A 55825-nucleotide genomic window follows, 5' to 3' on the forward strand; every position below is an offset into this window, starting at 1 on the left:
TGAAACACATGGAGAAGTCACGCCTGCGCACAGTTGTCGTGCTGGTCATCCTGATCGGCGGGTTCTTCCTCTACCGTGCGGTGTTCGACCCCGGTGTCGAGGCGGTGGAGGCGGTCGATCCGGCCTCGACCGGCTATCTTGGCGGGTTGGGTCTGCCGGTGCTGCTGGCCTGGCCCGTGGGTGGGCTGCTGGCCGCCGGGGCCGCGTGGATCATCGGCAAGACGGCACTTGGGTTGCGCTCGGACTACCTGGCCATCGCGACGCTGGGGATTGCCGAGATCATCCTGGCGGTGATGAAAAACGAGGACTGGCTGGCGCGTGGTGTGAAAAACGTCAACGGGATCGACCGGCCCGTGCCTTACGAGGTCGATCTGCAGAACGATCCGGGCTTCGTGGAAACAGCCGCGGGCTTTGGCCTCGACCCGGTGACAGCCTCGGGGATTTACATCAAGCTCAGCTATTCGCTGCTCTTTGCCGGTGTGCTGATCCTGATCCTGGTGGCGGCGCAACTGGCGCTCAACAGCCCCTGGGGCCGGATGATGCGGGCCATCCGCGACAATGAGACCGCCGCCGAGGCAATGGGCAAGGACGTCACCCGCCGCCATTTGCAGATCTTTATCCTGGGTTCAGCGGTCTGCGGCATTGCAGGCGCGATGATGACCACGCTGGACGGGCAGCTTATCCCCACCTCCTATCAACCGCTGCGCTTTACCTTCCTGATCTGGGTGATGGTGATCGTGGGCGGCTCGGGCAACAATTTCGGGGCTGTTCTGGGCGGTTTCGTCATCTGGTTCTTCTGGGTGCAGGTGGAGCCGATCGGGCTGATGCTGATGGAACTGATCACGGCCCCGATGGCCGAAGGCTCGGCCCTCAAGGCGCATCTGCTGGAAAGCGCCGCGCATATGCGGCTTCTGACGATGGGGCTTATCCTGCTGTTGGTGCTGCGGTTCAGCCCCCGCGGGCTGATCCCCGAGCGTCAGGCCTGACAAGGGCCCTCTTCCGCCCTGACAGGCGGCCTCGGCCCCGGTCAGCGCAATCCGGCAAGAACGGCGCGGGCGGCGCGCAGCCCGGGGTCTTCGCCGCCCCGGCCCAGCCGCTTCATCGTAAGGCGCATGGCGTCGTCCTGAGCGGCATGGTCCTGCATCATGCCCAGCACCCCCTCGGCAATGCGCTCCGGCGTGCAGGCATCGCCAAAGAACTCGGGGACGGCTCGCGTCTCGGAGACGAGGTTGACGAGGGTTGCCGTATCAACCTTCAAAAGCGCCTTGACGATCCGGCGCGTGAGCCAGTTAGCGTCATAGGCGATCACCATGGGCGTATCCGCCGCGGCCAGTTCCAGCGAGACCGTGCCGGAGGCCGCCAGCGCATAATCGGCCGCATAAAAGGCCGCACGTTTTTCGGCGGCATGCGCGGCACTGTCCGTATCTTCGGGCGACAGGATCAGAGGCTGGCGCGGCCAGTGCTGGACGATCTCGCGCAGCACCGGGGCCGCGGCAGCGGTGGTGGGCGTGACCAGCGTGAGGTCGGGATGCGCCGCCAGTACAGGGCGCAATGCCTCACCAAAGCGCGGGGCCAGTCGGCTTACTTCGGAGCGGCGCGAGCCGGGCAGCACCAACAGGATACGCCCCTCGCCAATCCCATGCCCCTCGCGAAACGCGGCGATCTCTGCGGCACTTGGCACCGGCTCGGCCACGACGGGGTGGCCGACGAAATCGCAGGCCATTCCTTCGGCTTGCATATAAGGCGGCTCGAACGGCAGGAGTGCCAGCACATGATCGATATGCCGCGCCATCTTGCGCGCGCGCCCGGCGCGCCAGGCCCAGACCGACGGAGCCACGTAATGCACCGTGCGAATGGCGCTTTGGGCCTTCACAAGTCGGGCCACGCGCAGGCAGAAATCGGGGCTGTCTATGGTGATGAGCACATCCGGGCGCGCCGCCAGAACCGCCCGCGCGGTCTGATGCAAGCGGCGGCGCAGGTGGCGGTATTTGGGCAGCACCTCGGCGATGCCCATCACGCTCAGCTCATCCATGGGAAAGAGGCTCTCCATGCCCTCGGCCTGCATCAGCGGGCCGCCGACCCCTGAAAACTCCGCATCTGTCAGCCCCTTGAGGCCCGCCATGAGCGCCGCCCCCAGCTTGTCGCCCGAGGGCTCCCCGGCGACCAGAAACACCCGCATCAAAGTGCCCTTGCGGTCAGGAAAAGCCCGGCGTCTTCCACCGCTTTCAGCGTCGCCTCGCGCTCAAGGATCATCACGCGCCCGGCCTCAATGACCAGCCCGGCCAACCCGGCGCTTGCGACCCCGTCGATGGTGGTCGGACCGATCGCGGGCATATCCACCCGCAGGTCCTGTCCGCGCTTGGCGGCTTTCACATAGACGCCGCCAGCCCCGAGCCGCAAAGCCTCGGGTGTTTCCGAGACAAAGCGTAGCAAGGCATCGGTGCCCTGAATCGTCTCAATGCCCAGCACCTGCCCGGCGGCGACGACACAGCCCTGCCCGACATCCAGCGGCGACAGCGCGCTCAGGATATCCCAGGCGCGGGCGGCATCCTTGAGGTCCTGCGGGTCGGGCGCGCCGATCTGCAACTCTTCCGAGGCGGTCAGGTCAGGCAAGAGCTCATGCGCGCCGAGAACGGCAAAGCCCTGCTCCTCGAACACCTCGATCACCACGCGCAACAGGCCGTCATCGCCGCCCTGCATCGCTGCCATGATCCGCGGGACAAGCTGCATCGTCTGCGGGTCAAGCGCCGTGGGATCAAGCGCCGGGCGTGTCAGCGCCCCGGCCATCACCATGCGGTCCACACCCGCCGCTTTCATCGCCGCAAAGAGGCCGCCCAGCTTTTCGACCTGATGCTCTTCTGCCCGATTGCCCAGTTCATGCGGCACCCCCTGGAGCGCATAACAGAGCGCATCCGGGCAAGCCTCGGCCAGGCGGACGGGCAATGCCCCGCCACAGGCCAGGATCGCCAGTCGGCCAGACATGTCAGCTCTTCTCCGGGGTCAGGAAAGAGCGGTCGCTGGCACCGGTGACAAAATCGACGATCTGGCGGACATAATCGCTGTCTGTTTCTTCGCCCAGGCGGCGTGCGCGGTCCTGGAATGCGCCTTCGCCCTGCGCCAGCATCTGGAACGCGGCGCGCAGGGCCGTGATATCGGAACGTGCCACACCCCGGCGCTTGAGCCCCACGAGGTTGAGCCCGTCAAGCTCGCCCCGAGGAGCCTGCACAAGGCCATAGGGGATCACGTCATTGGTGACCATGGTCACGGCGCCAATGATGGCCCCCTGCCCGATGCGCACCCATTGGTGCACCCCCGACAGCCCGCCGATGATCACGTCGTCCTCGATCAGGCAATGGCCCGCCAGCGCCGCATTGTTGACGATGATCACGCGGTTGCCCACCTGTGCGTCATGCGCGACGTGACACCCGGCCATGAAGAGCCCATCATCGCCTACCCGTGTCACGCCGCCACCGCCTTCGGTACCGGTGTTCATGGTCACATGCTCGCGGATACGGTTGCGCGCGCCAATCTCCAGCCGCGTCACCTCTCCCTTGAATTTCAGATCCTGCGGAATCTCACCGATGCAGGCAAAGGGATAGATCACGGTGCCCTCGCCAATCGAGGTGACGCCGGTGACAACAACGTGGCTTTTGAGCTCCACCCCGTCGGCCAGGGTCACATCGCCGCCCACATGGCAAAACGGACCAATGCGCACACCGGTGCCAAGCTGCGCGCCGGGCTCGATCACGGCGCTGGGGTGGATCATCGTGTCAGCACTCGCGGACATGATTTAGCCCTTCTCGCCCAGGTCCATCATCGCGGTGAACTCCACCTCGGTGGCCATCTCGCCTTCGACGGTGGCCACACCGCCAAAGCGCCAGACCTTGCCGCCGGGCTTGCCGCGCAGCGTGGACACGCGCATTTCAAGCACATCGCCGGGGATAACCATCCGGCGGAATTTGCATTTATCGATCGACATGAAATAGACCAGCATGTTCTTGTCTTCCATGTGCAGCGCGGTGCCCACCATGACGGCGGCGGTCTGAGCCATGGCCTCGACAATGGTCACGCCCGGCATGATCGGCTTTCCGGGGAAATGGCCCTGGAAATGCGGCTCGTTCATGGTCACGTTCTTGATGCCGGTGGCCGAGGTGTAGCCGTCGATATCCACCACCTTGTCCACCAGAAGAAACGGGTAGCGATGCGGGATAAGCCGCTGGATCAGATGAATATCTGCTGAGGTGCGCGGCTCGGTCATGGCGTGTCCTTCCCTGGGAATGATCGGCGTGGTGTCGCCCTGTTACCAACAAGGCCGCGCGCGGGCAAGCTACTGCTGCGGCTCTTCGGACGTCTCGGGCGCGGTCTCAGGTGTGGGCTCGGGTGTGGGGGTCTCGGGGGCCTGCCTGCGCGGCGGCCCGTCGCCTATGCGCTGGTCGATCCGTGAGATGGCAATGTCGGTGATGTCGATCGTGTCATCACGCAGCAAAACCGACCGCAGATCGAGCACCACCGTCCCGCCCGCATCGCGCATCAACTCCACCAGCACCGGCTCGACAGCGCGCATGAAAATCACCGGCGCGCGCTCCCGGCTCAGTTCCAGATCGCGCACCGCACGGTCGCTGTCGGCCCTGATCTGCTGCACCTTGGCGTCAAACGCATCGGCCAGCTCGCGAAATTCCTCCGGCGTCTTCTGGGCCCGCAGATCGGTGAGCGCCTGTTCCTCGGCCTCCAGCTCTGCCTCGAGCTGTCGGTTTCGGGCGATAAGCTGTTCGCGCTGTGCAAGATAATCCTCGTTCAGGCGCTGACCGAACAGGGTTTCCATGAACAAACGGTCCGGGTCGAGCATGAGGATATCGCTCTGGACCACGCCAACCTCCTGCGCCCGGACCTGCGGGGCAAGCCCCAGCCCGAGTGAGAGCAGAAGAACCCAACAGCCGAAGGCCGCCAGGCGCATCAGAATTCCGATCTGACCGTCAGGTCAAAGGTCTGCTCGATATCGCCCGGCTCTTTCTTCAGCGCCTGGCTGAAGTTCATCCGCAGCGGACCGAAGGGCGATTCCCAGAACAGTGAGACGCCCACAACATGCCGGTCCTTGAACCCGGTCGAGGCCACGGGACCAACCGCATTGGTCGTGTCCACCCCCCAGATTGCGCCGATATCATAGAAAGCACCGCCGGAAATCCCGTATTCCTCGGGCAGGCCCAGCGGGAATTCCGCTTCGAATTTGAGCGCCGCGAAGAAATCCCCGCCCAGATGTTCGGTGCCTTCGACCGGCCCCATGCCGTTGGGTTCAAACCCGCGAATGATCTGGTCGTTAAAGCGTTCGATGGCGCGGCTTTCCTGGCCGTTGAAGAAATTCAGCGCGCCCCCTTCGAGCGTGGCTCGAAGGGTCACTTCCTCGTTCAGAACACGGGTCTGACCAATGATCCGCGCGGTCGACTTGACATATTCGCGGTCGCCACCCAGCCCGGCAAACTCCTGACCGAAGGAAAGCAGGACGCCCGAGTTGGGATCAAGCCCGGTCCGGCGCGTGTCATAGGTATAGTTATAGCCGAGGCCGCTGGAGAAGAGCCCGCCCTGCGTCGCTTCGGTGGCAAGGATACCATTGGGTTCGATCGGCACCGTGGTCGGGTCATCGCGGAACTGGCCGAAATAGTCATCCATCTCGCCATAGCTGGCGTGGTAGTAGAGTGCCAGCCGCCCGTTCTCGCTGACCGGGAAGGTCAGGCTCGGGCGGAACGCGCCGAGAATAGTGTCGAACGGCTCGTTGGTTTCGCCCTGGGTCTCGGTCAGGGAGGAGATAAATCCAAACTCCACATCGCGGCCCAGAAAAGCCGGCTCCGAGAAGGCCAGCGAATATTGCGCGTTATCCGACGACGCGCTGACATTGGCCGACAGGGTCTGGCCCCGGCCAAGGAAATTGCGCTCTGAGAAGCCCGCGTTCAGACCGACACCGCCATTGGTCGAATAGCTGACCCCGAAAGAGAGCGTACCGGTTGTGGTTTCTTCCACATCCACATCGATCACCACCTGGTCAGGCCGCGAGCCTTCACGCGCATCGACAGAGGAGTTGGAGAAATAGTTGAGCGCGCGGATGCGTTCCGCGGATTCGCGGATGGCGCGCGGATTGAAGGGGTCACCCTCAACCGTGTCGAACTGGCGGCGGATCACCCGGTCAAGTGTGGTGGTGTTGCCTTCGATGTCGATCCGTTCCACAAAAACACGCGGTCCACGGGTCAGCACAAACTCGACATCAAGAGTCAGGTCGCGGTCATTGCGGGTGATCCGCGGTTCGACCCGCATGAAATCGAGCCCCTGCGACACCGCAAGACGCTCCATCCGCGCGATCGAGTTTTCCACCAGGGTCGGCGAATACACCACGCCCGGCTTGATCTTGAGCACGGCCTGATAGTCGTCCGCATCGGCGCCTTCATAATCGGACACCGTGGAGATCTCGCCAAAGCGGAACTGCTGGCCTTCCTGGATATTGAACGTCACGAAATAGGCGTCACGCTCGCGCGCCAGTTCGGCATTGGTGCCGGTGACGCGGAAATCGATATAGCCGCGCGACTGATAGAAATCCGTCAGAAGCTGTTTGTCGAACTCGACCCGGTCCTCCACAAACGTGTCGCGCCCGATCAGCGCGCGCAAAAGACCGGCCTGTTTGCTGTCGATCACCCTGCGCAGACGGCGGTCGGAATAGTCGCGGTTGCCGACAAAGCCGATCCGGTTCACCTCGGTCAGGCGGCCCTCGAAAATCTCGAACACCAGATCCACACGGTTATCGCTGCGGCGGATGATGCGCGGCGTGACCCGGGCGTTTACCCGTCCGTTCTGTTCATAAGCTTCGACGATCACAGCTGCGTCGCGTTCAGCCTTGGTCGGGCTGAAAACCTGGCGTGACGTGCTTTCGATAAAGCCAGCGAGGTCCTCATCCTTGAGCCGTTTGTTTCCTTCAAACGCCACCTTGTTGATGGTGGGATACTCCGTGACCCGGATCACAAGGCGGCTGCCCTGTGGTTCAACTGACACAGTTTCAAATAATCCGCTGCCCAGAATACGCTGATAGGCGTCATTTACATCGCCTGCGCTGACCGTCTCGCCCCGGGCGATTCCGGCATAGGTGAGGATGGTTCCCGCCTCTACCCGCTGATTACCTTCGATCTGAACCGAGGTGAAACGATATGTCTGAGCAGAAGCATCCGTTGGAATGCTCAGACAAAGGATTGTAAAGATTGCCAAAAACCAGCCGTGGATCAGGCTACTGCTCGCCTCTGTCCCGGTGTTCTGAAATCTGCGTCTCAGTATCGGTGAAAACATGCTCTAAACCCAGTCAGACATCCCATTAGAGATGTCAGTAACGGGTCTGCCGAGGCTTGTCAAAACGCCAGTGAAAGCTGTGGATTATTGAGGCAGCACGCCGCTGGAAAAGCGGAGCGCGCTCAGAACGTGGAGCCGACAAAGGCACCCAGAAGCAAGGCCACCCCGATGGTGACCAGATAAAGAAGCCGGTCCCAGTTGAGGTTGAACAGCAGGCTCAGCCCGCGATATCCGCTCATGATCTGTTGCATGTCGTTAACGTCTGTTTCTCCAGTTGCACGACGACCAAAATCGCCTTCGATTATGGCAAAACTAGAGGACGAATTGTGGCATTATCGCGGCATTTGAGGCGCGAGGCCAGGCTCAGGGACAGAAGAGATCGTTCGTCACCGCAAAGACCATCAGGCTCAGCACCAGTGTAAGCCCCACCGTCATCAGGACACGCAGCGCCTTTTCCGAGGGTGGTTTACCGAACACGGCCTCATAGCCGTAAAACACCAGGTGCCCGCCATCCAGGATCGGGATCGGCATGAGGTTCAGAAGGCCCACGGCGGCGGACAATACGGCAATGAACCAGATAAAGCTGTCGATGCCCTGACTGGCCATCGCGCCCGAGACCTGGGCAATGCCGATGGGGCCAGACATGTTGCAGCTGCTGATCGCGCCGGTGATCATGTGATAAAGCCCCGAGAGCGAACCCGTCACCACGCTGATCGTTTGCGTCACGCCGCCTGAAAGGGCCTCGAACGGGCCAAGCGGTTCTGTTGCCGCCTCGAAGGCAAAGCCCCCGGCGATACCGATCCGCCAATGCGTGACAAAGCCGCCATCCTCCTGCGGCTCGTCCGAGCGTTTCGGCTTGAGCGCGAAATCCAGCACCTCGCCGTCGCGCCAGACCTGCATTTCCAGTACCCGGCCTTTCGAACTTTCGACAATCTCCTTGAGTTCGGAAAAGGCGTAGATCGGCGCGCCATCAATGGCGGTGATCACGTCGCCGGGGCGCATATCCACCGCGTAGGCCGCCGAACGCGGGGCCAGTTGCGAGGCGATCGGCGGCCAGGGATGCGGGCCCTGAAGCATCATCTCGTCCCCGTCACGCACCACCCGGTACTCCAGCAGTGGCGCGGGCGGCAGGCTGTCGGAAAAGGCCTCGAATGCCTCGCGGTCATCGAACGGCGGCAGGTCCACCCCCGCCACCGTGATGATCTGATCGCCGGGTTGCAGCTCCACGCCCTGCACCGGCAGAGGCTTGAGGGCCTCGACCACCAGCGGCTCGGCGGTCTTGCCATCGGCGAACATGACGGTGCCGAACACGATCACCGAAAGGATAAAGTTGAAAACCGGCCCCGCCGCGACCGTCAGCGTGCGTGCCCAGAGCGGCGCGCCCAGCATGGTCTGACGCCGTTCCTCGGGGCTCATCTCAAGCGTCGTATCTTCGGTATTGGCGCTGGCGGCGTTGCTGTCGCCCTTGAATTTCACATAACCGCCAAAGGGCAGCAGCGCGAATTGCCACTTCGTGCCATGCCTGTCCACACGTGAGAAAAGCACCGGCCCAAACCCCAACGAAAAGACATCTGCCTTGATCCCCGTCCACCGTCCGACGATGTAATGGCCGTATTCATGGACCGCCACAATCACGGACAGCGCCACGATAAAGGCGGCGATGGTCATGAAAAGGCTTCCGAATTGCGGCAGAAGGCCGATGGCGTCCACGTGATGTTCCTACCCGTTGCGTTCTCGCACCACCTCATCGGCGCATTGTCTGCTTAGATGGTCCACATGCAGCACGTGATCAAGGGTAATCTCGGCATCAATCAGGCTATTGTCGGCTGAAACGCGGGTCAGAACCTCTTCGATCACCTCGGCCATATGGGTGAAACCGATGGCCCCCGAGATGAAATGATCGAGGCATCTTTCCTTGGCGGCATTGAACACAGCGCCCGAAAGTCCGCGCCGCGCCATCACCTCGCGCGCCAGCCGCAACGCCGGATAGCGCGCGGGGTCGGGCTCGCGAAAGGTGAGCTGTCCGAGCGCCGCAAGGTCGAGCCGCTCCAGCGGCAGCGCATCGCGCTGCGGCCAGTTGAGCGCATAGCCGATCGGGTGGCGCATATCTGGCGGCCCGACATGGGCCATGAAGCCGCCATCGCAAAAACCGACCATCGCGTGGACGATGCTTTCGGGATGTACCAGCACCTCGATCTGCTCGGGGGTGAAGCCGAAAAACTCCCGCGCCTCGATCACCTCCATCGCCTTGTTGAACATCGAGGCGGAGTCGATGGTGATCCGCTGGCCCATGTCCCAGTTCGGGTGCGCGCTGGCTTCGGCCAGGGTGGCCTTGGCCAAATCCTCCAGCGGCCAATCGCGGAAGGCCCCGCCCGACGCCGTGATGATCACGCGGTCGACCGCGGCGGCATCTTCGCCGACCAGCGCCTGAAACAGCGCCGAATGCTCGCTGTCCACCGGTAGGATCGTGGCGCGGGCCTGCCGCGCGGTGTTCTTGAGAAGCTGCCCCGCCGTGACCAGCGATTCCTTGTTCGCCAGCGCCAGTGTCGTGCCCTGCCCCAGCGCCGCGAAGCTGGGCGGCAGCCCGGCAACGCCGACAATCGCGGACATCACCCAATGCGCGGGCCGTTCCGCCGCCTCGACCAGCGCCCCCGCCCCGGCCGCCACCTCCACATCCGAGCCCTTGAGGGCCGCGCGCAGATCCTCCAGCAACTCGTCATGCGCGGTTACCGCAAGCTCTGCCCCGAATTCCAGCGCATCCGCCGCAAGCTGCGCGATATTGCGCCCGCCGGTCAGCGCCACAACCTTGTAACGCTCCGGCGCACGGCGAATGAGATCGAGCGTATTCTGCCCGACCGAGCCGGTTGCTCCGAGGATCGTCACCCGTTTCATGCCGCCCCCGGTAACGCGGAAAAGAGCCAGAGCACAAAGACGACGGCAGACGCGCCCAGCATCGCATCGAACCGGTCAAGCAGCCCGCCATGACCTGGAATGAGGTTGGAGCTGTCCTTCACCCCCACCCGCCGCTTCACGGCGCTTTCGACGATATCGCCCATCTGCCCGGCAAATGCGGCAACGATGGAGAGCAGGATATAGAAACTCAGCGGCTCACCGGCCCCGGTTGTTTTGGCGAAGATCACGCCGATGATCGCGGCCCCCACCCAGCCCGCGACGGTGCCCGACCAGGTTTTCTTGGGGCTCACCTTGGGCCAGAATTTCGGGCCGCCTAGCAGACGCCCGGCGAAATACCCGGCGATGTCCGAGACCACGACAATCGCCACAAGCCAGATGAACCATTCCAGCCCGGCCAGGTGACGCAGCACGAGAAACGCATAGCTTGCCGCCAGAATCCACGCCGCGAACACACCGTAAAGCCAGCGGTCCCGCGCCACCTGCCCCATACCGACGATCACGGCGGCCAGGATCAGCGGCAAGAGCGCGACATTGCTGTTCAACAGCAGCGGCAGTTTCTCGGCCAGCATCAGGACCGCGGCACTGAGCAGACCAAGAGCGACGGGAGAGCGCGCGCCAAACATACGCGCCAGCTCCCAGGTCATCAGCCCGCAGGCAACCCAGACCAGAATACTGAAGGGCAGCCCGCCCAGATACACCTCGACCCCGCACAGAAGCACCAGCGCAGCCGCCGACCCGATGCGCGGCGCAAGGTCAGCCCATTTCGAGGCCGCGCTCATGCAGAGACGGCTCCGAAACGGCGATCCCGCGCGCCATAGCCTTTGAGGATCTCGGTGAACAGCTCGGCGCTGAAATCGGGCCAGAGCGTGTCGATGAATTCATATTCGGAATAAGCCGATTGCCACAGCAGAAAGTTGGAAATCCGCGCCTCACCACTGGTGCGGATCACAAGGTCAGGATCGGGCAAAACGTAAGTATCCAAATACCTTGGAAGCGTTTCTTCATCCACTTTTTCAGGGTCAAGCTTGCCTGCGGCCACGTCCTGAGCCAACCGCTTGGTGGCGCGGCTCACCTCGTCGCGGCCGCCGTAATTGATGGCAATCGTCAGGTTGGTGCCCGAGCAATGGCGCGTCATCTCTTCGGTCTCATCCATCAGCGCCCGCAGTTTCGGGTCAAGCCGGAACCGGTCACCGATGAAGCGCACACAGACATCCTCGCGCACGAATTCACGCATCTCTTTCAGGATATAGCGGTGAAACAGGCTCATCAGACCCGCGACTTCGGTCTGGGTGCGTTTCCAGTTTTCGGTCGAAAACGCAAAGATCGTCAGATATTCGACACCCAGCTTGGGGCAGGAGCTGACAATCTCGCGGACACGGCGCGCACCGGCATGGTGCCCAAAGAGGCGCGGACGCCCCCGGCTCTGCGCCCAACGGCCATTACCATCCATGATGATTGCCACATGGCGCGGCCCCTGCCGCTTCGGGACGGGCTTATCGGCGTCCTTGGCCATCAGACCTGCATGATCTCGGCTTGCTTATGCTCCAGCGCCTCGTCCACCAGTCCGATATGGCGGTCGGTGATCTGCTGCACCTCGTCTTCCCAGAATTTCTGATCATCCTCGGACATACCGTCCGCCTTGGCCTTCTTGATCTGGTCCATCCCGTCGCGGCGCACGTTGCGGATCGCCACCCGCGCACTTTCGGCATATTGCCCGGCCACCTTGGTCAGTTCGCGCCGACGCTCTTCGTTGAGCTCGGGGATCGGCAGCATGATGATCGTGCCGTTGAGTTGCGGATTGATGCCCAGCCCGCTTTCGCGGATCGCCTTCTCGACCTTGCCCACGAGGCTCTTGTCCCAGACATTGATCGTGACCATGCGCGGCTCGGGCACGTTGACGGTGCCCACCTGGTTGATCGGGGTGGGCGAGCCATAGGCATCCACCATCACCGGTTCCAGCATCGAGGCCGAAGCGCGGCCGGTACGAAGACTCGCGAATTCGGTTTTCAGCGCCGCCATGGCCCCGTCCATCCGGCGCTCAAGATCGTCGGTGTCGAGCATGAAATCATCAGCCATTTTCGTGTTCCTTCTTTGGCTTCACGCCAATCTAGCCTCAGGCATGCACCGTTGTATAGGTGCCGCTGCCATCGAGGATGCTGCGGAACCCGCCCGGCTCATCGAGCGAAAACACGATGATCGGCAGGTTGTTGTCGCGGGCCAGCGCGATCGCCGAGGCATCCATCACCTTCAGCCGCTTGGCCAGCACATCGTCATAGGACACCCGGTCATAGCGCTTCGCATCGGCATGCTGCACCGGGTCCTTGTCATAGATACCATCCACCTTGGTGCCCTTGAAAATCGCCTCACAGGCCATTTCCGAGGCCCGCAGCGTGGCGGCCGTGTCGGTGGTGAAATACGGGTTGCCCGTGCCCGCGGCAAAGATGCAGACCCGCTTTTTCTCCAGATGGCGCACCGCGCGGCGGCGGATATAGGGCTCGGCCACCTCATCCATGCGAATGGCCGAAATGACGCGGCAAAAGACACCGATCCCTTCCAGCGCCGATTGCATCGCAAGCGCGTTCATGACCGTGGCGAGCATGCCCATATAGTCCGCAGTGGTCCGTTCCATCCCCTGCGCGCTGCCCTGCAAGCCGCGAAAGATATTTCCGCCGCCGATGACCATGCAGATCTCAACCCCCATGTCATGCACCGACTTCACTTCCCGAGCGATGCGCTCGACCGTGGGCGGATGCAGGCCAAACCCCTGGTCGCCCATCAGGGCCTCGCCAGAGATTTTCAGCAGAACCCGGTTGAAAGTGGTCTTGGGGGTATCGCTCATCGGGCCGCTCTCCGTCTGGTTTGCGCGCAAAATGTCGTAAATGGCGGGGAGGTTCAATCACAGAGTCCGGCCCGGCGGCGAAAATGCACGAAACCGCCTCGTCATTCGCGCGGATTTTGCCTATGGCAACCGGGTGAAAGAGCTTTTGGACATAGCAGCAGACGCCCCCGTGCTGATTGCCGGGCCAACCGCCTCGGGCAAATCGGCGCTGGCGCTGGCGCTGGCAGAGGCGCAGGGCGGCGTGATCGTGAATGCCGACGCAATTCAGGTCTATGCCAATTGGCGCATTCTGACGGCACGGCCATCCGACGAAGAGGTCGCGCGGGCGCCGCACCGCCTGTTCGGGCATGTGGCCCATGATCAGGATTATTCGGTCGGCCATTGGCTGCGCGAGTTGAACGCCTTGATTGCAGGCCCCCGGCGGCTGATCATCGTCGGCGGCACCGGCCTTTATTTCAGCGCGCTGACCGAGGGGCTTGCCGATATCCCGGCGACCCCGGCCGAGATCCGCGCCGAGGCCGATGCATTGCGTGAGACAGGCGGCGTGGCGCGAATGTTGGATGATCTCGACGCCACCACACGCGCACGGATCGACACGCAAAACCCGATGCGCGTACAGCGCGCCTGGGAGGTCTGGCGCGCGACCGGGCGCAGCCTCGCGGCCTGGCAGGACGACACCCCCCCGCCGATCCTGCCGCTTGACGCCTGTGTGCCCCTCGTTCTGGACGCGGACAAAGACTGGTTGAATGACCGCATCGCGCGTCGATTCGATCAGATGATCGCCCAGGGCGCGCTGGACGAGGTGCGCGCCAACCTCGCCACCTGGGACCCTGCCCGCCCGTCCTCCAAAGCCATCGGCGCACCGGAACTCATGGCGCATCTGCGCGGCGAGATCACCCTCGACGCTGCGCGTGACGCGGCCACGATCGCCACCCGGCAATATGCCAAGCGACAACGCACATGGTTTCGGGCAAGAATGCGCTCCTGGCGGCATATCCCGGCGGCCGAACTTTAGAAAACCCGATATTTTTTCTGGCATTTTCTGGATTTACGAGGCAATGCTGTCGAAATCCCGAGATTCAGGTCACCGCCGTGCCCAACGACAAAACACAGTATCCGCATGTTCAGACCATCACCCAATGGGCTGGGGGCCGCCCCTGGCAACTGGAGCTGCAACATAGCTGCGCCCAACATGCGCTGATCTGGCAGACACGCGGCCAGACCCGCGCCATCATCGAGGGACAGCGACGCGGCATTGGCGCCCATAACATGCTCGCCCTGCCCGCCGGCACGATGTTTTCGATTGAGCTACCGCGGCAAAGCTTTGGGCAGGTCTGCCTGATCCCCGCGGGCGGGCGGTTGCTGATGCCCGATGAGCCCACGCTGATCAGCATTCAGGACGTGCGCCACCAGGCCGAGCTGAGCGGTCTTCTCGAAGCGCTGCAACGCGAACAGAGCATGGAGCGCCCCTTTGCCGACGAAGCGGTGTTTGCCTTTGGCGAATTGCTTACCGTGTGGCTGCGCCGGGCGATCATCCAGCATGGCAAGCCCGAGGCGAAACCCAGCGCCGCGTTGCGGCTGGTGCGGGCTTTTGCGGCACTGGTTGAGCGGGACCACACCAAAGGCCAGCCGATGTCGGACTATGCCAAGGCGCTTGGCGTGACGCCCACACATCTGACCCGTGTCTGCCGCCAGACCGCCGGGATGACCGCCGCGGACATGCTGTTGCAACGCTCGCTGCACGCCGCACGCAGCGCGCTGGAACTGGGCGACCGGCCGATCACCCATATCGCGGCCGAGCTTGGGTTTAACTCCGCCGCCTATTTCTCGCGTTTTGTGCAGCATCACACCGGAGCCAGCCCGTCAGCCCTGCGCAAGTTCGCACAGAGCCAGCCGCGCCCCGCCATGCCGATGAATTGAACCGGCCGGGGCACAGAAATCAACGGGAGGGTCTGGTTGTTTGGCCCCGATGCCTATATCAAACAGGGCAACATTCAGGACAATTTCACCGAGAGCCACCATGTCCCAGCGCCCGTTTGCCTGCCCGAGCCACCCGATCGCCGATGCCGCCCGGCGGGACTATGCCGAGGGTCTGCTGACGCGACGCGAGTTTCTCAGCCGGGCCACGGCGATGGGCGTCACAGCCGGGGCACTGACCGGACTTGCCGGTCCCGTCCGCGCCGAGCGCGCTCAGGGCGGTACATTGCGCATCCAGATGAACGTCAAGGCGCTCAAGGATCCACGCAGCTATGACTGGAGCGAACTTGGCAACCTGACCCGTGGCTTCCTTGAATATCTCGTCGAATATCAGAGGGATGGAAGCTTCGAAGGGCGCTTGCTGGAAAGTTGGAGTGTGAATGAGGATGCCACCGTCTACACGCTCAACCTGCGCTCCGGCGTGCGCTGGAACAATGGCGATGCCTTCACGGCCGAGGATGTGCTTTTCAACATCACCCGCTGGTGCGATCGCGACGCGCCGGGCAACTCCATGGCGAGCCGCATGGAGGCGCTTGTCGATCCCGCATCGGGGAAACTCCGCGACGGCGCCGTAGACGTGACCGGCGAGCATCAGCTGGTGCTCACCCTGTCGAAACCCGATATCACCCTGATCGCCAACCTTTCCGACTATCCGGCGGCGATTGTGCACCCCAGCTATAACGGCGGCGATCCGTTTGAGCACGGCATCGGCACCGGGCCGTTCCGCCCGGTTGAAATGTCGGTCGGCGGCAAGTGCATCCTTGAGCGAAACACGGACCATACCTGGTGGGGCAGCGAAGTGTTCGGCGGCCCCTATCTGGACCGGGTCGAATTCATCGACTACGGCACTGACCCGTCCTCCTGGGTAGCGGCGGCCGAGGGCGGTGAGGTGGACCTGCTCTATGAAACCGTGGGCGATTTCATTGACGTCATGGACGGGCTCAACTGGATCCGGTCCGAGGCCGAAACCGCGGCAACCATGGTCATCCGCGCCAACCAGACCGTTGAAGTGGACGGGATAAAACCCTACGCCGATGCCGCTGTCCGCCGGGCCCTGGCCCTTCTGGTGGATAATGAAATCTGCCTTGAGCTCGGCTATGCCGGGCGTGGAACCATCGCTGAAAATCACCACGTCAGCCCGATCCATCCGGCCTATGCCAATATCGGCCCCGCCACCTATGACCCCGGCCAGGCCAAGAGCGACCTTGAAGCCGCAGGTCTGATGGATTTCGAGCATGAGCTCATCACCATAGACGACGAATGGCAGCGCAATACCGGCGATGCCGTCGCCGCCCAACTGCGCGATGCGGGGCTACGCGTCCACCGGACGATCCTGCCCGGCGGCACCTTCTGGCAGAACTGGCAGGGCTATCCCTTCTCGGCCACGCAATGGAATCACCGCCCGCTTGCCGTGCAGGTGCTGGCGCTGGCCTATCGCTCAAATGCGGTCTGGAACGAAACCGGCTATGCCAACCCCGAATTCGATGCCCTGCTTGACGAGGCCATGGCGCTTGCCGATGCGCAAGCGCGGCGCGTGGTCATGGCCAAGATCGAAGCGCTGCTGCGCCAGGACGGCGTGATTATCCAGCCGTATTGGCGCTCTCTCTACAACCATCACAACGGCACGTTGATCGACGCGGAAAAACATCCGTCGCATGAGATCCACCTGCACAAAATCGCTTTTGTCGCCTAGCTGTCCGCTCAGCTCCCCCAGATCACCTTCACGTAGTTCCGGGTTTCCTTGAACGGCGGCACGCCGCCATATTTGATCACCGCGCCGGGGCCCGCATTATACGCCGCAAGTGCCAGGCGCCACGAGCCGAAGGTGCGGTATTGCTCCGCAAGATAACGCGCGCCTCCGTCAAGGTTCTCATACGGGTCATGCGCATTGACCCTCAGCACCCTCGCGGTGGCGGGCATCAGCTGAGCGAGGCCGATCGCCCCCTTGTGAGAGCGCGCGGTCGGTTTGAAACCGCTCTCTTGCTGCACCAATCTCAGGAAAAGATCCTCTGGCACGCCATAGCGCCGCGCCGCGTCCCGCGCCATCTGGACATACTGGCCGCGATACTTGCCCGTATAGGCCTGAACCGAACCGCTATCGCCCCATTTTGTCGGCGTGTTGATCTTTTTGGGCTGAAGGCGCACCGAGCTTTTGTATTGCTGGCTCGCGCGGCTATCGAGCACCTTTGTCTGCGATTTAAAGAGCTGGTTGCGGCTTTTCGTTGAAAAGATATCTGCCGAGGCCGTCACGGGCATGAGCAGCCCAAATGACAACAATCCAACCAAAACAGCTTTCATGACCGGCACCTGCCCCCAATCCCAGTTTCCGCGAATATAGCCATATCCAGACATAATTCCAGAACGAACCACAAGATCGGCGCGTTCTCGCGGCTTCCTGCGGTCTGAGCTCAAAATTTAGGGCCTTATTAACCATGCTGCGGTGGTGTAGGAAAGGCACGACAATGGTGAATCAGCAGGAGGGCAAGATGGCCGGATCCGTGAACAAGGTCATTCTGATTGGCAATCTGGGGCGTGACCCCGAGGTGCGCACCTTTCAGAACGGCGGAAAAGTGTGCAACCTGCGGATTGCCACCTCCGAGACCTGGAAAGACCGCAACACCGGTGAGCGGCGCGAGCGGACCGAATGGCATTCGGTGGCCATCTTCAACGAAAACCTTGCGCGCCTTGCCGAGCAATATCTGCGCAAAGGCTCCAAGGTCTACATCGAGGGTAAGCTGGAGACCCGTAAATGGCAGGATCAGTCCGGCCAGGACCGCTATACCACTGAGGTCGTGCTGCGCCCCTATGCGGGGGAGCTGACCTTTCTCGACGGCCGCGACGGGGCCGGCGGCGGCGGAGGTGGCGGCGGTGGATATGGTGGCGGCCAGTCCGGGGGCGGCTACGACCAATATGATGGCGGCGGAGGCAGCCCGCAAAGTTCGCCCTCGCGCGACATGGATGACGAAATTCCGTTCTGATCCTACCAAACCGCCCTTCGGGGCGGTTTTTCTTTAGAGCGCGTTAACCATCTTTTAGAAGCTTTACCGCACAGTCCGACCCATGCGGTTTATCCAGTCTGACACTACGCCCCTGCCCGGTCGGCCTGCTTTGCAGCAGCACCCGTTCTATGCCAACACGCTCCGCATGCTTGGGCTCGATGTCCTGCGCGTCACGGCACGTGACCCGGATCCTGCGGCGCATATCCTGGCCGTGCGCCGCCGCTTCGGGCCTTTTCGGGTGGCCTGGGTTCCCCACGGCCCGGTCTGGTCCGACACAGTGTCGTCCGAACAGCGCGTCGCGGTGCTGCACCATCTGCGCCGCGTGCTTTGCCCGTCGCATCTGCAGCTTGTCGCTGCACAAGATGCCGCTGACCAGCACATCATGAAAGGGATCGGCTTTCGCGCCCTGTCCCTGCCGCAGAGCCATGCCTGGCTTGACCTTCAGCCTGACGCCGCCACCCGCCTCGCCCGGCAGCATGGCAAATGGCGAAACCGGCTGCGCCATGCGCAATCGGCGAAGTTGAAAATCAGGGCCCGTCCCTTTTGCCCGGACCGCGACCAGAAATTGCTGACCCTCGAAGAGGCGCAACGCCGCATCAAGGGCTATCGTGCCCTGCCTGCGCGTTTTACCCATGCCTGGGCCACCTCCAACCCCGATACGGCACAGGTGTTCGAAGCGTATGAGCCTGGCGGCCTCGCCGCGTTCATTCTGGTGCTGACCCATGCACCGACGGCAACCTATCACATCGGCTGGTCCAATGAGACCGGCCGCGCCCTGTCCGCGCATAACCTGCTGCTGTGGGAGGCTGCAAACTGGCTCTCCGCGTCCGGCTATTGCGCCCTCGATCTTGGTCTGATCGACCACAAAAACGCGCCCGGCCTCACCCGGTTCAAGCTCGGCACCGGGGCCGAGATACGGACCGGCGGGGCAACCTGCCTTGCCCTGCCACGCCTGTCCCTGCCGTCATTGAGGCACAAAGCCGCGTAAACCGCCGCTTTGCCTCTGGCCTTTTCGGCAAGGCCCGTATAGGGCGCAGGCGAACAGCCAAGGAATGCCCGAATGGACCTGCGGAATATCGCGATCATCGCCCATGTCGACCATGGGAAAACCACGCTTGTCGACGAGTTGCTCAAGCAATCCGGCGCCTTTCGCGAAAACCAGGCCGTGGACGAACGCGCCATGGACAGCAACGACCTGGAACGCGAGCGCGGCATCACGATTTTCGCCAAGCCCACCTCGGTGGAATGGAAAGGCACGCGGATCAATATCGTGGACACGCCCGGCCACGCCGATTTCGGCGGCGAGGTTGAGCGGATCCTGAGCATGGTCGATGGTGTTGTTCTGCTTGTGGATGCCGCCGAAGGGCCCATGCCGCAGACCAAGTTCGTCACCTCCAAGGCTTTGGCGCTGGGGCTGCGCCCGATCGTGGTGCTCAACAAGGTCGACAAACCCGATGCCGAGCCGGACCGGGCCCTGGACGAATGCTTTGATTTGTTCGCCAATCTAGATGCCAGCGAGGATCAGCTCGATTTCCCGCATATGTATGCTTCGGGACGTTCCGGCTGGGCCGATCACGATCTTGACGGCCCCCGCCGCGACCTGAGCGCGCTGTTCGACCTCATCGTCAACCACGTTCCCGCCCCGAGGCAGCTCAAACGAGCTGACGAGGATTTCCGCATGCTGGCCACCACGCTCGGCTCCGATCCGTTTGTCGGCCGCCTGCTCACCGGCCGGGTCGAATCCGGGCGTCTCAAGGTGGGCGCCACGGTGCAGGCGCTCAGCCGCATCGGACAGAAAATCGAGAGCTTCCGCGTCACTCGCATCCAGGCATTTCGCGGGCTCAGCACGCAGGATATCGACATCGCCATGGCTGGCGACATCGTCAGCCTCGCAGGCATGTCCAAGGCCACCGTCGCCGATACGATCTGTGCGCTTGCGGTCGAAGAACCCCTTGAAGCGCAGCCGATTGACCCGCCCACCATCACCGTCACCTTTGGCATCAATGACAGCCCCCTTGCGGGCCGCGACGGCAAGAAGGTCCAATCCCGCGTGATCCGCGACCGTCTGCTGAAGGAAGCCGAATCGAATGTCGCGATCCGCGTGACGGATACGCCCGGCGGCGAAGCCTTCGAAGTGGCCGGCCGTGGCGAATTGCAGATGGGCGTGCTGATCGAGAACATGCGCCGCGAAGGGTTCGAGCTCAGCATCTCCCGCCCGCAGGTGCTGTTGCGCGATGCGGAGGATGGCGGCAAGCTTGAGCCGATCGAGGAAGTGACCATCGACGTCGATGACGACTATTCCGGTGCCGTGATCGAGAAAATCACCGGCCCCCGCAAGGGCGAGCTGGCCGAGATGCGCCCGGCCGGAGCAGGCAAGACGCGGATCATCGCCCATGTCCCCTCGCGCGGGCTGATCGGCTATCACGGTGAATTCCTGACCGACACGCGCGGCACAGGAGTGCTGAACCGGGTGTTTCACGGCTGGGCCCCGCATAAGGGGCCCATTCCGGGCCGCCGTGCTGGGGTTCTGATATCGATGGAGAACGGCGATGCCGTCGCCTATGCGCTGTGGAACCTCGAAGAACGCGGCAAGATGTTCATCAGCCCGCAGGAAAAAGTCTATACCGGCATGATCATCGGCGAACACAGCCGCGAAAACGACCTGGAAGTGAACCCGCTCAAAGGCAAGAAGCTGACCAATGTGCGCGCCTCGGGTTCGGACGAGGCCGTGCGCCTCACCCCGCCCGTGATCATGAGCCTTGAACAGGCCATTGCCTATATCGACGATGACGAGCTCGTGGAGGTCACCCCCAACGCGATCCGGCTGCGCAAGCGCTATCTCGACCCGCATGAGCGAAAGCGCCAGTCGAAATCGGCCTGATATAGATCAACGCTCTGTGCGATCTGCCTGACTAAGCTTGCGGAAGATGTCAGGGAGAATTGCCATAATGCCGCGTCGTGCCACTTTGCTGCTCGGTCTTGTCCTTGCCCGGCTGGTCGAGGCGGCAGAGCCGGTTCCCTGCACCGAAGGCAGCTTCACCGTCGACGCCCCTACCCCCGCGCTGACGCAACAGGTGTGCACGGACGCAAACCGCGCGCGTGACGTTCTGCAGCGCTGCGGCATTGTGCTTGAGCGTTCGATTGACATCCGTCTGACCCAGACCCTGCCGCCAGGCTGCATGGGAGAGTATCATTGCGGCAACGATGCGATCGTTCTGCGCACGCCTGCCTCCATGTCGATGCATCGCCAACCCGGCGCGCCCTTGTCCCATGTCTCCGAAGCGGACTATTTCCGAAGCATTGTGACCCATGAGCTCGCCCATGCGGCCTATGACACGGTGTCCTGCCCCTATCCCAGTTGTCAGGCCACGAGCGAATATCTGGCACATGCCTTACAGGTCATGTCCTTGCCGGAGGGAGATCTCAAAGCCTTTGAGGCGACACTCGACATGCAGGCCCATGTTCCGAGGGATGCCCTCAACCCCTTCATCTATGCCTTGTCGCCGGACCTGTTTCTGCGCAAGACCTGGATCCATCTGAACCAACGGCCCGATGCCTGTACCTATCTTTCGGGGATCATGGCGGGCCACATCATCATCGACAACCCGCATTTCTGACCTTACTCGGTGGTTTCCACCACCATCAGTTCGCGCTCGGCCGCTCCACGCGCATGGCTGAGCGCCTCCTGATATTCCGGGCTGTGATAGCAGGCCTCGGCGGCTTCAAGCGACGGGAACTTGGCGACCACATTGCGCGGACGGTCCTTGCCTTCCAACTGCACATAGCGCGCGGCCCGGGCGATGAAATAGCCACCGTGCTTTTCAATCGCGGGCCCGGCCAGCTTGGCATATTTGCCATAGGCTTCCTCGTCAGTCACGGTCACATGGGCAATCCACAGCGCAGGCATATTCTTCTCCTCAGTCCATACCATCGACGATGACGATATCACGTTCGCTACTCGATAGCGCAATCGGCAGAATGCGTTGATACGCCGGGGAGTTGTACCAGTCTATCGCCATCTGCCGGTTCGGAAATTCGATGATCACATGCCGGTCCGGGCACAGCCCTTCGACCTGCGTCTGTGCGCCCCCCTTCACCAGAAACCGCCCTCCAGCCTTTTCCGCGAGTGCCACGGTCTGGCTGGCATAGATCTGATAATCCTCCGGGTCGGTCACATTGATCCGGGCAATCAAATAGGCGCTCATCCTGTCCCCCTTTCAGGTCCTGACAGCGAGCCTAGCCCCCGAGCACCTGCTCCGCCGCCTTGATCGCGCTGTCGGCATTCGCGGCATCCGCACCGCCTCCCTGCGCCATGTCGGGGCGCCCGCCGCCGCCCTTGCCGCCGAGCTCCGCCACAGCGGCTCTGACCAGATCAACAGCCGAAACACGTTCGGTCAAGTCTTTCGTGACCCCGGCCGCCACAGCCGCCTTGCCTCCGGTATCGGCGATCAGCAGAACCGCGCCCGAGCCAAGTTTCGCCTTATGCTCGTCAATCAGCGGCGGAAGGTCCTTGCCCGACACACCGTTCAGCACCTGTGCGATGAACGCGATACCGCCGATGTCGCGCGGCGCGGCCGCATCGCTTTGCCCGGCTCCCCCCGCCATTGCGAGGTCACGGCGCAATTGCGCCACCTCATTGCTAAGCGCTTTTCTCTCTTCCAGAAGGCTGCGCACGCGTTCGGGCACATCGGCGGGCTGCGCTTTGAGCGCAAGCGCGGTCTCGGCCAGCCGGTGGTCCTGCTGGCTGAGATAGTCAAAGGCCGCTGCACCGGTCAACGCCTCGATCCGGCGCACCCCCGCGCTCGACGCGCTGTCGCCCAGGGTCACAAACAGACCGATATCGCCGGTCTGACGCACATGGGTGCCGCCGCACAGTTCGATCGAATAAGTCGCGCCATCGCCGCCCTTGCCCGACCCCTCTTCGCGGCCCATCGAGACAACGCGCACCTCATCGCCGTATTTCTCACCGAAAAGCGCCTGCGCGCCCAAAGCGCGGGCGTCGTCCGGCGTCATGATCCGCGTCTCCACCGGCGCATTCTGGCGGATATAGGTGTTTACCTCGCTCTCGACCCGGCTCAGTTCGTCCGGCGAGAGCGCCTTGGCGTGACTGAAGTCAAACCGCAGCCGGTCTTCTGCATTGAGCGAGCCGCGCTGCGCCACATGGTCACCCAGGGCGTTGCGCAGCGCCTCGTGCAGCAGGTGCGTGGCCGAGTGATTGGCGCGGATCGCCGAGCGGCGCGCATGATCCACCTCAAGCTCCGCCGCGCTGCCTGGGCTGATCTCGCCCTCGGTCACTTCGGCGAAATGCACGAAGACGCCGGCCAGTTTCTTCGTATCGGTGATCCGGGCGGTGCCGCTCTGGGTCCGCAACTGCCCGGTATCGCCCACCTGACCACCGGATTCGGCGTAAAACGGCGTCTGGTTAAGAACGATCTGCACCGTCTCCCCGGCCGTGGCCGATGCAACGGCGGCACCCTCGCGTACGAGCGCCACGATCTGACCCTCGGCCTTCTCCGTGTCATAGCCCAGAAAATCGGTCGTCCCGTGGGTGTCGGCCAACTCGAACCAAAGGGTCGAATCCGCCGCCTCGCCCGAGCCCGCCCAGGCGGCACGCGCCTTGGCCTTCTGTTCGGCCATCGCCGCATCGAAGCCCGCGACATCCACCTCACGGCCCTTTTCGCGCAAGGCATCCTGCGTCAGATCCAGCGGAAATCCGTAAGTATCGTAAAGCTTGAAGGCTGTCTCTCCGGGCAGGGCCTCTGCCTCGGGCAGATCCTGCAGCTCTTCATCCAGCAGCTTCAGCCCGCGATCGAGCGTCTGCTTGAACCGGGTTTCCTCCAGTTCCAGCGTCTCCTCGATCAGTGGCTGCGCCCGTCCGAGCTCGGGAAAGGCCTGACCCATCTGCGCCACCAGGGCCGGAACCAGACGGTGCATCACCGGGTCCTTGGCCCCCAGCAGATGCGCGTGCCGCATGGCCCGACGCATGATCCGGCGCAGCACATAGCCGCGCCCCTCATTCGACGGCAAAACGCCGTCGGCAATCAGGAAAGAGGTCGACCGCAGGTGGTCGGCTATCACCCGGTGATGCACATTGCCGGGGCCGTCCGGGTCCTGGTTGGTGGCATGCGCGCTCGCTTCGATCAGACTGCGCATCAGATCGGTGTCATAATTGTCATGCTTGCCCTGCAGCAGCGCGCCGATCCGTTCCAGCCCCATCCCGGTGTCGATGGACTGCATCTCCAGCTCGATCATGCTGCCATCCTCGAACCGCTCATTCTGCATAAACACGAGGTTCCAGATCTCGATAAACCGGTCACCATCCTCTTCGGCGCTGCCCGGAGGGCCGCCCCAGATGTCCGGCCCGTGGTCATAGAAGATCTCGGTGCAAGGGCCGCAGGGCCCGGTTGCCCCCATCGACCAGAAATTGTCATCCGTCGCGATGCGAATGATCCGGTCATCCGGCAGGCCCGCATATTTCTTCCAGATTTCGGCGGCCTCGTCATCCTTATGATAGACGGTGACCAGCAGTTTCGACTTGTCGAGGCCAAAATCCTTGGTCAGCAGATCCCAGGCATAGGGAATGGCCTGCTCCTTGAAATAGTCACCGAAGCTGAAATTGCCCAGCATTTCAAAGAAGGTATGATGCCGCGCGGTATAGCCGACATTGTCGAGATCGTTATGCTTGCCCCCTGCGCGCACGCATTTCTGGCTCGTCGTGGCGCGTTTATAATCGCGGTGTTCCACCCCGGTGAACAGGTTCTTGAACTGTACCATGCCGGAATTGGTGAACATCAATGTCGGGTCATTGCGCGGCACCAGCGGCGAGCTGTCCACGACCTCATGGTCATTGCGGTCGAAGAAATTGAGAAAAGTCGAGCGGATTTCGTTCAGCGTGGGCATGGTCGTCATCTTTCGCGGGGCGTTGGGCCGTGTTGAAGCGCAGATTTAGCCCCCGCCCGCGCCAGTGTCCACAGCTAGAAGAACCCAGAAAAAACGGAACGGCCCGAAGACAGTGCTCCGGGCCGTATCCTGACATACAGGATGGGCTTACCCTTCGAGGATATCGCCGTCGTCGGGCTCAGCAGCACTCTCGGGCATGTCGAAGTCGAGCCCATGCGCGGCGCGGATCTGATCCTCGATCTCAAGGGCGACGCGGGCATTGTCCTTCAGAAACTGCTTGGCGTTCTCACGGCCCTGACCGATCCGCTCATCGCCATAGCTGAACCAGCTGCCGGATTTCTCCACCACGCCTGCCTTGACCCCAAGATCGAGCAATTCGCCGGTCTTGGAAATGCCTTCACCGTACATGATGTCAAACTCGACCTGTTTGAAAGGCGGCGCGACCTTGTTCTTCACCACCTTCACGCGGGTTGCGTTGCCAACCACCTCGTCACGGTCCTTGATGGCGCCGATACGGCGGATATCAAGCCGGACGGAGCTGTAGAACTTGAGCGCATTGCCACCCGTCGTCGTCTCCGGGCTGCCGAACATCACACCGATTTTCATGCGGATCTGGTTGATGAAGATCACCGTGCATTTCGAACGGCTGATCGAGCCTGTGAGCTTGCGCATCGCCTGGCTCATCAGCCGGGCCTGGACACCGACATTGCTGTCGCCCATGTCCCCTTCGAGCTCTGATTTCGGCGTGAGGGCCGCGACCGAATCGACCACAATCATGCTCACCGCGCCCGAACGCACCAGCGTGTCGACGATCTCCAGCGATTGTTCGCCGGTGTCGGGCTGCGAGATCAGCAGTTCGTCAAGATCCACACCAAGCTTCTTGGCATAGATCGGATCGAGCGCGTGCTCGGCATCCACAAAGGCGCACACGCCGCCCTTTTTCTGCTCCTCGGCGATGCAATGCAGCGTCAGCGTCGTCTTGCCCGAACTTTCCGGGCCATAAATTTCGACGATCCGGCCCTTCGGCAGACCGCCGATCCCAAGCGCGATATCGAGACCAAGCGAGCCGGTCGAGGTCGCCTCAATATCCTGCGCCGGGTTGTCCGACCCGAGCTTCATGATCGAGCCCTTGCCGAACTGCCTTTCGATTTGCGCCAGCGCGCTGTCGAGCGCCTTTTGCTTGTCCGCCTTTGTCTTGCTGTCCATCGTCACGACTTCTGCCATTGCCATCATTTCATTCCTTATTCCACACCGTTGGCCAGGCGACAATCACTGCTTTGTTCACCTCATGTTCTCATTTTCGTAGAGACAAAAGCAGAACATTACAAGAAAATTATTCGCATCTTCACTTTCACGCCGAACAGTTAAAGAGTAGTTTACGCAAGATCGAATGAGGCCGATCCGGGAGCAAACAAAAGAAATGCTTGTGTTTTCAACGGCTCGTCTGGTGTTCCTGTCCGTCCCCAAGACCGGAACAACGGCCTATGAGGCGGCCTTGGCCCCGCTCGCCGCCATGATCGTCCTCGCTCCGCCCGAGCTGAAACATGCACCCATGTTCCGCTACAACCGGTTCTATCGCCCGGCGCTGGAGAAATTCGTCAGTGACAAGCTGGATATTCTCGCGGTAATGCGCGAGCCGGTGTCGTGGCTGGGCAGCTGGTACAGATATCGTCAGCGTGACGAACTGGACGGTCAGCGCGTCTCGACCAAGGGCGTCAGCTTTGACGAATTTGTCACCGATTATCTGAAAGGACAGCAACCGCCCCACGCCAACGTCGGTTCTCAGGTGAAGTTTCTGGAGCCACAGGCGAACGGGACCCGCGTGACGCATCTGTTTCGCTACGAGGATCAGGACGGGCTGCGGCGCTTCCTCGAAGAGCGACTCGATACGAAAATAGAAACCACGCGCCAGAACAGCTCTCCTGACATGGCGCTGGAGCTGTCGGAAAAGACGCTCGCGCGGTTCCGGCGCAAACGCCCCGACGAATTCGCGCTCTGGAACGGCATTGGATCAAATGGCGCCTATACGCCCCTGCCCTGATCAGCCCTGGACCAGTTGCCGCTGCACGGTCTCCGTCAGTTCGGTCAGCGAAAACGGTTTGGGCAGGAAAACGGAATTGGGGATTTTCGCCTGCGTGTCTCCGAAGGTTTCCTCGGCATAGCCCGACATGAACACGACACGAACCTCTGGACGGTCCTTCAACGCTTCTCTCACCCAGCTTGGCCCGTCCTTGCCGGGCATCACCACGTCGGAGACGAAAATATCGACCTGCAGTTCCTTGTCTTTCAGAAGCTCCAGCGCATCTTCGGCAGAGTCCGCCTCCAGAACACTGAAGCCGCGGAGCTGCAACGCGCGGCTGGCAAAAGCGCGCACCGGTGCTTCGTCCTCGACCAGCAACACCACACCATCCGCCTGCTCGATGGGCGTGCTGTCCGCCACCAGCTTCGGCTCCTGGTGATCCACCGCATCATAGGCGGGCAGCAATATCTGAAATTCCGTGCCCTTGCCTACGGTGCTGTTGACAAAGATGAACCCACCCGTCTGCTTGATGATGCCATAGGCGGTTGAAAGCCCCAGCCCCGTGCCCTCGCCGGTGCGCTTGGTGGTAAAGAACGGCTCAAACACTTTCTGAAGCTTGTCGCGCGGGATCCCCACACCTTCATCAATCACATGCACCGAAACATACGCGCCCGGGGCCACCACGGCCCGGTCCCGGCGCATCGGTTCGGTCAGATCGAGGTTTTTCGTCTCGATCCTGATCTCGCCCCCCTCGGGCATGGCATCACGGGCATTCACCACAAGGTTCATGATCACCTGTTCCAGCTGCCGTTTGTCTGCCCGCACCTTCGACAGCACCGGGTCATGGCTTAGCGACAGAACGACCCGCTCGCCGACCAGGCGGTTCAACAGATGCCCAAGATCGGCCAGGGTATCCTGCAAATCCAGGATTTGCGGGCGCAGCGTCTGTTTTCGCGAATACGCCAGAAGTTGACCGACAAGCGCCGCTGCACGGTTGGCGTTCTGATTGATCTGGATGAGATCGGCGTAATCCGTATCTCCCTGATCGTGACGCAGCAGAAGAAGGTCGCAATGGCCCGAAATCGCCGTCAGCAGATTGTTGAAATCATGCGCAACCCCGCCCGCCAACTGGCCAATGGCCTGCATTTTCTGGCTCTGGACGAATTGAGCGTCGAGCGATTTCAGCTTGGTCGCGTCATTCAGCACCGCGATCAGAACCGTCTCTCCCGATTCAGCGGCACGGTTCAGCGTCACCTGCGCGAAAATCTCCTTGTCCTCGCGCTTGATGCGCAAGATTTCCGAATGCACCGAGCCGCGCCCGGCGGCCGCATCGTCCAGCCAGTCGACAATCGAACGCCCCAGCCCCTCCATCACGTCGCCCAGCGTAAGCCCCTGGCAGGTTGGCACCCCGAGCAGATCCCGCGCAGGTCTGTTGGACAGCTGGATTTCCCCGGTACGGGCCAGCTTCAGCAAGGGCACCGGCAACTCGTCGAAGAACGCCCAGCCGTCTGGCTGCCGTTCCGTTGCCGCCACGCCGGGCAGCAGGAAAACCTCGCGCCGCCCGGCCACGCCTTCCAGTTCCACGGCCAGACACGAAATAGCACCCTGTTTGGTGCTGATATCGTTCAACTGGCCCGACCGCAGCGGCAGTTTCGGGCAAATGCGATCCAATGTCCGGGCGCGTTCACCAATCAGTTCACGCGCGGCCGTGTTCATAAACAATACCGCGTCGTTGCGCCCCAGAGTAAACATAGGCAACGGGATCGGATCGGTCCCACGCTGCGGGCTTTCCGCCGATTTCTCGATCCGCCAGAGGAACTGCGCCTCGCCCGCCTTATGCACGCTCAGCCGCAGATGCCCGGCACGTGTGACCACATCCTCAAACGCGGCCCCCTGCGCCGCCGCGCGTGTTTCCAGCCGGAACAGGATTGCGCCGGGATTGGCGATGATATCGTGCAGCGCCCCTGCCAGCGTTCTGGCCGTCGCGGCGTTCAACCCGGTTTTCGCCGCGGCATTGCAATACAGGATCGCCCCATCCGGCCCAGTGACAATCGACGCGGCCCTGTCATGGCCAATGAGGGTTTCAAGGGCCTGCACGCTCCCCTTGTCGATATGCGATACGGGGCGTCGGGCCACAAGGCTCCACCCGAGAAGCAGCAGCAGTGTCACACCGGTGGCCAGCAGGCTAAGCTGCATCATCCCGGCCGGAGCCCTCAGCCCGGCTGTCAGAAAGATCAGAGCCGCCGCGCCAACCAGACCCGCCCTGGGGCGAAGGGACTTGGCGGTTTTGTTCAGCTCTCCTGACGTGCTGGACGGAAATGCCAAGACACAGCCCCCTAAACAAACGATTCGATAGCGTCGGTTCTGCTCGAAAAGACTTAAGTACGACTTAACGCTAGGCAATTTTGCCCGTCAAGGTTGTTGTCCGTCAGCATCAAACCCGGACTAGCTGTGCGAGAAAGAACCCGTCGCCTGAGGCCGTGATGGCCCAATGCTCCTGCGCGCGGCAGGTCCAGTCTGGATGACGTTGAAGAAACCGGGTGATCTGCTGTGTATTCTCGCATGCGAGAACCGAGCAGGTGGCATAGGCCAGGCATCCGTCCGGCGCCACATGTGCCGCGGCATCGTCCAGAATACTGCCCTGCACCTGCACCAGGTCTTCAAGCCGGTCAGGTGTCAGCACCCATTTCGCATCCGGTGTGCGCCGCCATGTTCCGCTGCCTGAACAAGGGGCATCGCACAGGATGACGTCAAACGGGCCCGCAGAGGCAAGTGCATCCTTGGGAAGCTGCGTCACCGATATCCCCGCGCGCTCGGCTCTGGAGGCAAGATCGGCCATGCGCCCCGGCTCCGCATCATGGGCAAACCACTCGGCCTCATGCCGCGCGGCCAGCGCCAAGGTCTTGCCGCCGCCGCCCGCGCAATAGTCAAGCACCTTGGCACCAGGCGGGACTTCAAGCCGGGTCATCGCCGCCTGGCTGGAGCCGTCCTGAAGCTCGACCAGCCCATCGCGATAAGCCGCCGAAGCCGCAATGCGCGGCGCCCCCTCCAGGACCCGCAGCGCCGCGTCCGAAATCGGGTCGGCAACTGCTGTGACACCCTCTTCGGCAAGTCGGCTCAGGGCATGTTCCGTGCTGTTTTTCCGAAGGTTGACGCGCAGCATCACCGGCGCGCGGCCGGTCAGGGCCTTGGCCTGCGCCAGCGCCGCCTCTCCCAGGCTATCGCGAAAGGCGTCGATCAGCCAATCCGGCAGGTTCCAGGGCGCATCGGGGTCGTCGAGCGAAAGCGATTGTTCCTCTCCGCTGAGACCGGTCGGTGCATAACCCTCTCCGGTAAACACCTCCTCGGGCGCCTGCCCCATGTCGCGCAGCATGCCGATCATCAGCCCGCGCCCTGTCAGCCCGCCCCCGAGCATGGCAAAGCTTCGACGGGACCGCAGGGCCTGAAAGACATGGTCGCGGACCGCCCGACGATCCTTAGAGCCCGCAAAGCGCGACCGGCGCCCCCAGCCCGTCAGCGCCTTTTCGGCGGCCGTCCCGGCAAGGATGTCGTCCAACACCTCAATCGCGGCCTGAACCCGCGCCGCCGGGGTCATGCAATCACCTTAAGATTGCAATGCAGGCTTTTGATAATACTAGCCAATCCGATAGTTCGGTGATTCGCGCGTGATCTGAACATCATGCACATGGCTCTCGCGCAGCCCCGCGCCGGTGATCTTGACGAACTGGCACTCGCGACGCATCTCATCGACCGTGGCACAGCCGGTATAGCCCATCGCCGCGCGCAGGCCACCGACAAGCTGATGCAGCACCGTGCCCGCACTGCCCTTGTACGGCACCTGGCCTTCGATCCCTTCCGGCACCAGCTTGTCGCTGGCGGCATCCTTCTGGAAATACCGGTCGGCCGAGCCGCGCGCCATGGCCCCAAGCGAGCCCATGCCGCGATACGCCTTGAACGAGCGGCCCTGATAAAGGATCACCTCGCCCGGGCTTTCATCTGTGCCGGCCAGCATGGAGCCGACCATGGCGCAGGAGGCACCCGCAGCAATCGCCTTGGCAAAGTCGCCTGAAAACTTGATGCCGCCATCCGCAATGACCGGGGTATCGCCCGCGCCTTCCGCACAATCCATGATCGCGGTCAGTTGCGGCACACCCACACCCGCCACCATGCGGGTGGTGCAGATACTTCCCGGCCCGATCCCCACCTTCACCGCATCGGCCCCGGCCCCGATCAGCGCCCGGGTGGCCTCGGCGGTGGCCACATTGCCCGCGACAATCTGCACTTCGTTGCTCAGCTTCTTGGCGCGCTCGACCGCCACGGCCACCCCTTCGGAATGGCCGTGAGCCGTGTCGATCACAATCATATCGACGCCGGCATCGACCAGGGCCCGAGACCGCTCGAACCCGGCATCGCCCACGGTGGAGGCCGCCGCCACGCGCAAACGGCCCAGTTTATCCTTGCAGGCCGAAGGGTTCAGCACCGCCTGTTCGGTATCCTTCAGCGTCAACAGCCCGGTCAGCTTGCCCTGCCCGTCCGTTACCAGAAGTTTCTCGATACGGCGCGCTTTCATCAGGCTCTTGGCCTCGTCGAGATCGGCCGGTTCCTGCAAGATCGCCAGGTCATTCGAGGTCATCATCACGCTCACCGGCGTGGCGTCATCCTCGGCAAAGCGCATGTCGCGATTGGTCACGATCCCAACGACGCGGCCCGTGCCATCCACCACCGGAAAGCCGGTAACGTTATAGCGTGCCTGCAATTCCTTGGCATCCGCCAGGGTCTGATCCGCCGTCAGGGTGATGGGGTTATAGACGATCCCGCTCTCAAAGCGCTTCACCCGCCGGACTTCGCGCGCCTGTTCCTCGATATCCAGATTGCGGTGCACCACCCCCATGCCGCCCGCCTGCGCCATGCAGATGGCCATCTGGCTTTCGGTCACCGTGTCCATGGCCGAGCTCAAGAGCGGGATGTTGAGGTCGATGGAGCGGGTCACGCGGGTGCGTGTGTCGGCGGTATTGGGCAACACGCTCGACTTCGCGGGAACCAGCAGAACATCATCGAAGGTAAGGGCCTCACGAATCTCCATCGCATCTCTCCATGGCAAGGATCGTTTGGCGGTTTCCTATCGCACGGATCATGGAGGGTTGAAAGGGCAATTCGTGGCTTGCTGTCCCCTCTATTTCGGGCCACGCTCGGTCGGAACCACAGGATAGAGGGAATACCCTATGGCAAAGCACGGTTATGAGGCGGGTCGGCTGAACCTGCCCTTCGTCGGGATCTCTACATTTGGCAAACGCCCGTATGTGGAAGACTGGGACAGCATCGACGCCGATGTGGCCATTTTGGGCGCGCCGTTCGACTTTGGCACGCAATGGCGCTCCGGTGCCCGGTTTGGCCCGCGCGGCGTGCGCGAGGCCTCGACGCTGTTCAGCTTCGGCCATGCGGGTGCCTATGATCACGAGGATGACGCCACCTATCTGCCGGGCGATGTGCGGATCGTCGACATGGGCGATGCCGATATCGTGCATACCGACACCATGAAAAGCCACGCCAATATCGAGGCAGGCGTGCGCGCGGCCCTGAAGGCAGGCGCGCTGCCTGTGGTGATCGGCGGGGATCATTCGGTGAATATTCCTTGCGTTAACGCTTTTGACGACCAGGGCGACATTCACATCCTGCAGATCGACGCGCATCTGGATTTCGTGGACGAGCGGCATGGCGTGCGCTTTGGTCATGGCAACCCGATGCGCCGGGCGGCGGACAAGGACTATGTGACCGGCCTGACGCAGCTTGGCATCCGCAATGTCAGCTCAACCGCGAAGGAAGGCTATGACGACGCCCGCGCCATGGGCTCGGATATCCTGTCGGTCCGTCAGGTGCGGGCGCTGGGGCCGGAGGCGACGGTGAACCGCATCCCCGACGGCGCGCGGATTTACATCACCATCGACATCGACGCCTTCTGTCCGTCCATTGCGCCCGGCACCGGCACGCCCAGCCATGGTGGGTTTCTCTATTACGACGTTCTGGAGATCCTGCAACTTGTGGCGCAACGGCATGAGGTGGTGGGCATAGATCTTGTGGAAGTGGCCCCGGATTACGATCCGACCGGCTCCACCTCGATCCTGGCCGCACAGGTGCTGCTCAATCTGCTGGGCTTTATCTTTCACGCCCGCGCTCAGAGTTGAGCGCCTCTGTTTTCTGAGTCGGAAAACAGACCGGAAAATGTCTCATTTTCCGCGCCCGGCTGCATCGTCACGCCTCCGATCGGTCTCTGGCACCGGATCATAGCCGCTCTGGCCCCAGGGATGGCACCGCAGGATACGCCGGGCGGCCAACCAGCCGCCCTTGATCCCCCCATGTTTCTGCAGGGCCTCCATCGCATAGGCGCTGCAGGTGGGCTGATAGCGGCAGTTGTGCCCGACCCAGGGTGAAAACACAGCGCGGTAAAACCGCACCGGAAGCGACAGAAGAAACGCCAGCGGGGTCATGTGGCCCCGTGCAGCTTGCGCAGGGCATACCGCAAATCGCGCTCTAACTGGTCGAAGGACACCTCGACCGTGGCCCCGTGTTTGCCGATCAGAACGTAATCCCAGCCCGGCCGGGCCATGTCGGGCAGCACCTGTCGCGCGACATGGCGCAGGCGCCGCTTGGCCCGGTTGCGCATCACCGCATTGCCGATTTTCTTGGAACAGGTGAAGCCTACATGCACATGCGCCGCCGCATCGCCCCGGTCGCGCCCCTGCACAAGCATCGACGATGTGCCCTGCCGCCGCCCCCGCGCCGCCGCCAGGAATTGCGGCCGGGTCTTCATCCCCTTCAGACACGCCAACGCCGCCGGGGGCGTCTTCCCCGTGGTGTCCTCGGGGGCCTCCGGCGGCGTCATGTCTCTACCCTGAAATCGAGAGCTTACGCGCTCAGCGACTTGCGGCCACGCGCGCGGCGGGCGTTCAGGATTTTGCGGCCGGCCTTGGTGGCCATGCGCGCACGGAACCCATGGCGGCGTTTGCGAACCAGGTTCGAAGGTTGAAAGGTGCGTTTCATCGCGCCATCTCCGGTGTCTGCGGGCGTTGCTGAGGAATCGCAGCACACCCAAATCTCATCTCGAAGCCCGGTCTATAGAGGGGTGATGCAGGCAAGTCAAACCCGTCTGCGGCCAATTGCTACAAAAACCGTGGCGTACGGCCCACATAATGTTACAAACACCACCGATCCGGGGCAATTGGTGTCCAATCCCATCACCGCTGATCACCGCGCCGTGAGGCCTGTAGCATTCCAAGCCAAACCAGAGCATCTAGGGGTCAACGCAATCAAACCGGACGATCCCATGGACAATGTTTCTCCGACCCACAAGAGCGGTTTGCTGCGACATGCCCCTCTTGCCGCGATCCTTGTCGCCGCGATTGTTGGCTACTTCACGTTGGGGGACTACCTCAGCTTCGACACCTTGGCGGACAATCGCGAGGCGCTAATGGTCTATCGAAACGATCATTATGCGTTGCTCGCCGTGTCCTTCATCATCATCTATTTCGTGATCGTGGCTTTCTCCTTGCCCGGCGCGGCGGTGGCGTCGGTCACCGGTGGGTTCCTGTTCGGGCTGGCGCAAGGTACCGCGTTCAACGTGATCGCCGCCACCCTGGGCGCGGTGGCGATCTTCCTCGCGGCTCGCTGGGGGCTCGGACGCACCCTTGCCGCCAGGATGGACGCCTCGGAAGGCACCCTGAAACGGATAAAGAACGGCCTGCACGAACATGAAATCAGCGTACTTTTCCTGCTGCGCCTTGTTCCGGCTGTGCCGTTCTTCGTGGCCAATCTTCTGCCTGCGCTCGTCGGGGTCAAGTTTCGCAACTTCCTGATCACCACCGCCCTCGGGATCATTCCCGGCGCGCTGGTCTTCACCTGGATCGGCGTCGGTCTGGGCGAGGTCTTTGACCGCGGCGAGCGGCCCGACCTCAGCCTGCTGTGGGAGCCTCAGATCCTCGGGCCGATCCTCGCGCTGAGCGCGCTTGCGGCTCTGCCCATCCTGATCAAGGCCGTCACCGGCAAGAAAGGCATCTGACCATGGCCAAGCTTAAAGCAGACCTGCTGGTCATCGGGGCCGGTTCGGGCGGGCTGTCGGTTGCGGCCGGCGCGGTCCAGATGGGGGCATCCGTGATCCTGCTCGAAGGGCACAAGATGGGTGGCGATTGCCTGAATTTCGGCTGTGTCCCGTCGAAGGCGCTGATTGCCTCCGCCAAGGCCGCCCATGGGCAGGCCCATGCCAGTCAATACGGCGTCGCAGATGTCACCCCGAGGGTGGATTACGCCGCCGCCAAGGACCATGTGGCCGATGTGATCGCCCAGATTGAACCGGTGGATAGCCAGGACCGCTTCGAAGGGCTTGGCGTGCAGGTGATCCGCGAATTCGGTGCCTTCATCTCACCGACCGAGGTCAAGGCGGGCGAGGATATCATCACCGCCCGGCGGATCGTGATCGCCACCGGCTCCTCCCCTCTGGTTCCGCCTATCCCGGGGCTGGACACGGTGCCGTATGAGACCAATGAGACGCTCTTCGATCTGCGCGAGAAACCCGAGTACCTGCTGATCATCGGCGGCGGTCCCATCGGCATGGAAATGGCGCAGGCCCATGTCCGGCTTGGCTCGAAGGTAACGGTGATCGAAGGGCAAAAGGCGCTTGGCAAGGATGATCCGGAACTGGCCTCCATCGTGCTCGACAAACTGCGCGCCGAAGGGGTGGAGATCGTTGAGGGCGCCATGGCCGCCGAGATCCGGGGCAGTGCAGGCGCAATCGAGGTGCAGGCAAAGGATGGCCGCCTCTTCAAGGGCTCGCACCTGCTGATGGCCGTCGGGCGCAAGTCCAACACTGACCGGCTCAATCTGGAGGTTGCGGGCATCGAGACAACGCGCTCCGGTATCAAGGTTGACGCGGCCATGAAGACCACCAATCGCCGGGTCTATGCTATCGGGGATGTGGCGGGCGGTCTGCAATTCACCCATGTGGCCGGCTATCATGCGGGGGTGATCATTCGCTCTGCCCTGTTCGGCCTGCCCTCGAAGGCGAAGACATCACATATCCCCTGGGCCACCTATACCGATCCCGAACTGGCGCAGGTGGGGCTGACTGAGGCTGAGGCCCGCGAGGCGCATGGCGACGCGTTGGAGGTGGTGCGCTTTGCCTATGAGCATAACGACCGCGCCATTGCCGAGCGCAAGACGACCGGGCTGATCAAGGTGATGGTCCTCAAGGGCCGCCCGGTTGGTGCGTCCATCGCAGGCGCCCAGGCGGGCGAGCTGATTTCTCTCTGGGCGCTGGCACTCGCCAACCGCATGAAGATGAGCCAGATCGCCGCGATGGTCGCCCCCTACCCCACGATCGGTGAAATCAACAAACGCGCCGCCGGGGCCTATTTCTCGCCGCGCTTGTTTGATAATCCTAAGGTCAAATGGGTGGTCGGGCTCGTGCAACGCTGGCTGCCCTAACTGTCACATGGGATCCGCATGCTGAACTCCCTCTCTGGCCGTTTCGTCATCCTGACCGCCGTCTTTGTGATGATCGCGGAAGTGCTGATCTTCGTGCCCTCCATCGCGCGCTATCGCGAGGAATTTCTCATGGACCGGCTGGAGCGCGCGCAGATCGCGTCACTGGCCCTTCTCGCCGAGGATATGATCGACCAGTCGGTGCAGGAGGAACTGCTGCAAAATGCCGGCGTGTTCAACGTGGTGCTGCGCCGGAACGAGGCCCGGCAGCTTGTGCTTTCCGCGCCGATTCCGGCTCCAATCTCCCAGACCTACGATTTGCGGGATGCCGGAGCATTCGAGCTTATCCGTGACGCCATGAACCGGCTGAGCACCACCGAACCGCAGGTGATCCGGGTGATCGGCGATCCGACCAATATGGGGGGGCTGCTGATCGAGGTGACGCTGGAGACATCCGCATTGCGGGCCGCGATGGTGGATTACGGGCTGCGCATCCTGGTGCTCTCCGCCGTGATCTCGCTCGTCACGGCCGTGCTGCTCAACCTCGCTGTGCGGCGGCTGCTGGTCAAACCGATCCGGCGCGTGGTCGGACATATGAAATCCTACGCCGAAGCCCCCGAAGATGCACGCCGGGTGATCGTGCCCTCCGCCGGGGTGCGCGAGTTGCGCGAGGCCGAGGAATCCCTGCAAAACCTGCAAACCCAGCTCACCAGCGCCCTGAAGCAACGCGAGCGCCTGGCCCAGCTTGGATCCGCCGTGGCAAAGGTCAGCCATGATCTGCGCAATATCCTCACCTCCGCGCAGCTCTTTACCGACCGGATCGAGATGTCCGAAGATCCCACCGTGAAGCGCATGGCCCCCAAGCTCGTGGGGTCGATCACCCGCGCCGTGCACCTGTGCGAAGCGACCCTCGCCTTCGGCAAGGCAGAAGAGCCCGCCCCCACGCTCAGTGTCTTCGCGCTCGAGGATATCGTGGGCGATGTCATCGCCTCCGAACGGCTCTCGGTCGAGGATCACGACCTCAGCTTTGCAATCGACATTCCGGCCGACATGCGCGTGCGCGGCGATGCCGAGCAGCTCTACCGCGCCATCCAGAACCTCGTGCGCAATGCCAGACAGGCCATCGTCAACAGCGGGGCCCCGGGCGAAATCTCGGTCAGCGGCTCGGTCGAGGACGACGCCTGGCTCATCCGCGTGACCGATACCGGCCCCGGCCTGCCCGCCAAAGCGCAGGAGCACCTCTTTACCCCGTTCCAGAGCGCAGGCACGCGCGGCGGCACCGGGCTCGGCCTGTCGATTGCGATGGAGCTTGTGCGCGGACATGGCGGTGCGCTGACGCTGGAGCGCACCGGCACGGAAGGTACCACCTTCTGCATCCGCCTTCCGCGCGGGTCGGTGAACGGCGCGGCATAAATCTGACACAAGCCTCTTGCAATGCCCGGGCGCAGCAGATAGATGCTCACTCCGACGGACCGATAGCTCAGCTGGATAGAGTACTTGACTACGAATCAAGGGGTCGGGGGTTCGAATCCTCCTCGGTCCGCCACCGTCACCCTCCGGGACAATCGATGGACATGGCGCGCCTGAAAGGCCTGAAAAGGCATGGCGTTCCCTGGCGCCAGACCGCACACGGCAGCCCCGGGGGCCGCCTCAGAAATCAAGCTGCATATAGACTAGGTAAGGCTGTAGCGCGCGATCGTTTTCGCCTTCGGGGTAATAGTCGATCTCACGAAAGCCGAGTTTGCGATAGAGCGCTTGCGCTGCCGTGTCGTAGATCCCTGTATCAAGCAGAACGCGGACAGCGCCCAGGCGCTGCGCATGCGCCAGTGCCGCCTCCATCAGCCTGCGCCCCAGGCCCAGTCCCCGCGCCGATGGCTGCACGAAAAGGCGCTTGATCTCACAGGCATCCGGCCGGATCATTTTCAGGAACACACACCCGTGCAAAGCGTCATGCTCGTCGAGCACCACATGCAGCCCCCCGCTGGGAGGCAGATAATCCTCGATATGCTCGAACGTGGTTTCAACCAGCTCGTCAACGGACATCTCAAGCCCGGAGACCGCGCGCAGCTCTTTAATCTCATGCGCAAGGTAATCATGCACCAACACCCGCAAGGGCGCGTCGTCGCTCAGTTGCTCAAGGGCGATGGTCTGCACCGGTCCCACCCTCCGTTCCGGATATGGTGCACAGCTTAGACGTCCCGGGGATCCGCGCAAGGGACACTGCGCGGATCATCCCCTGCGTTGGTCCCGCATCCGATCTTGCCTCCCGCAGCGCGCTGGGTGACACTCTTGCTTGGCGCATGCGCCTTGCAGGGTCCTTGGCAGAGGCGACAGAATGAATACTCCACGATTCAGGAGCCGCCGCGCCTCAGGGAAAGGCGCGCGATGACCCTGCCCTTGTCCACCTTCGTGCTGATCGCAATATGCGGCGCTGCGGGCGCTCTGGCGCAACTGCTGGGCCTGCCCCTGCCCTACATGCTGGGCCCGCTGCTGGCCTCGGGCCTTGCCGCCACGGCAATCCCGCACCGCCTGCCTGCCTTTCCCTGGCTGATCGAACTGCGCCTGGTGTTCATCGCCGTCATCGGCCTGGTGATCGGCACACAGGTGACGCCCGAGCTTTTCGCACAGGCCCATGCGCTCATGCTCAGCATCCTGGCGCTGGCGGTGTTCGTGCTGCTCAGCGTGGCATGGAACTACACCGTTTTTCGCCGCCTGGGGCGCTATGACCGCGCCACCGCCTTCTACTCCAGCGCCCCCGGTGGGCTCTATGAAAGCATCGCATTCGGCGAGGCCGCCGGGGCCGATGCCTCGCGGCTCATCCTGCAACAATTCCTGCGGGTGATCATGGTCGTCACATTTCTACCGATCGCGCTCTCCATCTGGCATGGCGAGGCGGTGGGCAGCGCCGGAGGCATGAGCCTCGCGGGTGAGCATGTTCCGCTCTCGCGTCTGCCAATCATTGTGCTGGCCGTCGCACTAGGCGTGGGGCTGGGGCGTTTCGGCCGCCTGCCCGCAGGTCAGCTTACCGGCCCTCTGGCCATCGGGGCGCTGTTGTCGCTGACCGGGCTGGTGCAGATGGAAATCCCGCAATGGCTGGTGAACCTCGCGCAGGTCGTGGTCGGCACCGCCCTCGGCATGCGCTTCACCGGCATCTCCCCCGCCCGCCTGCGACAGGCCGCAGGGCTGGCGGTTGTCTCTGTGGGCGGAATGCTTGCGCTGGCGGCCCTCATGGCCTCTCTGATGGCCCCTTTGACCGGCGAAGGCTTCGAGGTCATGCTGATCAGCTTCGCCCCTGGCGGGGTCACCGAAATGGCGCTGGTGGCCCTCAGCGTGCCCGCCAACCCGGCCCTGGTCACGCTCTATCACATCATCCGCATCCTGATGACGGTTCTCGGCCTCACCCTCTCGGCCCGCTGGCTGAAATCCCGGCTTTGACAGAGCGTCTGCTTCGCGTTATCTGAACAATTGTTCATTTCTGACCCAGGAGACCGCCATGCGCATCGAAGATACCGCCGCCGTGATCACCGGAGGGGCCTCTGGGCTCGGCGAAACCACCGCCCGGCACTTTCGCGCGCGGGGCGCACAGGTCACCTTGCTCGACCGGGATGCCGCACGTGGCGAGGCCGTCGCCACCGAGATCGGCGCCAGTTTCGTTCAGACCGACGTGACCGATGAAGCCTCGGTGCGCGCCGCCATCGCCAGCGCGGTGGATGTCATGGGCACGCTCACCGCCGCGGTGAACTGCGCGGGCATCGCCCCTGCGGCCAAGACCCTGGGCCGTGACGGGCCGCATGACCTTGCGCTCTTCCAGTCGGTGATCAATGTCAATCTGATCGGCACGTTCAACGTCGCCCGCCTCGCCGCCGCGGAAATCGCCAAAAACGCGCCTGAGCCCGATGGCAGCCGGGGCGTGATCATCAACACCGCCTCCATCGCCGCCTTCGAAGGCCAGAAAGGCCAGGCCGCTTATGCCGCTTCCAAAGGCGGTGTGGCGGGGCTGACCCTGCCGATGGCGCGCGACCTCACCCGCGAGGGCATCCGGGTCATGGCGATTGCTCCGGGCATCTTCCTGACGCCGATGCTGCAGGGCCTGCCACAAGAGGTGCAGGATGCGCTTGCCGCCGATGTCACCTTCCCCAAGCGCCTGGGCGATCCGGAAGAATATGCGCGCCTTGCCGCCTTCATCGTCGAATGCGGCTACCTCAATGGCGAAACCATCCGCATCGACGGCGCGCTTCGGATGCAATAAGCCCCCGGCGCCTCTCTTCATCTGTCCAGAAAGGCTCACAGACCACGCCGGACCCGGGCGCCACCTGCCAGATACCGACCATAGCCCGCACCAGGCATCTTGATCCGGTCCTTGCTGGAACACTGCATGCCTTCAGTCAGCAAGACCCACTGACGTCTCTCCAGCCTACCGCATGGGCGATTTCGGCATATGAGGGGGGCTATGCATCTCACCGAAGCGCAGGTATGACGCCTCCCACACCTTCACGCCGGTGCCATCCATGGCAAACACAGGCCGTCCGATGTAGTCGGTGCGGATCAAGTCAGACTTCGAGAGTTTCCCCGTGAGTTTTGGCGTGATTGATGGGGCTCGACACTTCAACGGAAAATCCACTTAGCTCAACTCTTCAGATTTCTCAGGCCATCTCTCATGAACTTTTCAATAATCCCTGCATGCCACGTCACAAGGCCGACAAGGGGGTATCCACACCATCAGTTCTGGTTGAGGCATGACCCGGAAACAATGGCGAGCGTCTTGGCCCCGAATGGGCAGAGCCGCAGATGGCGATGTTGGAACCGATGGGGCGATACCATGGCGGAAGGTGAGGACTACCCTAGGGGGGTGGGCAGACTGCCCACCCTACTTGCTGGATATGGATAGCCGGAGGAAACAATATCTATATGTATTGGCGGGCAGGCAAACCATCACCGTTCCACCATATTTCTAAGTACTCTGTTGGACCATCCTGAATTACCTCAACGGGGTTTGACCCAACGAGAAATCTTGCTCCGCCGGGATACACTGAAAGACCTGATAGAAACTGCCCAATCATCTTTTTTTGGACATCAGAGATTCTCACATCACCCCAATTTTCTTGGGTCTCGGCCCATACAACTGAATGCTTTATGACAATGCCTGCTTCTGCTTGAGATGGCGCATGCAGGTAGCGGATTTCTATTGTGAAGAGATCGATACAGATGGAAACAATATTGCCCTCTACTTTGTCGAAGATATTGTGCACTTTATGCCCTTCCTCAATTGGGAACAAACACTGGGTTGCCGGGTATCGGTGTATGTCCTGCTTCCGATGCCGGTGTTACAGTATGTCCAGAGTACGGGGAAATAACTTGGCCCGAACTATTGTAAAATACCAAGTACCCGTTTGGATATCGACTACCATACTTTGAGCCCGCTGATCCTGAACCGGAGCCGGGTGGCATGTATCTAATACAGTTCCTTCTATCAGCTTTCTGGTTTCCGAACGGATTCTGACTCGATCCTTTAGGGCAAAAGAAAATTGCTTGGCTGGTGGGGTCGGAGTTTGCGGAACAATTACTAAGATCGAAACCATATATCTTTCCAAACCATGTGACACGACCGCCAAGAACTTGTTTCGCGCTGGGCGGTAGAGCCGAATGTGGCCGGAATTCTTCACCGCCGGATGGAGCCGGGCTAGTACCTGCCCACCACTCCGATGCACCTACATAACTGTTCTCCCAAGCCTGTTCGCCTGTAGGATCAGTGTACCTCCTTGAGTTCTGCCGCGCATACCCATACACGCTCGCCCCATCCACCAATCCCAACGGATCAGCCTGGATGTACCTCCCGAGCGTCGGATCATAATCCCGCATCCAGTTTTGGTGCTGGCCGCTTTCGGATTGGAACCACTGGCCCGGGAAGCGGAGGTTGATGTTAGGGCCGATACTGGTATGCACACCGCCGAAGGGCAGGTATGACGCCTCCCATATCTTCACGCCGGTGCCATCCGTAGCAAACACAGGCCGCCCGATGTGATCGGTGCGGATGTAGTAGATCACACCATCCTCGACCACGGCAACGGGCGTATTGCCCATCCAGATGTATTCGCGCTGGAGCTGCACCGGATCGGCATAGTCGCAATCCCCGCAGGACGGCCCGCCGCAGGGATTGGTGGGGGCAAAGACGTATTCGGCTTTAGGGTTATCGACGAAACACAGGTTCGGGACGCGTCCAGATCGCGCGCTACTGGTTTTCCTCAGCCTCTTGAGCGGCGCGTTCGGCCTCGATCTCGCGCCAGCGCGCCACGTTGGCGTTGTGCTCGTCCAGCGTGACCGCAAAAGCGTGCCCCCCGGTGCCATCGGCCACAAAGAAGATATAGGGCGTCTGATCGGGGTTCACCGCGGCCTCCAGGCTGGCGCGGCCCGGATTGGCAATGGGCGTGGGTGGCAACCCGTCGATTACATAGGTGTTCCAGGGTGTTTCGGCGCGCAGCTCGGACTGGCGCAGACCCCGGCCAAGCACCCCCTGCCCCTTGGTGACGCCATAAATCACCGTCGGGTCGGTCTGCAGCCGCATCCCCTGATTCAGCCGGTTGACGAAGACGCTTGCCACCTGCCCGCGCTCCTCGGCGACGCCGGTTTCCTTCTCGATGATCGAGGCCAGGATCAGCGCCTCATAGGGATCGGCCAGCGGAAGACCGTCGGCACGGTTCTGCCAGGCCTGCGCCAAAAGCGTATCCTGCGCCCGGCGCATCCGCTCCAGCAGCGCCTCGCGGGTGTCGCCCGCGGCGACCTCGTAACTGTCCGGCGCCAGGCTCCCCTCCGGCGGGATCTCGGCCACTTCGCCCTCCAGCACGTCCACCGCCTTCAGCCCCTCGACGATCTGCCAGCTGGTGACACCTTCGGCAATCGCCACGCGATAGCGCGTATCGGCCTTCGCCCGCACCTCGCGAAACTCTGTCGGCACCGCGTCTTCTGCCGGGTTGAACTCGGCCTTTTCGACAAAGCGGTTCGTGGCGGGGTCAAGCTCGCGCACCTGGATCTGGCTGCGTGTCACCCCAATGCGATAGACCACCTCCGTGCCACAGGTGCTGGCGCCGCCGCGGGTGATGATATCGGCAATCTCGGCCATGGACGCCCCTTGCGGGATCAGCCAGCTGCCGGCTTTGAGCTGGCTTGACTTGTCCGTATAATCGGCCCCGATCCGGAACACCGAGGCGCTGCTCACCGCCCCCTCTTTTTCCAGGTCCTGCGCAATGCGCCGCATGGACGACCCGCCCGGCACCTGCAGGCAAATCTGCTCTTTCAGCGGGCCCACGGCGTTATAGCTGCTCTGCCCCCAGAGGATCACCCCTCCCAGCAGGAACACCGCAACGACCAGAAATGTCAGCACGTTCGACGTGATATGCCGCCACATGGCTTAACCGACCTTCTTGAACAGAACCGATGCGTTGGTACCGCCAAAGCCGAAGGAATTGGAAAGCGCCACGTTGATCTCGCGCTCGCGCTTGACCTTGGGGGCAAGATCCAGAGGGGTCTCCACCGCCGGGTTGTCGAGGTTGATCGTCGGCGGGGCGACCTGATCGCGGATGGCCAGGATCGAGAAAATCGCCTCGATCGCCCCGGCCGCGCCCAGCAGGTGCCCGGTGGCGGATTTGGTCGAGCTCATCGTGGCCTTGGAGGCCGCATCGCCCAGCAGGCGCTCGACCGCGCCCAGCTCGATCGTGTCGGCCATGGTCGAGGTGCCATGCGCGTTGATATAATCCACATCGGCAGGCGTCAGGCCCGCGCGCTCGATCGCCGCCGTCATCGAGCGGAAGCCGCCATCGCCATCCTCGGCGGGCGCGGTGATGTGATAGGCGTCGCCCGACAGGCCATAGCCCGCCACCTCGGCATAGATCTTGGCACCACGGGCGACGGCGTGATCATACTCTTCCAGCACGACGATCCCTGCACCCTCGCCCATGACAAACCCGTCGCGATCCGCATCATAGGGGCGGCTCGCCGCCTTGGGATCATCGGCGCGCTTGGTGCTGAGCGCCTTGCAGGCGTTGAACCCGGCAATGCCGATCTTGCAGATCGCCGCCTCGGCCCCGCCCGCCAGCATCACGTCGGCATCGCCAAGCGCAATAAGCCGCGCCGCGTCGCCGATCGCATGCGCGCCGGTGGAACACGCGGTCACAACCGAGTGGTTCGGCCCCTTGAAGCCATAGCGGATGCTCACCTGTCCGCTGATCAGGTTGATCAGCGCGCCAGGAATGAAGAAAGGCGACACCCGGCGCGGACCTTTTTCGGCGATCAGAAGCGAGGTTTGCTCGATACTCTGCAACCCGCCAATGCCCGATCCGATCAGCACACCGGTGCGCAGGCGGCTTTCTTCGTCCTCCGGCTCCCAGCCCGCATCCTTCACCGCCTGTTCGGCGGCAGCGATGCCATAAACGATGAAATCATCGACCTTGCGCTGTTCTTTAGGCTCCATATAGGCGTCGGCATTGAACGTACCATCACTGCCATCGCCATGCGGCACTTCGCAGGCATAGGTGGTGGCCAGCCCCTCGGTGTCGAACCGGGTGATCGGGCCCGCACCGGATTCACCGGCCAGAAGACGGCTCCAGCTTTCCTCGACCCCGTCCGCCAGTGGCGTGACCAATCCCAGACCCGTGACAACGACTCGCCGCATATTCCTGCCCTCACCTAAAGATATGCTTTGGCTGCTCATACCCCGCCTTGCCCCCCCGGGGCAAGAGCAGGGCTGGCATGGCGCGGGTTAGAGGAACTCCGCCTTGGGCTCTGGTTTGGCCGCGGCGAACTCCAGCGCGTCCTTCAGGTCGATATCCTTCGACATCAGTGCACGGCCAATCAGCGTGCCTGCGATGTTGGGCATGTATTTCAGCCGCACCACGTCATCGGCCTGCTTGACCGTACCGCGGGCAATCACCGGATGGCGGGTTTTTGCCGCAAGCCCTGTAATCACGCCCAGCGTGCCATCGGTATCGCCGATATCGGCATCGATATCGGTCACGATGATCCCGGCCAGCGGCGCTTGGTCGAATTCGGCGATGAACGCCTCGGGGCTGAACGCGGAGGGCTGACGCCAGCCATCGGTCATCAGCTTGCCTTCGTAAATGTCGATCGCCAGAACGATCTGATCCGGATGCAGCTTGGCCAGCGCCTTGACCAGCTCCGGGTCCTGTGCGGCCATCGTGCCGATGACGATGCGGCCTGCACCCTTGTCGATCCAGCGGCTCACCACCTCGCGCGAGCGGAAGCCACCGCCCAGCTGCACCGGGATCCCGGCGACGCGGATGATTTCTTCGAGCAGCTCGTTGTTGTTGCCGTCGCCGATCAGCGCATTGATATCGGTGACATGCATCCATTCGGCACCGGCGTCGGCAAAGCCGCGGGCAATATCGAGCGGATCCTTATGCCAGATCACCGGCTCTTCCAGCCGACCACGGGTAAGAGATACGGATTTGCCGTTATGCAGTTCGAGAGTGGGATAGATGATCATGGCAACACGCCCCTTTTCGAAGATCAGCGCCGGTTATTCCCGTCGCGAGGAACACCGATAAACCTAGCGCATGTGCGCGCTGTCTTCAAATCGGCATGATATGCACCTTTCGCGCCGCTTTTGAATAATCTTCAGGAACGCGCGGGCGGATTCGGGCAAAGTCGGCCACGGCCCGTCGATAGCGACACACGGCGCGAAACGCTCTATGCTGACAGCACAGACAAGGAACAAGGCGCGCCAGATGTACAAGCTCTATTACGCCCCGGACTCCGCCGCGATGGGTATACGCACTGTGCTTGAGGAAATCGGCGCGCCCTATGCGTTGCTCGACACCTCGATTGAGATCGGCGGCCCCAGACCCGCCGAACAGCTCGCCATCAATCCCAATGGCTGGGTGCCGGTGCTGCTCTGGGACGGCGGGGCGATGTATGAGGCCGCGGCGATCACGATCTACCTCTGCGACCGCCACCCCGAGGCGCGGCTTGGCCCTGCCCCCGACGATCCGACGCGCCCGCTGTTTCTGCAGACCCTCGTCTACTTCTCCAACGCCGTACAGAACGCCTATCAGCTGACCTATTACCCGCATCGCTTCGCGGACACCCCCGACGGGGAGGACGGCGCCATCCGTCGCGGCATCCGCCGCCTGCGTGAGACCTGGGGCGTGATCGATGACCAGTTGGGCACAAACGACTGGGTGCTCGGCGCCCGGTTCAGCGCGGCGGACATCTATCTCTACATGCTCACGACCTGGCTCAGCCCGGACATGGCGCATCCCCCGCTTGACGATTTTCCCAACGTGGCGCGCATTGCCGTGAAAGTGGCGCAGCGCCCCAGCGTGCGCACGGTCTACGGAACCTGACATCGCGCGCCACCACGGCCCGCCGCAAAAAGAAAAAGCCCCGCCAAATGGCAGGGCCTTTCCCGTAACTCGAAAGAGCGTCGTGCTTACGACGCGCCTTTGATGAAGCTGACCGCATCGCCAAAGGTCTGGATGGTCTCGGCGGCGTCATCGGGGATCTCGATGCCGAACTCCTCCTCGAAGGCCATGACCAGCTCGACCGTGTCCAGGCTGTCCGCGCCCAGATCGTCGATGAACGAGGCGTTTTCCGAAACCTTGTCCTCGTCCACGCCCAGGTGTTCCACAACGATCTTTTTCACGCGGTCTGCGATATCGCTCATGTCATAATCCTCATCGTCTGTTGGGTATCTGGCACCCGTTTTACCCCAAACCCATTCGGGCAAGCGGCCTTTGAATACGTGCCCCTCGGGGCGGTTTGAACTTGCCCGCAAAAGCAGGCGACCGGGCCGCGTCAGACGCTTTCATCCGGCGATCTGCGCCGCCTATAGCACATGGCGCGGCGATGGCAAATCTTTTCCAGACTTGGCGCAGGCTTCGGCAATTTACAAGCCCGTCCCCTTGCCTTCAATAAATTGTTCCGTAGGAATGCAGATCATCCACAGCCCTGAACGGAGTGCCTCGTGCCTCTTCCCGAAATCCTGTTCTACGCGATCCATCTGCCGCTGCTTCCGGCCTGGGCTCTGCTCTTTTTTGCTCCGGAAGCACGGATCACCCGTCTCTATGTGCATTCCGGCGCAGTGCCGCTGATCCTCGGCCTGGTCTACGCCGGTTTTCTCATAGCGGGTGTTTTTTTCGGCCAATCGCACCCCGATGCCGGGATGCACAATCTCCCAAGCGTGACGAATCTTTTTTCCCATCCGGTTGGCGTTTTGACCGGCTGGAGTCATTTCATCGTGTTCGATCTCTTCGTCGGAGCCTGGATCGCGCGGGACGCACGCGAGCAGGGGCTGGGGCATCTCGGCACCCTGCCCTGCCTGTTTTTCGCGTTACTGTTCGGACCGCTCGGCCTGTTGCTCCACATCCTGCGCCGCCTGGCGCTCGGGCGCGGCATGATGCTCTAGAGCATCGCCATGCCGCCATTCACGTGCAAGGTTGATCCGGTCACATAGCCCGCCTCCTCGGAGGCCAGATAGAGAACCGCAGCGGCAATCTCCTCGGGCGTGCCCATGCGCGCGGCGGGGATCTGCGCGTTGATCTTGGCCTTCTGATCATCGGTCAGCTTGTCCGTCATCGCCGTGGCAATAAAGCCGGGAGCCACAGCATTGGCAGTGATCCCGCGGCTTGCGACCTCATAGGCGATGGATTTGGTCATGCCGACCATGCCCGCCTTGGACGCCGCATAGTTCACCTGGCCCGGATTGCCCGTCGCGCCCACGATCGAGCTGATATTGATGATCCGGCCCCAGCGCGCCTTCATCATCGGGCGCATCACGCCGCGACACAGCCGCATGCTCGAGGTCAGGTTCACATCGATCACGCTCTGCCACTCCTCGTCGGACATGCGCATGAAAATCTGGTCGCGGGTGATGCCTGCATTGTTCACCAGGATATCGACACTGCCCATCGCTTCGGCTGCCTGTTTGGGCAGCGCATCGACGGCCTCGGCATCGCTCAGGTTGCAGGGCAGCACATGGGCGCGGCTGCCCAGCTCCGCCGCGAGCGCCTCCAGTGGCTCCACCCGTGTGCCACTCAGGCCCACCGTGGCCCCGGCCCCGTGCATCGCCCTTGCAATAGCGCCGCCGATTCCCCCCGAAGCGCCCGTCACCAGCGCGGTTTTTCCTGTCAAATCAAACATTCTGTCCCTCATTTCCGGTAAGACGCCCACCCAGGCAATGCTCGGTGCCATATTGCATTGCGACACCAGAGCGGCAAGACTGTAGCCGAAACTATTGATCAAAGACTGTTTTCAGATGGACCAACTACCCGACGCGCTTCACCGTATCTTTGGGGAAGAAAACCTCGAAACCCTTGCTGTTTTTCTGTTCGTCTTTCTGGCCGCATTCGTGGTTCTCAAGAGCCTTATAAAACCGGCCCGGCGTCGCCAACGGTACAGATCGCAACCCGGCCAATGGACCGGCAAACCAAAACTCAAAGTCATCGGAGGAAAGCAAACAAACTCATATCAGGATATGTCCGACCCCACCAATCAGATGGAAGCCGTCGCAAGGGTCCGTTTCCGCCGCAAGAAGCTGCTAAACGGCTCGGAAGACCGTCTTTTCAACCTGGTCGATGAGATCCTTCAAACCACATATCCCGATCTGCGGCTCATGGCGCAGACCAGTCTTGGCGAAGTTATCGAGCCTGTCAGTCAGGACAAACGCCATTGGGCGCGCGCGCAGGCCTCGGTCAACTCAAAGCGTCTCGACATGGCCATTTTTAACACCCACGGCATGCTGCTTGCTGCCATAGAGTTTCAGGGCAGCGGGCACTATTCGCAAAAGACCTTCATGCGCGACGCGGTAAAGAAAGAGGCCCTGAGGCGCGCCGGTATCACCCTGATCGAGGTTCCCAATAATTACTCGTCCGAGTCGATCAACGCATTGCTTCGGCAACACCTGCCGACAGCGGGCCCCGACAATCGCAGCTCACCCAAGACCTGAGCTTTGCCGGATGCCGGATGCCGACCGGATCATCGTGCATCCCGATCACGACAGCCCTGACAAAGCTCGTGCGATTTTCAGCCCTTGATCGCCGCAACCGCCGCTGTCACATCTTCGGGCGTGCCCACGGCCAGGGTGGCGATCTCCCGGTCGATCCGGCGCACCATGCCCGAAAGCGCCTTGCCAGCGCCGATCTCGACCATCTCGGTCACGCCCTGCGACCCCATATAGGCCACCGACTCGCGCCAGCGCACCGAGCCTGTCACCTGTTCCACCAGAAGCGCGCGGATCACATCGGGGTCACTGACCGCCTCGGCGCGCACATTTGCCACGACCGGCACCGCGGGCGCCTTGATCGCCACCCCGGCAAGGGCCTCTTCCATGACATCCGCCGCGGGCTGCATCAGCGCGCAATGGAACGGCGCGCTCACCGGCAGCAGCATCGCGCGTTTTGCGCCTTTTTCCTTGGCGATATCGACCGCGCGGGCCACCGCCTCGGCCGTGCCCGACACCACCACCTGCCCGGGATCATTGTCATTGGCCGCCTGACAGACCGCCCCCTGCGCGGCCTCCTCGGCCACGGCGCGCACCGCTTCCAGATCGAGCCCCAGAATGGCGGCCATTGCCCCCTCGCCCACCGGAACGGCCTTTTGCATCGCCTCGCCGCGGGTGCGCAGCAGCCTTGCGGTATCGGCCACGCTCAACGCACCGGCAGCGGCCAGCGCCGAATATTCGCCCAGGGAATGCCCGGCAACGAACTGCGCATCGGCAATCGTGACCCCTTCGGCCTCCAGCGCGCGCATCGCGGCCAGCGACGTGGCCATCAGCGCCGGTTGCGCATTCTGGGTCAGCGTCAGCTCTTCCTGCTCTCCCTCCCAGATCAGTGCGCTCAGCTTCGTGCCCAAAGCCTCATCCACCTCGTCAAACACCGCCTTCGCTGCCGGATAAGCCTCGGCCAGCGCGCGGCCCATGCCGATGGTCTGTGCCCCCTGGCCGGGGAAAATGAATGCTCGGGTCATTTGCTGCTCATGCCTCCCAATTCCTGTCGCCTTGGGATAGCCTGCAATGCGCGCCCTTGCAACGCCCTGCGCCGATGAACAGGCGACGTGCGAATCTTCACGTTGTTCTTAGGCGCGCGTCGGACCATTCTCGGCGCATTCACAAGACGAGGCTCCCCATGTCGCACCGGCACAACACCCTTACCCGCTATGGCAGCGTCGCCAAAAGCTTTCACTGGCTCACAGCGCTTCTGATCCTGACCATTGTGCCGGTCGGCCTTGTCGCGCAGAACCTCGCCGAAACGCTGGCACAGGCCGACACGGCCCCGGATCAAACCCTGATATCACGCGCCACCTTTTTGTTTTCGCTGCATAAAACACTTGGCATGACAGTCTTTTTCGTAGCGCTGCTGCGCCTCCTCTGGGCGGTCACCCAGACCAAGCCGGGCCTGCTCAATGGCGACAAATGGCTTGAGGCCCGCGCGGCCGAAACCGTGCATTGGCTGCTGTACGGCTCCCTCATTTTGGTCCCGCTGTCGGGCTGGGTGCATCATGCCGCGACCACCGGCTTCGCACCGATCTGGTGGCCCTTCGGCCAGTCGCTGCCCTTCGTGCCCAAGGATGACGCGCTGGCCGAGACCGCCGCGACCCTGCATCACCTGCTGATCTACGTGCTTGGCGGGGCTCTGCTGTTGCACATCGCGGGCGCGCTGAAACATCATCTGATCGACGGGGATGCCACCTTGCGACGCATGTGGCCGGGCACGACCGAAGCCCATCCGACCGCCGTTCAGCCCGGCCATGCCCTGCCCGCTCTTGGCGCCCTGCTGGTTTGGGCGCTCGTGATCGGCGGCGCGGCCTCGCTGGGTTGGTTCAAAGCGCATGAGGTCCGCTCCACCACACCCGTCACTCTGGCGGCGGAGGGAGGCAACTGGCAGGTGCAGGAGGGCGTGCTTCAGATCACTGTCACTCAAATGGGCTCCGAGATCACCGGCAGCTTCTCCGACTGGTCCGCATTGATCCAATATGCCGAAACGCCCGACGAGACCGGCAAACATGGCGAGGTAGAGGTCACGATCGGAACCGCTTCCCTCACTCTGGGCACGGTCACTTCCCAGGCGCTGGGGGCCGGTTACCTGCAGGCCGATGCCCACCCCACGGCCCTTTTCAAAGGCGATATCATAAGCGTTGACAATGGGTTGCAAGCCAAAGGTAATCTGACGATCCGGGATGTATCGGTGCCCGCCACCCTGCCTTTCGATCTGAGCATTGACGGCGACACGGCCGAAGCCAAAGGCGCGATGACGGTTGACCGGCGCGATTTCAACATGGGGCTCGATGTCACCGATGAGGGGTCACTGGCCTTTGCCGTCGAAATCTCTTTCGACCTGACGGCGATGCGCGCGCCGTAAACCGCGCGCCGCTTTCGGCCCGGCGGGCTAGCCCTCGGCCTTCTCCGCCAGCGTCAGCCACTCCTCTTCCGCTGCCGCCAGAGCCTCCTGCCGGGTGACCAGTGCCTCGCTCGCCTTGCGGAACTTGACCGGCTCTCGGGTGAAAAGCTCCGGGTCGGCCATCAGCTCTTCGAGCTTGGCAATCTCCGCTTCCAGCCGCTCGATCTCGCCGGGCAACGCCTCCAGACGATGTTTCTCGGTAAAGCTCAGCCCCGTTTTCACCGCCTTCGGCCTGGCCTCCACTGCGGCCGGCTTGGGTTGGGCCTTGTCGCGCTTTTCCTCTGCTTTTTCAGGCCGCTGTGCACGGTAATCGCTCCAGCCGCCGGCATAGGCCACCGCCTGCCCGTCGCCTTCCATCGCGATGGTCGTCGTCACCACGCGGTCCAGGAAATCCCGGTCATGGCTGACCAGAAGAACGGTGCCGTCATAATCGTCCAGCAACTCCTGCAACAAATCCAGCGTCTCGATATCAAGGTCATTGGTCGGCTCGTCCATGACCAGCAGGTTGCTTTCGCGCGCCATCAGCTTGGCCAGCAATAGCCGCGCCTTCTCGCCGCCCGAGAGGGACCGCACCGGCGCGCGTGCCTGGGCGTCGTCAAACAGAAATTCCTTGAGATAGCCCACCACATGCCGGGGCGCGCCGCGCACCATCACCTGATCGGCCTGGCCTGACACCCGCATTTCCTTGTCGCCGGTCAGGCTGTCCCAGAGGCTCATATCCGGGTCGAGCCCCGCCCGCGCCTGATCAAACACCGCCGGAGCCAGCTTGGTGCCGTGGCTGACCTTGCCCATATCGGGCTCGATCTCTTTCATCAACAGTTTCAGCAGCGTCGTCTTGCCCACCCCGTTGGGCCCGACAAAGCCCACGCGATCGCCACGCTGGATCTTGATCGAAAACGGCTTCAGGATGAGCTTTCCATCATAAGACTTTGTAATCGCTTCGGCTTCGATGACTTTCTTACCTGATTTCGGCCCCGCCTCCAGCGCCATCGCCGCGGTGCCCTGCCGCTTGATCTGGGCTGCGCGTTCCGCCCGGAGCGCCTGCAGGGCGCGCACCCGGCCCTGGTTGCGCTTGCGCCGGGCGCTGATCCCTTCCACGGCCCATTTCGCCTCCGACTTGATCAGCCGGTTCAGCTTGTGCCGCGCCTGATCTTCTTCCTCCCAGACCTTGTCGCGCCAGGCTTCGAACGCGTCAAACCCCTTGTCCTGACGGCGTGTCATTCCCCTGTCAATCCAGAGGGTTGCGCGTGAAAGCTCGCGCAGAAAAGCGCGGTCGTGGCTGATCATGACAAAAGCTGATCGCGTGGTGCCCAGCTCCCGTTCGAGCCAGCGGATCGCCTCGATATCCAGATGGTTCGTCGGCTCGTCCAGCAACATCAGATCCGGGGCCTCGGCCATGAGCTTGGCCAGCGCTGCCCGCCGTCTTTCCCCGCCCGAGGCGGTCTGAACCGCGCGCGCGGGATCAAATTTCAGCCCCTCTCCCGCGCGCTCCACCTTGTAAAGCTCGCCTGCCTCCAATCCGCTGGTGGCAAAATCGCCCAGTGTGGCAAAACCCGTCATGTCCGGATCCTGCTCCATATACCCTACCGAGCTTCCGGGGCTGAGGCTCACCTGCCCGTCATCGGGCAACACCAGCCCCGCCATCACCTTCATCAGCGTGGATTTACCCGATCCGTTGCGCCCCACCAGCGCCACGCGGTCCCCGAGCTGGATGACAAGGCTCAGGTCATGGAAAAGAGGATCGCCGCCAAAGGTCAGCGAAATATCCGTCAGTTGAAGAAGCGGTGCACGGGCCATGCGCGCGGGCTACCCTGCGCCCCGGCAATCGTCAAGCTACTGCGCAACCGCGCGCAGAAGCCGCTTGCGGGCGGGCGGGATCGCGTCGATCTCCAGCCCGGTAAAGACATGCAGCGTGTTCATCTGCCGGTCCACCACCGCATGATCGCTGACCCAGCCCCCCATCATCAAGTAACTGCGCAGCAGGGGCGGCATGGCCAGCATCGCCGCTTTCATGTCGGGCCGCTGCCGCCGCAGGGCCTGCGCGAAGCGAAACACCGAAGGCGCCTTGACCCGTGGCCACCAGCGGCGCGGGGCCAGGTGACGCTCTTTCAGCATGGCGAAAGCGTCCAGATACCCCGCCTCGTCCGTGCCCTTGAACGACGAACAGCCAAAGAGCATTTCGACATTGTTTTCATCGACATACCGCGTCATCGCCCCCCAGGCGACGCGCAGGATATCGGGGTCATGATGGGCAGGATGCACGCAGAACCGGCCCATCTCCACCATCCGCCCCTTGAAGCCCGCCAGGGCCGATAACTCGTAGAATTGCGCAGAATAGCTCCGGTCGATCTCGCGCCCGTCAGTCAGCGGCAGAATGCGGAAGCAACAGACCAGCCTGCCCGTCTCCACCTCTTCCACCAGATAATGCGTACACCGCGCATCAAACGCGTCGCCGTCGCTTTCGCCCTGACCGGCAAAGGCCAGATGCCGCAGCGCCTGCGCCGCCGCGATATCGGCCTCAGTCTCGGCGATACGGGCCTGATACCGGCCTTTGGCGAGGGTCGGAGGGGTCATCCTGCCAAGCTCCACACATCTACCCTTCAAGTGGTAGCATGCGTGCGGGCCCGCACAAGCGTTTAGAAGAAGTCGGCCGGGTTCAGGTTGCCGAAATTGCCGAGAATCTGACGCCAGAAGCCATTGCCCACCACCGAACTGTCGGTCACGCGGCGCGACAGGGCGACGACCTTGCCATCCTCCAGCCCGAACCGCTCGATATTGGCGATGGTGCCTGTTTCGTCAAAGCTGATGGCGAGGATCTGCCGCTCCACCACTTCGGGGCGGAACATCCCGTAACTGCGCACCCGGCTGCGCACGTAATAATAGTCACCCCCCGCCAGCAGCCCCGCGGATGATGGCGCGCCGATCAGGTCATCCACTGTCGCACGCGAATCCACCCCGACCACCAGCTCGGCCAGATCCGAGTCGGACGGCACATAGCCATGATTCTGATAGGTGGCTGAACAGGCCCCGAGGCTCAGAAACACAAGCAGGCACAGGAAGGATTTTGCCCTGGAAATCATTGCAAACATCTATGCCCTCTTGATCTTGGCCCGAAATGCCTTTTATCCCGCTTACAACAAGGTGGCCCCGAGGTTCAAGAAAGTTAAAGAGAGGACGAGCGCGAGATGAGCAGACCAGACACATCCGCGACCCGCCTGACCGTGGCCGAACTGCCTGCGCGCAAGCCTTACCGCTTCGACATTCGCCCGGATGCGGAAGCCTTGACCGCCCTGATCGAGGATCTGGAGCTGCTGGCCCTGCGCAAGCTGCGTTTTCACGGGATGCTGGAGCCCGAAGGCCGGGATGCCTGGCGGCTCAGCGCAGAGCTTGGGGCCACGGCGGTACAGCCCTGCGTGGTCACGCTGGAGCCGGTCACGACCCGCATCGACACCCCCGTCAGCCGCCTGTTCCTGCGCGACTACGCGCTGCCCGAGGTCGAGGGCGAGGTCGAGATGCCCGAGGATGACAGCACTGAGCCGCTGGGCAAAGAGATCGACCTTATGGCAGTGATCCGCGAATCTCTTGCCCTTGCCCTGCCCGATTACCCGCGTGCCGACGGGGCCGAGTTGAAAAACGCGGATTTTGCGGCCCCCGGCGTGACCCCGATGACAGACGCCGATGCCAAACCTTTCGCCTCTCTGGCCGATCTCAAGGCAAAACTTGATAATCGTGACGACGAGACGTGAGAAATCGCTTGCTCCTACAACAATTCACTGTATTTTCGCGCTTTCACGGATTTTAGGGTTGAACCGGTGGCTCTGGACAGATTAAGAGCCGCGCAACCCATCTGAAACGGGCCGCTTGGCCCCCAAAGTTAAGTTAAGGTTGTGACATGGCTGTCCAGCAGAACAAAGTCTCGAAATCGCGCCGCAACAATCGCCGTGCGCATGATGCCCTGGTTGCGGCAAACCCCAACGAGTGC

Annotated in this window: 57 protein-coding genes and 1 tRNA gene (2 of these 58 only partly in view); 22 read left to right on the forward strand and 36 right to left on the reverse strand. The window is 62.5% G+C overall.

Annotated features, from left to right (window positions below; genetic code table 11):
* Window positions 1-986: the 3' portion of a branched-chain amino acid ABC transporter permease gene (locus EI983_RS09955; RefSeq protein WP_157707256.1), read on the forward strand. The gene continues 325 nt to the left of window position 1, outside the view; only the last 986 of its 1311 coding nucleotides appear in the window; the start codon falls outside the window, past its left edge; its stop codon occupies window positions 984-986.
* Between the two features lie 41 nt (window positions 987-1027).
* Here EI983_RS09955 and lpxB read toward each other — a convergent pair whose 3' ends face one another.
* From lpxB to pyrH, 13 genes are all read right to left on the reverse strand, one after another.
* On the reverse strand, window positions 1028-2179 hold the full coding sequence (lpxB, locus tag EI983_RS09960) for a lipid-A-disaccharide synthase (RefSeq protein ID WP_157707257.1): 1152 nt from the start codon (window positions 2177-2179) through the stop codon (window positions 1028-1030).
* On the reverse strand, window positions 2179-2982 hold the full coding sequence (locus EI983_RS09965) for an LpxI family protein (protein ID WP_157707258.1): 804 nt from the start codon (window positions 2980-2982) through the stop codon (window positions 2179-2181). Before EI983_RS09965 ends, lpxB begins: the two co-directional genes overlap by 1 nt.
* Before the next feature lies 1 nt (window position 2983).
* Window positions 2984-3787 carry an acyl-ACP--UDP-N-acetylglucosamine O-acyltransferase gene (gene lpxA / locus EI983_RS09970; RefSeq protein WP_157707259.1) on the reverse strand — a complete coding sequence of 268 codons (804 nt, stop codon included), beginning with the start codon at window positions 3785-3787 and terminating at the stop codon, window positions 2984-2986.
* 3 nt (window positions 3788-3790) lie between these two features.
* Window positions 3791-4258, reverse strand: coding sequence for a 3-hydroxyacyl-ACP dehydratase FabZ (gene fabZ, locus EI983_RS09975; RefSeq protein ID WP_157707260.1), 468 nt, complete (start codon window positions 4256-4258; stop codon window positions 3791-3793).
* 69 nt (window positions 4259-4327) lie between these two features.
* The gene (locus EI983_RS09980; protein WP_157707261.1) at window positions 4328-4954 is read right to left on the reverse strand and encodes an OmpH/Skp family outer membrane protein; all 627 of its coding nucleotides are present in this window, start codon (window positions 4952-4954) and stop codon (window positions 4328-4330) included.
* A complete protein-coding gene (gene bamA / locus EI983_RS09985; RefSeq protein ID WP_157707262.1) occupies window positions 4954-7320 on the reverse strand; it encodes an outer membrane protein assembly factor BamA in 2367 nt (788 codons plus the stop codon). The genes EI983_RS09980 and bamA overlap by 1 nt, the downstream gene beginning before the upstream one ends.
* A gap of 122 nt (window positions 7321-7442) precedes the next feature.
* A complete protein-coding gene (locus tag EI983_RS19445; RefSeq protein ID WP_281356430.1) occupies window positions 7443-7571 on the reverse strand; it encodes a hypothetical protein in 129 nt (42 codons plus the stop codon).
* 112 nt (window positions 7572-7683) lie between these two features.
* Window positions 7684-9030, reverse strand: coding sequence for an RIP metalloprotease RseP (rseP, locus tag EI983_RS09990; protein WP_157707263.1), 1347 nt, complete (start codon window positions 9028-9030; stop codon window positions 7684-7686).
* A 9-nt stretch (window positions 9031-9039) separates the two neighbouring features.
* Window positions 9040-10212, reverse strand: a complete 1173-nt coding sequence (dxr, locus tag EI983_RS09995; protein WP_157707264.1) for a 1-deoxy-D-xylulose-5-phosphate reductoisomerase — start codon at window positions 10210-10212, stop codon at window positions 9040-9042.
* A complete protein-coding gene (locus EI983_RS10000) occupies window positions 10209-11012 on the reverse strand; it encodes a phosphatidate cytidylyltransferase (protein ID WP_157707265.1) in 804 nt (267 codons plus the stop codon). The genes dxr and EI983_RS10000 overlap by 4 nt, the downstream gene beginning before the upstream one ends.
* The gene (uppS, locus tag EI983_RS10005) at window positions 11009-11746 is read right to left on the reverse strand and encodes an undecaprenyl pyrophosphate synthase (RefSeq protein WP_157707266.1); all 738 of its coding nucleotides are present in this window, start codon (window positions 11744-11746) and stop codon (window positions 11009-11011) included. The genes EI983_RS10000 and uppS overlap by 4 nt, the downstream gene beginning before the upstream one ends.
* Complete coding sequence (gene frr, locus EI983_RS10010; protein WP_157707267.1) at window positions 11746-12309, reverse strand: ribosome recycling factor; 564 nt, start codon at window positions 12307-12309, stop codon at window positions 11746-11748. Before frr ends, uppS begins: the two co-directional genes overlap by 1 nt.
* A gap of 37 nt (window positions 12310-12346) precedes the next feature.
* A complete protein-coding gene (gene pyrH / locus EI983_RS10015) occupies window positions 12347-13072 on the reverse strand; it encodes a UMP kinase (RefSeq protein ID WP_157707268.1) in 726 nt (241 codons plus the stop codon).
* A 133-nt stretch (window positions 13073-13205) separates the two neighbouring features.
* On the opposite strand from pyrH, the gene miaA reads away from it, so the two are divergent.
* The 3 genes from miaA (at window position 13206) to EI983_RS10030 (ending at window position 16742) form a co-directional block, all read left to right on the forward strand.
* Complete coding sequence (gene miaA, locus EI983_RS10020) at window positions 13206-14087, forward strand: tRNA (adenosine(37)-N6)-dimethylallyltransferase MiaA (protein ID WP_246162110.1); 882 nt, start codon at window positions 13206-13208, stop codon at window positions 14085-14087.
* 77 nt (window positions 14088-14164) lie between these two features.
* Complete coding sequence (locus EI983_RS10025; protein WP_246162111.1) at window positions 14165-14992, forward strand: helix-turn-helix transcriptional regulator; 828 nt, start codon at window positions 14165-14167, stop codon at window positions 14990-14992.
* A 100-nt stretch (window positions 14993-15092) separates the two neighbouring features.
* Window positions 15093-16742 (forward strand): ABC transporter substrate-binding protein, encoded by a 1650-nt coding sequence (locus EI983_RS10030; RefSeq protein ID WP_157707271.1) that lies wholly within the window; start codon window positions 15093-15095, stop codon window positions 16740-16742.
* 8 nt (window positions 16743-16750) lie between these two features.
* On the opposite strand, the gene EI983_RS10035 is transcribed toward EI983_RS10030, so the two are convergent.
* Window positions 16751-17347 (reverse strand): lytic transglycosylase domain-containing protein, encoded by a 597-nt coding sequence (locus tag EI983_RS10035; RefSeq protein ID WP_157707272.1) that lies wholly within the window; start codon window positions 17345-17347, stop codon window positions 16751-16753.
* 188 nt (window positions 17348-17535) lie between these two features.
* On the opposite strand from EI983_RS10035, the gene ssb reads away from it, so the two are divergent.
* The 4 genes from ssb (at window position 17536) to EI983_RS10055 (ending at window position 21665) form a co-directional block, all read left to right on the forward strand.
* Window positions 17536-18027 carry a single-stranded DNA-binding protein gene (ssb, locus tag EI983_RS10040; RefSeq protein ID WP_157707273.1) on the forward strand — a complete coding sequence of 164 codons (492 nt, stop codon included), beginning with the start codon at window positions 17536-17538 and terminating at the stop codon, window positions 18025-18027.
* A gap of 82 nt (window positions 18028-18109) precedes the next feature.
* The gene (locus EI983_RS10045; RefSeq protein WP_157707274.1) at window positions 18110-19036 is read left to right on the forward strand and encodes a GNAT family N-acetyltransferase; all 927 of its coding nucleotides are present in this window, start codon (window positions 18110-18112) and stop codon (window positions 19034-19036) included.
* A 72-nt stretch (window positions 19037-19108) separates the two neighbouring features.
* Window positions 19109-20929, forward strand: a complete 1821-nt coding sequence (gene typA, locus EI983_RS10050; protein ID WP_157707275.1) for a translational GTPase TypA — start codon at window positions 19109-19111, stop codon at window positions 20927-20929.
* 67 nt (window positions 20930-20996) lie between these two features.
* On the forward strand, window positions 20997-21665 hold the full coding sequence (locus tag EI983_RS10055) for a hypothetical protein (protein WP_157707276.1): 669 nt from the start codon (window positions 20997-20999) through the stop codon (window positions 21663-21665).
* Between the two features lie 2 nt (window positions 21666-21667).
* Here EI983_RS10055 and EI983_RS10060 read toward each other — a convergent pair whose 3' ends face one another.
* The 4 genes from EI983_RS10060 to recA form a co-directional block, all read right to left on the reverse strand.
* On the reverse strand, window positions 21668-21955 hold the full coding sequence (locus tag EI983_RS10060) for a DUF1330 domain-containing protein (protein WP_157707277.1): 288 nt from the start codon (window positions 21953-21955) through the stop codon (window positions 21668-21670).
* A 10-nt stretch (window positions 21956-21965) separates the two neighbouring features.
* Window positions 21966-22253, reverse strand: a complete 288-nt coding sequence (locus tag EI983_RS10065; RefSeq protein WP_157707278.1) for a DUF1330 domain-containing protein — start codon at window positions 22251-22253, stop codon at window positions 21966-21968.
* Between the two features lie 31 nt (window positions 22254-22284).
* Window positions 22285-24948, reverse strand: coding sequence for an alanine--tRNA ligase (gene alaS, locus EI983_RS10070; RefSeq protein ID WP_157707279.1), 2664 nt, complete (start codon window positions 24946-24948; stop codon window positions 22285-22287).
* A 147-nt stretch (window positions 24949-25095) separates the two neighbouring features.
* A complete protein-coding gene (recA, locus tag EI983_RS10075; RefSeq protein WP_198389271.1) occupies window positions 25096-26178 on the reverse strand; it encodes a recombinase RecA in 1083 nt (360 codons plus the stop codon).
* A 190-nt stretch (window positions 26179-26368) separates the two neighbouring features.
* Between recA and EI983_RS10080 the strand changes: the two genes are divergently transcribed.
* On the forward strand, window positions 26369-26989 hold the full coding sequence (locus EI983_RS10080) for a gamma-glutamyl kinase (RefSeq protein WP_157707280.1): 621 nt from the start codon (window positions 26369-26371) through the stop codon (window positions 26987-26989).
* On the opposite strand, the gene EI983_RS10085 is transcribed toward EI983_RS10080, so the two are convergent.
* The 3 genes from EI983_RS10085 to guaB all read right to left on the reverse strand — a co-directional run bounded on the left by EI983_RS10085 (window position 26990) and on the right by guaB (window position 32051).
* Complete coding sequence (locus EI983_RS10085; protein ID WP_157709052.1) at window positions 26990-29167, reverse strand: hybrid sensor histidine kinase/response regulator; 2178 nt, start codon at window positions 29165-29167, stop codon at window positions 26990-26992.
* A gap of 235 nt (window positions 29168-29402) precedes the next feature.
* On the reverse strand, window positions 29403-30563 hold the full coding sequence (locus EI983_RS10090) for an RsmB/NOP family class I SAM-dependent RNA methyltransferase (protein ID WP_157707281.1): 1161 nt from the start codon (window positions 30561-30563) through the stop codon (window positions 29403-29405).
* A gap of 39 nt (window positions 30564-30602) precedes the next feature.
* Window positions 30603-32051, reverse strand: coding sequence for an IMP dehydrogenase (gene guaB, locus EI983_RS10095; RefSeq protein WP_157707282.1), 1449 nt, complete (start codon window positions 32049-32051; stop codon window positions 30603-30605).
* A gap of 139 nt (window positions 32052-32190) precedes the next feature.
* On the opposite strand from guaB, the gene speB reads away from it, so the two are divergent.
* Window positions 32191-33150, forward strand: coding sequence for an agmatinase (gene speB / locus EI983_RS10100; RefSeq protein WP_157707283.1), 960 nt, complete (start codon window positions 32191-32193; stop codon window positions 33148-33150).
* Window positions 33151-33192: 42 nt separating this feature from the next.
* Here the strand turns inward: speB and yidD are convergent, their stop codons facing one another.
* The 3 genes from yidD to rpmH are packed head-to-tail and all read right to left on the reverse strand — an operon-like array spanning window position 33193 to window position 34006.
* The gene (yidD, locus tag EI983_RS10105) at window positions 33193-33453 is read right to left on the reverse strand and encodes a membrane protein insertion efficiency factor YidD (protein ID WP_157707284.1); all 261 of its coding nucleotides are present in this window, start codon (window positions 33451-33453) and stop codon (window positions 33193-33195) included.
* On the reverse strand, window positions 33450-33848 hold the full coding sequence (gene rnpA / locus EI983_RS10110; RefSeq protein WP_157707285.1) for a ribonuclease P protein component: 399 nt from the start codon (window positions 33846-33848) through the stop codon (window positions 33450-33452). The genes yidD and rnpA overlap by 4 nt, the downstream gene beginning before the upstream one ends.
* Before the next feature lie 23 nt (window positions 33849-33871).
* Window positions 33872-34006, reverse strand: coding sequence for a 50S ribosomal protein L34 (rpmH, locus tag EI983_RS10115; RefSeq protein WP_012177012.1), 135 nt, complete (start codon window positions 34004-34006; stop codon window positions 33872-33874).
* Between the two features lie 283 nt (window positions 34007-34289).
* On the opposite strand from rpmH, the gene EI983_RS10120 reads away from it, so the two are divergent.
* The 4 genes from EI983_RS10120 to EI983_RS10135 all read left to right on the forward strand — a co-directional run bounded on the left by EI983_RS10120 (window position 34290) and on the right by EI983_RS10135 (window position 37985).
* Window positions 34290-35021: a TVP38/TMEM64 family protein gene (locus EI983_RS10120; protein ID WP_157707286.1), complete on the forward strand. Its 732-nt coding sequence runs from the start codon at window positions 34290-34292 to the stop codon at window positions 35019-35021.
* A gap of 2 nt (window positions 35022-35023) precedes the next feature.
* Window positions 35024-36442 carry a dihydrolipoyl dehydrogenase family protein gene (locus tag EI983_RS10125; protein ID WP_157707287.1) on the forward strand — a complete coding sequence of 473 codons (1419 nt, stop codon included), beginning with the start codon at window positions 35024-35026 and terminating at the stop codon, window positions 36440-36442.
* A gap of 18 nt (window positions 36443-36460) precedes the next feature.
* A complete protein-coding gene (locus EI983_RS10130) occupies window positions 36461-37852 on the forward strand; it encodes a sensor histidine kinase (protein WP_157707288.1) in 1392 nt (463 codons plus the stop codon).
* A gap of 56 nt (window positions 37853-37908) precedes the next feature.
* A tRNA-Arg gene (locus EI983_RS10135) sits at window positions 37909-37985 on the forward strand.
* 104 nt (window positions 37986-38089) lie between these two features.
* Here the strand turns inward: EI983_RS10135 and EI983_RS19225 are convergent.
* On the reverse strand, window positions 38090-38593 hold the full coding sequence (locus tag EI983_RS19225) for a GNAT family N-acetyltransferase (RefSeq protein ID WP_246162112.1): 504 nt from the start codon (window positions 38591-38593) through the stop codon (window positions 38090-38092).
* 231 nt (window positions 38594-38824) lie between these two features.
* On the opposite strand from EI983_RS19225, the gene EI983_RS10145 reads away from it, so the two are divergent.
* A complete protein-coding gene (locus tag EI983_RS10145; RefSeq protein WP_157707289.1) occupies window positions 38825-39874 on the forward strand; it encodes an AbrB family transcriptional regulator in 1050 nt (349 codons plus the stop codon).
* 58 nt (window positions 39875-39932) lie between these two features.
* A complete protein-coding gene (locus EI983_RS10150; RefSeq protein WP_157707290.1) occupies window positions 39933-40688 on the forward strand; it encodes an SDR family NAD(P)-dependent oxidoreductase in 756 nt (251 codons plus the stop codon).
* A gap of 655 nt (window positions 40689-41343) precedes the next feature.
* Here EI983_RS10150 and EI983_RS10155 read toward each other — a convergent pair.
* The 5 genes from EI983_RS10155 to EI983_RS10175 form a co-directional block, all read right to left on the reverse strand.
* Window positions 41344-41688 (reverse strand): hypothetical protein, encoded by a 345-nt coding sequence (locus EI983_RS10155; protein ID WP_157707291.1) that lies wholly within the window; start codon window positions 41686-41688, stop codon window positions 41344-41346.
* Window positions 41689-41701: 13 nt separating this feature from the next.
* The gene (locus EI983_RS19525; RefSeq protein WP_157707292.1) at window positions 41702-42784 is read right to left on the reverse strand and encodes an RHS repeat domain-containing protein; all 1083 of its coding nucleotides are present in this window, start codon (window positions 42782-42784) and stop codon (window positions 41702-41704) included.
* Complete coding sequence (mltG, locus tag EI983_RS10165) at window positions 42669-43841, reverse strand: endolytic transglycosylase MltG (RefSeq protein ID WP_157707293.1); 1173 nt, start codon at window positions 43839-43841, stop codon at window positions 42669-42671. Before mltG ends, EI983_RS19525 begins: the two co-directional genes overlap by 116 nt.
* Before the next feature lie 3 nt (window positions 43842-43844).
* Window positions 43845-45104: a beta-ketoacyl-ACP synthase II gene (gene fabF, locus EI983_RS10170; RefSeq protein WP_157707294.1), complete on the reverse strand. Its 1260-nt coding sequence runs from the start codon at window positions 45102-45104 to the stop codon at window positions 43845-43847.
* A gap of 87 nt (window positions 45105-45191) precedes the next feature.
* Complete coding sequence (locus EI983_RS10175) at window positions 45192-45935, reverse strand: 1-(5-phosphoribosyl)-5-[(5-phosphoribosylamino)methylideneamino]imidazole-4-carboxamide isomerase (RefSeq protein WP_157707295.1); 744 nt, start codon at window positions 45933-45935, stop codon at window positions 45192-45194.
* Window positions 45936-46176: 241 nt separating this feature from the next.
* On the opposite strand from EI983_RS10175, the gene EI983_RS10180 reads away from it, so the two are divergent.
* Complete coding sequence (locus tag EI983_RS10180; protein WP_157707296.1) at window positions 46177-46794, forward strand: glutathione S-transferase family protein; 618 nt, start codon at window positions 46177-46179, stop codon at window positions 46792-46794.
* Window positions 46795-46880: 86 nt separating this feature from the next.
* Here the strand turns inward: EI983_RS10180 and EI983_RS10185 are convergent, their stop codons facing one another.
* Entirely contained in the window at window positions 46881-47114 is a 234-nt protein-coding gene (locus EI983_RS10185; protein WP_157707297.1) for an acyl carrier protein, read from the reverse strand.
* 300 nt (window positions 47115-47414) lie between these two features.
* Between EI983_RS10185 and EI983_RS10190 the strand changes: the two genes are divergently transcribed.
* On the forward strand, window positions 47415-47855 hold the full coding sequence (locus EI983_RS10190; protein ID WP_157707298.1) for an ABA4-like family protein: 441 nt from the start codon (window positions 47415-47417) through the stop codon (window positions 47853-47855).
* Here the strand turns inward: EI983_RS10190 and fabG are convergent.
* Window positions 47852-48589, reverse strand: a complete 738-nt coding sequence (gene fabG / locus EI983_RS10195; protein ID WP_157707299.1) for a 3-oxoacyl-[acyl-carrier-protein] reductase — start codon at window positions 48587-48589, stop codon at window positions 47852-47854. The genes EI983_RS10190 and fabG overlap by 4 nt on opposite strands.
* 94 nt (window positions 48590-48683) lie before the next feature.
* Here fabG and EI983_RS10200 point away from each other — a divergent pair, with 94 nt between their 5' ends.
* Window positions 48684-49394, forward strand: a complete 711-nt coding sequence (locus tag EI983_RS10200) for a DUF2726 domain-containing protein (protein WP_157707300.1) — start codon at window positions 48684-48686, stop codon at window positions 49392-49394.
* Between the two features lie 77 nt (window positions 49395-49471).
* On the opposite strand, the gene fabD is transcribed toward EI983_RS10200, so the two are convergent.
* Window positions 49472-50413 (reverse strand): ACP S-malonyltransferase, encoded by a 942-nt coding sequence (fabD, locus tag EI983_RS10205; protein WP_157707301.1) that lies wholly within the window; start codon window positions 50411-50413, stop codon window positions 49472-49474.
* A gap of 158 nt (window positions 50414-50571) precedes the next feature.
* Here fabD and EI983_RS10210 point away from each other — a divergent pair, with 158 nt between their 5' ends.
* Entirely contained in the window at window positions 50572-51804 is a 1233-nt protein-coding gene (locus EI983_RS10210) for a cytochrome b/b6 domain-containing protein (RefSeq protein ID WP_157707302.1), read from the forward strand.
* Between the two features lie 27 nt (window positions 51805-51831).
* Here the strand turns inward: EI983_RS10210 and EI983_RS10215 are convergent, their stop codons facing one another.
* The 3 genes from EI983_RS10215 to EI983_RS10225 form a co-directional block, all read right to left on the reverse strand.
* Complete coding sequence (locus tag EI983_RS10215) at window positions 51832-53640, reverse strand: ABC-F family ATP-binding cassette domain-containing protein (RefSeq protein ID WP_157707303.1); 1809 nt, start codon at window positions 53638-53640, stop codon at window positions 51832-51834.
* 36 nt (window positions 53641-53676) lie between these two features.
* Window positions 53677-54417 carry a GNAT family N-acetyltransferase gene (locus EI983_RS10220; protein WP_157707304.1) on the reverse strand — a complete coding sequence of 247 codons (741 nt, stop codon included), beginning with the start codon at window positions 54415-54417 and terminating at the stop codon, window positions 53677-53679.
* Between the two features lie 62 nt (window positions 54418-54479).
* Complete coding sequence (locus tag EI983_RS10225; protein ID WP_157707305.1) at window positions 54480-54932, reverse strand: outer membrane protein assembly factor BamE; 453 nt, start codon at window positions 54930-54932, stop codon at window positions 54480-54482.
* Between the two features lie 96 nt (window positions 54933-55028).
* Here EI983_RS10225 and EI983_RS10230 point away from each other — a divergent pair, with 96 nt between their 5' ends.
* Together EI983_RS10230 and rpmF are read left to right on the forward strand one after the other, a co-directional pair.
* Window positions 55029-55589 carry a YceD family protein gene (locus tag EI983_RS10230; RefSeq protein ID WP_157707306.1) on the forward strand — a complete coding sequence of 187 codons (561 nt, stop codon included), beginning with the start codon at window positions 55029-55031 and terminating at the stop codon, window positions 55587-55589.
* Between the two features lie 146 nt (window positions 55590-55735).
* On the forward strand, window positions 55736-55825 hold the beginning of the coding sequence (gene rpmF / locus EI983_RS10235; RefSeq protein ID WP_157707307.1) for a 50S ribosomal protein L32. It continues 117 nt past the right edge of the window; 90 of the gene's 207 nt are visible here — the first part of the coding sequence; the start codon lies at window positions 55736-55738; the stop codon falls past the right edge of the window.

Source organism: Roseovarius faecimaris, assembly GCF_009762325.1.
Classification (GTDB): domain Bacteria; phylum Pseudomonadota; class Alphaproteobacteria; order Rhodobacterales; family Rhodobacteraceae; genus Roseovarius; species Roseovarius faecimaris.

Coding starts and splice junctions, on each gene's coding strand:
- lpxB (WP_157707257.1), bottom strand. CDS start 2,179: ATGCGGGTGTTTCTGGTCGCCGGGGAGCCCTCGGGCGACAAGCTGGGG.
- EI983_RS09965 (WP_157707258.1), bottom strand. CDS start 2,982: ATGTCTGGCCGACTGGCGATCCTGGCCTGTGGCGGGGCATTGCCCGTC.
- lpxA (WP_157707259.1), bottom strand. CDS start 3,787: ATGTCCGCGAGTGCTGACACGATGATCCACCCCAGCGCCGTGATCGAG.
- fabZ (WP_157707260.1), bottom strand. CDS start 4,258: ATGACCGAGCCGCGCACCTCAGCAGATATTCATCTGATCCAGCGGCTT.
- EI983_RS09980 (WP_157707261.1), bottom strand. CDS start 4,954: ATGCGCCTGGCGGCCTTCGGCTGTTGGGTTCTTCTGCTCTCACTCGGG.
- bamA (WP_157707262.1), bottom strand. CDS start 7,320: ATGTTTTCACCGATACTGAGACGCAGATTTCAGAACACCGGGACAGAG.
- EI983_RS19445 (WP_281356430.1), bottom strand. CDS start 7,571: ATGCAACAGATCATGAGCGGATATCGCGGGCTGAGCCTGCTGTTCAAC.
- dxr (WP_157707264.1), bottom strand. CDS start 10,212: ATGAAACGGGTGACGATCCTCGGAGCAACCGGCTCGGTCGGGCAGAAT.
- EI983_RS10000 (WP_157707265.1), bottom strand. CDS start 11,012: ATGAGCGCGGCCTCGAAATGGGCTGACCTTGCGCCGCGCATCGGGTCG.
- uppS (WP_157707266.1), bottom strand. CDS start 11,746: ATGGCCAAGGACGCCGATAAGCCCGTCCCGAAGCGGCAGGGGCCGCGC.
- frr (WP_157707267.1), bottom strand. CDS start 12,309: ATGGCTGATGATTTCATGCTCGACACCGACGATCTTGAGCGCCGGATG.
- pyrH (WP_157707268.1), bottom strand. CDS start 13,072: ATGAGCGATACCCCCAAGACCACTTTCAACCGGGTTCTGCTGAAAATC.
- EI983_RS10030 (WP_157707271.1), top strand. CDS start 15,093: ATGTCCCAGCGCCCGTTTGCCTGCCCGAGCCACCCGATCGCCGATGCC.
- EI983_RS10035 (WP_157707272.1), bottom strand. CDS start 17,347: ATGAAAGCTGTTTTGGTTGGATTGTTGTCATTTGGGCTGCTCATGCCC.
- ssb (WP_157707273.1), top strand. CDS start 17,536: ATGGCCGGATCCGTGAACAAGGTCATTCTGATTGGCAATCTGGGGCGT.
- EI983_RS10045 (WP_157707274.1), top strand. CDS start 18,110: ATGCGGTTTATCCAGTCTGACACTACGCCCCTGCCCGGTCGGCCTGCT.
- typA (WP_157707275.1), top strand. CDS start 19,109: ATGGACCTGCGGAATATCGCGATCATCGCCCATGTCGACCATGGGAAA.
- EI983_RS10055 (WP_157707276.1), top strand. CDS start 20,997: ATGCCGCGTCGTGCCACTTTGCTGCTCGGTCTTGTCCTTGCCCGGCTG.
- EI983_RS10060 (WP_157707277.1), bottom strand. CDS start 21,955: ATGCCTGCGCTGTGGATTGCCCATGTGACCGTGACTGACGAGGAAGCC.
- EI983_RS10065 (WP_157707278.1), bottom strand. CDS start 22,253: ATGAGCGCCTATTTGATTGCCCGGATCAATGTGACCGACCCGGAGGAT.
- alaS (WP_157707279.1), bottom strand. CDS start 24,948: ATGCCCACGCTGAACGAAATCCGCTCGACTTTTCTCAATTTCTTCGAC.
- recA (WP_198389271.1), bottom strand. CDS start 26,178: ATGGCAATGGCAGAAGTCGTGACGATGGACAGCAAGACAAAGGCGGAC.
- EI983_RS10080 (WP_157707280.1), top strand. CDS start 26,369: ATGCTTGTGTTTTCAACGGCTCGTCTGGTGTTCCTGTCCGTCCCCAAG.
- EI983_RS10085 (WP_157709052.1), bottom strand. CDS start 29,167: ATGATGCAGCTTAGCCTGCTGGCCACCGGTGTGACACTGCTGCTGCTT.
- EI983_RS10090 (WP_157707281.1), bottom strand. CDS start 30,563: ATGACCCCGGCGGCGCGGGTTCAGGCCGCGATTGAGGTGTTGGACGAC.
- guaB (WP_157707282.1), bottom strand. CDS start 32,051: ATGGAGATTCGTGAGGCCCTTACCTTCGATGATGTTCTGCTGGTTCCC.
- speB (WP_157707283.1), top strand. CDS start 32,191: ATGGCAAAGCACGGTTATGAGGCGGGTCGGCTGAACCTGCCCTTCGTC.
- yidD (WP_157707284.1), bottom strand. CDS start 33,453: ATGACCCCGCTGGCGTTTCTTCTGTCGCTTCCGGTGCGGTTTTACCGC.
- rnpA (WP_157707285.1), bottom strand. CDS start 33,848: ATGACGCCGCCGGAGGCCCCCGAGGACACCACGGGGAAGACGCCCCCG.
- rpmH (WP_012177012.1), bottom strand. CDS start 34,006: ATGAAACGCACCTTTCAACCTTCGAACCTGGTTCGCAAACGCCGCCAT.
- EI983_RS10120 (WP_157707286.1), top strand. CDS start 34,290: ATGGACAATGTTTCTCCGACCCACAAGAGCGGTTTGCTGCGACATGCC.
- EI983_RS10125 (WP_157707287.1), top strand. CDS start 35,024: ATGGCCAAGCTTAAAGCAGACCTGCTGGTCATCGGGGCCGGTTCGGGC.
- EI983_RS10130 (WP_157707288.1), top strand. CDS start 36,461: ATGCTGAACTCCCTCTCTGGCCGTTTCGTCATCCTGACCGCCGTCTTT.
- EI983_RS10145 (WP_157707289.1), top strand. CDS start 38,825: ATGACCCTGCCCTTGTCCACCTTCGTGCTGATCGCAATATGCGGCGCT.
- EI983_RS10150 (WP_157707290.1), top strand. CDS start 39,933: ATGCGCATCGAAGATACCGCCGCCGTGATCACCGGAGGGGCCTCTGGG.
- EI983_RS19525 (WP_157707292.1), bottom strand. CDS start 42,784: ATGGCACCGGGGGGCACGCTTTTGCGGTCACGCTGGACGAGCACAACG.
- mltG (WP_157707293.1), bottom strand. CDS start 43,841: ATGTGGCGGCATATCACGTCGAACGTGCTGACATTTCTGGTCGTTGCG.
- fabF (WP_157707294.1), bottom strand. CDS start 45,104: ATGCGGCGAGTCGTTGTCACGGGTCTGGGATTGGTCACGCCACTGGCG.
- EI983_RS10175 (WP_157707295.1), bottom strand. CDS start 45,935: ATGATCATCTATCCCACTCTCGAACTGCATAACGGCAAATCCGTATCT.
- EI983_RS10180 (WP_157707296.1), top strand. CDS start 46,177: ATGTACAAGCTCTATTACGCCCCGGACTCCGCCGCGATGGGTATACGC.
- EI983_RS10185 (WP_157707297.1), bottom strand. CDS start 47,114: ATGAGCGATATCGCAGACCGCGTGAAAAAGATCGTTGTGGAACACCTG.
- fabG (WP_157707299.1), bottom strand. CDS start 48,589: ATGTTTGATTTGACAGGAAAAACCGCGCTGGTGACGGGCGCTTCGGGG.
- fabD (WP_157707301.1), bottom strand. CDS start 50,413: ATGACCCGAGCATTCATTTTCCCCGGCCAGGGGGCACAGACCATCGGC.
- EI983_RS10210 (WP_157707302.1), top strand. CDS start 50,572: ATGTCGCACCGGCACAACACCCTTACCCGCTATGGCAGCGTCGCCAAA.
- EI983_RS10215 (WP_157707303.1), bottom strand. CDS start 53,640: ATGGCCCGTGCACCGCTTCTTCAACTGACGGATATTTCGCTGACCTTT.
- EI983_RS10220 (WP_157707304.1), bottom strand. CDS start 54,417: ATGACCCCTCCGACCCTCGCCAAAGGCCGGTATCAGGCCCGTATCGCC.
- EI983_RS10225 (WP_157707305.1), bottom strand. CDS start 54,932: ATGTTTGCAATGATTTCCAGGGCAAAATCCTTCCTGTGCCTGCTTGTG.
- EI983_RS10230 (WP_157707306.1), top strand. CDS start 55,029: ATGAGCAGACCAGACACATCCGCGACCCGCCTGACCGTGGCCGAACTG.